Source organism: Citrobacter sp. Cpo090 (genome assembly GCF_030332665.1).
GTDB classification, from domain to species: domain Bacteria; phylum Pseudomonadota; class Gammaproteobacteria; order Enterobacterales; family Enterobacteriaceae; genus Citrobacter; species Citrobacter portucalensis.
This window is the reverse complement of record NZ_JAOWHK010000028.1, coordinates 115,344-173,014: the sequence shown is the minus strand read 5'-3', so window position 1 is coordinate 173,014 and position 57,671 is coordinate 115,344. Positions and strand designations below refer to the sequence as shown.

Annotated in this window: 55 protein-coding genes and 1 pseudogene (1 of these 56 only partly in view); 14 read left to right on the top strand and 42 right to left on the bottom strand. The window is 54.0% G+C overall.

Translation table 11 applies throughout. The features are described from left to right. The 6 genes from OGY83_RS12415 to OGY83_RS12390 form a co-directional block, all read right to left on the bottom strand. Positions 1-22, bottom strand: partial view of an anaerobic C4-dicarboxylate transporter family protein gene (locus OGY83_RS12415; protein ID WP_079939147.1) — the 5' portion only. It extends 1,295 nt beyond the left edge of the window; only the first 22 of its 1,317 coding nucleotides appear in the window; its start codon is at positions 20-22; its stop codon lies off the left edge, out of view. A gap of 62 nt (positions 23-84) precedes the next feature. Further along, positions 85-1,461, bottom strand: coding sequence for an argininosuccinate lyase (argH, locus tag OGY83_RS12410; RefSeq protein ID WP_286635977.1), 1,377 nt, complete (start codon positions 1,459-1,461; stop codon positions 85-87). 453 nt (positions 1,462-1,914) lie between these two features. Continuing rightward, complete coding sequence (yfeX, locus tag OGY83_RS12405) at positions 1,915-2,814, bottom strand: porphyrinogen peroxidase (protein ID WP_123267685.1); 900 nt, start codon at positions 2,812-2,814, stop codon at positions 1,915-1,917. 94 nt (positions 2,815-2,908) lie between these two features. Next, positions 2,909-3,484: an RpoE-regulated lipoprotein gene (locus OGY83_RS12400; RefSeq protein ID WP_191214158.1), complete on the bottom strand. Its 576-nt coding sequence runs from the start codon at positions 3,482-3,484 to the stop codon at positions 2,909-2,911. A 59-nt stretch (positions 3,485-3,543) separates the two neighbouring features. After that, positions 3,544-3,993, bottom strand: coding sequence for a DUF2919 domain-containing protein (locus OGY83_RS12395; RefSeq protein ID WP_003835027.1), 450 nt, complete (start codon positions 3,991-3,993; stop codon positions 3,544-3,546). After that, a complete protein-coding gene (locus OGY83_RS12390; protein ID WP_003038048.1) occupies positions 3,980-4,405 on the bottom strand; it encodes a GNAT family acetyltransferase in 426 nt (141 codons plus the stop codon). The genes OGY83_RS12395 and OGY83_RS12390 overlap by 14 nt, the downstream gene beginning before the upstream one ends. Before the next feature lie 212 nt (positions 4,406-4,617). Between OGY83_RS12390 and amiA the strand changes: the two genes are divergently transcribed. Then, positions 4,618-5,487 (top strand): N-acetylmuramoyl-L-alanine amidase AmiA, encoded by an 870-nt coding sequence (gene amiA / locus OGY83_RS12385; RefSeq protein WP_003038046.1) that lies wholly within the window; start codon positions 4,618-4,620, stop codon positions 5,485-5,487. Positions 5,488-5,489: 2 nt separating this feature from the next. After that, a complete protein-coding gene (gene hemF / locus OGY83_RS12380; protein ID WP_286635976.1) occupies positions 5,490-6,389 on the top strand; it encodes an oxygen-dependent coproporphyrinogen oxidase in 900 nt (299 codons plus the stop codon). Between the two features lie 96 nt (positions 6,390-6,485). On the opposite strand, the gene eutR is transcribed toward hemF, so the two are convergent. From eutR to maeB, 18 genes and pseudogenes are all read right to left on the bottom strand, one after another. After that, the gene (gene eutR, locus OGY83_RS12375) at positions 6,486-7,538 is read right to left on the bottom strand and encodes an HTH-type transcriptional regulator EutR (protein WP_079939152.1); all 1,053 of its coding nucleotides are present in this window, start codon (positions 7,536-7,538) and stop codon (positions 6,486-6,488) included. Between the two features lie 48 nt (positions 7,539-7,586). Further along, entirely contained in the window at positions 7,587-8,117 is a 531-nt protein-coding gene (eutK, locus tag OGY83_RS12370) for an ethanolamine utilization microcompartment protein EutK (RefSeq protein WP_123267688.1), read from the bottom strand. An 11-nt stretch (positions 8,118-8,128) separates the two neighbouring features. Beyond that, entirely contained in the window at positions 8,129-8,788 is a 660-nt protein-coding gene (eutL, locus tag OGY83_RS12365; RefSeq protein ID WP_003838537.1) for an ethanolamine utilization microcompartment protein EutL, read from the bottom strand. A 9-nt stretch (positions 8,789-8,797) separates the two neighbouring features. Further along, positions 8,798-9,694 carry an ethanolamine ammonia-lyase subunit EutC gene (gene eutC, locus OGY83_RS12360; RefSeq protein ID WP_149281436.1) on the bottom strand — a complete coding sequence of 299 codons (897 nt, stop codon included), beginning with the start codon at positions 9,692-9,694 and terminating at the stop codon, positions 8,798-8,800. A 20-nt stretch (positions 9,695-9,714) separates the two neighbouring features. Next, positions 9,715-11,076, bottom strand: a complete 1,362-nt coding sequence (gene eutB / locus OGY83_RS12355; RefSeq protein WP_003038029.1) for an ethanolamine ammonia-lyase subunit alpha — start codon at positions 11,074-11,076, stop codon at positions 9,715-9,717. Positions 11,077-11,087: 11 nt separating this feature from the next. Continuing rightward, entirely contained in the window at positions 11,088-12,491 is a 1,404-nt protein-coding gene (eutA, locus tag OGY83_RS12350) for an ethanolamine ammonia-lyase reactivating factor EutA (protein ID WP_286635975.1), read from the bottom strand. Continuing rightward, positions 12,488-13,720, bottom strand: a complete 1,233-nt coding sequence (gene eutH / locus OGY83_RS12345; RefSeq protein WP_003835043.1) for an ethanolamine utilization protein EutH — start codon at positions 13,718-13,720, stop codon at positions 12,488-12,490. Before eutH ends, eutA begins: the two co-directional genes overlap by 4 nt. A 119-nt stretch (positions 13,721-13,839) precedes the next feature. After that, positions 13,840-15,027, bottom strand: coding sequence for an ethanolamine utilization ethanol dehydrogenase EutG (eutG, locus tag OGY83_RS12340; RefSeq protein ID WP_286635974.1), 1,188 nt, complete (start codon positions 15,025-15,027; stop codon positions 13,840-13,842). Continuing rightward, entirely contained in the window at positions 15,017-15,856 is an 840-nt protein-coding gene (eutJ, locus tag OGY83_RS12335) for an ethanolamine utilization protein EutJ (protein WP_048234757.1), read from the bottom strand. The genes eutG and eutJ overlap by 11 nt, the downstream gene beginning before the upstream one ends. Before the next feature lie 12 nt (positions 15,857-15,868). Further along, positions 15,869-17,272 carry an aldehyde dehydrogenase family protein gene (locus OGY83_RS12330; protein WP_286635973.1) on the bottom strand — a complete coding sequence of 468 codons (1,404 nt, stop codon included), beginning with the start codon at positions 17,270-17,272 and terminating at the stop codon, positions 15,869-15,871. An 11-nt stretch (positions 17,273-17,283) separates the two neighbouring features. Beyond that, positions 17,284-17,571 (bottom strand): ethanolamine utilization microcompartment protein EutN, encoded by a 288-nt coding sequence (eutN, locus tag OGY83_RS12325; protein ID WP_003038011.1) that lies wholly within the window; start codon positions 17,569-17,571, stop codon positions 17,284-17,286. 114 nt (positions 17,572-17,685) lie between these two features. After that, the gene (gene eutM / locus OGY83_RS12320; RefSeq protein ID WP_003835054.1) at positions 17,686-17,979 is read right to left on the bottom strand and encodes an ethanolamine utilization microcompartment protein EutM; all 294 of its coding nucleotides are present in this window, start codon (positions 17,977-17,979) and stop codon (positions 17,686-17,688) included. A 167-nt stretch (positions 17,980-18,146) separates the two neighbouring features. Beyond that, positions 18,147-19,157 (bottom strand): annotated as a pseudogene (pta, locus tag OGY83_RS12315) (phosphate acetyltransferase); the annotation flags it as partial. After that, positions 19,154-19,957: an ethanolamine utilization cob(I)yrinic acid a,c-diamide adenosyltransferase EutT gene (eutT, locus tag OGY83_RS12310; protein ID WP_286635972.1), complete on the bottom strand. Its 804-nt coding sequence runs from the start codon at positions 19,955-19,957 to the stop codon at positions 19,154-19,156. The pseudogene pta and the gene eutT, both read right to left, overlap by 4 nt. Before the next feature lie 9 nt (positions 19,958-19,966). Next, positions 19,967-20,668, bottom strand: coding sequence for an ethanolamine utilization acetate kinase EutQ (gene eutQ / locus OGY83_RS12305; protein ID WP_286635971.1), 702 nt, complete (start codon positions 20,666-20,668; stop codon positions 19,967-19,969). After that, a complete protein-coding gene (gene eutP / locus OGY83_RS12300) occupies positions 20,646-21,125 on the bottom strand; it encodes an ethanolamine utilization acetate kinase EutP (protein ID WP_003037998.1) in 480 nt (159 codons plus the stop codon). The genes eutQ and eutP overlap by 23 nt, the downstream gene beginning before the upstream one ends. 12 nt (positions 21,126-21,137) lie before the next feature. After that, a complete protein-coding gene (gene eutS / locus OGY83_RS12295) occupies positions 21,138-21,473 on the bottom strand; it encodes an ethanolamine utilization microcompartment protein EutS (protein WP_003037995.1) in 336 nt (111 codons plus the stop codon). A 160-nt stretch (positions 21,474-21,633) separates the two neighbouring features. Further along, positions 21,634-23,913 carry an NADP-dependent oxaloacetate-decarboxylating malate dehydrogenase gene (gene maeB / locus OGY83_RS12290; RefSeq protein WP_003838520.1) on the bottom strand — a complete coding sequence of 760 codons (2,280 nt, stop codon included), beginning with the start codon at positions 23,911-23,913 and terminating at the stop codon, positions 21,634-21,636. A gap of 280 nt (positions 23,914-24,193) precedes the next feature. On the opposite strand from maeB, the gene tkt reads away from it, so the two are divergent. Further along, on the top strand, positions 24,194-26,188 hold the full coding sequence (tkt, locus tag OGY83_RS12285; RefSeq protein ID WP_286635970.1) for a transketolase: 1,995 nt from the start codon (positions 24,194-24,196) through the stop codon (positions 26,186-26,188). Here tkt and OGY83_RS12280 read toward each other — a convergent pair. The 3 genes from OGY83_RS12280 to aegA all read right to left on the bottom strand — a co-directional run bounded on the left by OGY83_RS12280 (position 26,178) and on the right by aegA (position 29,967). Continuing rightward, complete coding sequence (locus tag OGY83_RS12280; RefSeq protein WP_286635969.1) at positions 26,178-27,221, bottom strand: DUF1176 domain-containing protein; 1,044 nt, start codon at positions 27,219-27,221, stop codon at positions 26,178-26,180. The two genes, tkt and OGY83_RS12280, sit on opposite strands and share 11 nt — an antisense overlap. A 123-nt stretch (positions 27,222-27,344) precedes the next feature. Then, positions 27,345-27,920 (bottom strand): GDP-mannose pyrophosphatase NudK, encoded by a 576-nt coding sequence (nudK, locus tag OGY83_RS12275; protein WP_003838513.1) that lies wholly within the window; start codon positions 27,918-27,920, stop codon positions 27,345-27,347. A 67-nt stretch (positions 27,921-27,987) separates the two neighbouring features. Further along, entirely contained in the window at positions 27,988-29,967 is a 1,980-nt protein-coding gene (aegA, locus tag OGY83_RS12270; protein WP_286635968.1) for a formate-dependent uric acid utilization protein AegA, read from the bottom strand. 260 nt (positions 29,968-30,227) lie between these two features. Between aegA and narQ the strand changes: the two genes are divergently transcribed. Both narQ and acrD read left to right on the top strand, forming a co-directional pair. Next, a complete protein-coding gene (gene narQ / locus OGY83_RS12265) occupies positions 30,228-31,925 on the top strand; it encodes a nitrate/nitrite two-component system sensor histidine kinase NarQ (protein WP_286635967.1) in 1,698 nt (565 codons plus the stop codon). Between the two features lie 184 nt (positions 31,926-32,109). Next, on the top strand, positions 32,110-35,223 hold the full coding sequence (gene acrD, locus OGY83_RS12260; RefSeq protein WP_286635966.1) for a multidrug efflux RND transporter permease AcrD: 3,114 nt from the start codon (positions 32,110-32,112) through the stop codon (positions 35,221-35,223). 75 nt (positions 35,224-35,298) lie between these two features. Here acrD and ypfM read toward each other — a convergent pair whose 3' ends face one another. Beyond that, entirely contained in the window at positions 35,299-35,358 is a 60-nt protein-coding gene (ypfM, locus tag OGY83_RS12255) for a protein YpfM (protein WP_001386977.1), read from the bottom strand. 388 nt (positions 35,359-35,746) lie between these two features. Between ypfM and OGY83_RS12250 the strand changes: the two genes are divergently transcribed. From OGY83_RS12250 to OGY83_RS12240, 3 genes are read left to right on the top strand one after another with little or no spacing between them, the layout of a single operon-like run. Further along, positions 35,747-36,103 carry an ArsC family reductase gene (locus tag OGY83_RS12250; RefSeq protein ID WP_286635965.1) on the top strand — a complete coding sequence of 119 codons (357 nt, stop codon included), beginning with the start codon at positions 35,747-35,749 and terminating at the stop codon, positions 36,101-36,103. Between the two features lie 3 nt (positions 36,104-36,106). Beyond that, complete coding sequence (dapE, locus tag OGY83_RS12245) at positions 36,107-37,234, top strand: succinyl-diaminopimelate desuccinylase (RefSeq protein ID WP_003037976.1); 1,128 nt, start codon at positions 36,107-36,109, stop codon at positions 37,232-37,234. A 27-nt stretch (positions 37,235-37,261) separates the two neighbouring features. Next, positions 37,262-37,462, top strand: a complete 201-nt coding sequence (locus OGY83_RS12240; RefSeq protein WP_003835080.1) for a YpfN family protein — start codon at positions 37,262-37,264, stop codon at positions 37,460-37,462. A 103-nt stretch (positions 37,463-37,565) separates the two neighbouring features. Here the strand turns inward: OGY83_RS12240 and ypfH are convergent, their stop codons facing one another. The 6 genes from ypfH to dapA form a co-directional block, all read right to left on the bottom strand. Then, on the bottom strand, positions 37,566-38,264 hold the full coding sequence (gene ypfH / locus OGY83_RS12235) for an esterase (protein ID WP_286635964.1): 699 nt from the start codon (positions 38,262-38,264) through the stop codon (positions 37,566-37,568). Positions 38,265-38,337: 73 nt separating this feature from the next. Then, positions 38,338-40,353, bottom strand: coding sequence for a tRNA(Met) cytidine acetyltransferase TmcA (locus tag OGY83_RS12230; protein ID WP_286635963.1), 2,016 nt, complete (start codon positions 40,351-40,353; stop codon positions 38,338-38,340). A gap of 15 nt (positions 40,354-40,368) precedes the next feature. After that, complete coding sequence (ypfJ, locus tag OGY83_RS12225; RefSeq protein WP_003037967.1) at positions 40,369-41,235, bottom strand: KPN_02809 family neutral zinc metallopeptidase; 867 nt, start codon at positions 41,233-41,235, stop codon at positions 40,369-40,371. A gap of 128 nt (positions 41,236-41,363) precedes the next feature. After that, entirely contained in the window at positions 41,364-42,077 is a 714-nt protein-coding gene (gene purC / locus OGY83_RS12220) for a phosphoribosylaminoimidazolesuccinocarboxamide synthase (protein WP_003835086.1), read from the bottom strand. Between the two features lie 111 nt (positions 42,078-42,188). Then, positions 42,189-43,223: an outer membrane protein assembly factor BamC gene (gene bamC, locus OGY83_RS12215; protein WP_003835088.1), complete on the bottom strand. Its 1,035-nt coding sequence runs from the start codon at positions 43,221-43,223 to the stop codon at positions 42,189-42,191. Positions 43,224-43,239: 16 nt separating this feature from the next. Beyond that, complete coding sequence (dapA, locus tag OGY83_RS12210) at positions 43,240-44,118, bottom strand: 4-hydroxy-tetrahydrodipicolinate synthase (RefSeq protein ID WP_003037957.1); 879 nt, start codon at positions 44,116-44,118, stop codon at positions 43,240-43,242. A gap of 145 nt (positions 44,119-44,263) precedes the next feature. Between dapA and OGY83_RS12205 the strand changes: the two genes are divergently transcribed. Next, positions 44,264-44,836 (top strand): glycine cleavage system transcriptional repressor, encoded by a 573-nt coding sequence (locus OGY83_RS12205; protein ID WP_286635962.1) that lies wholly within the window; start codon positions 44,264-44,266, stop codon positions 44,834-44,836. Then, entirely contained in the window at positions 44,836-45,306 is a 471-nt protein-coding gene (gene bcp, locus OGY83_RS12200) for a thioredoxin-dependent thiol peroxidase (RefSeq protein ID WP_079939172.1), read from the top strand. Before OGY83_RS12205 ends, bcp begins: the two co-directional genes overlap by 1 nt. A 104-nt stretch (positions 45,307-45,410) precedes the next feature. Here bcp and iadA read toward each other — a convergent pair whose 3' ends face one another. The 4 genes from iadA to OGY83_RS12180 form a co-directional block, all read right to left on the bottom strand. Then, positions 45,411-46,574, bottom strand: coding sequence for a beta-aspartyl-peptidase (gene iadA, locus OGY83_RS12195; protein WP_286635961.1), 1,164 nt, complete (start codon positions 46,572-46,574; stop codon positions 45,411-45,413). A gap of 11 nt (positions 46,575-46,585) precedes the next feature. Next, positions 46,586-47,047, bottom strand: coding sequence for a YjiG family protein (locus tag OGY83_RS12190; RefSeq protein ID WP_003835099.1), 462 nt, complete (start codon positions 47,045-47,047; stop codon positions 46,586-46,588). Between the two features lies 1 nt (position 47,048). Beyond that, complete coding sequence (locus tag OGY83_RS12185) at positions 47,049-47,708, bottom strand: nucleoside recognition domain-containing protein (RefSeq protein WP_286635960.1); 660 nt, start codon at positions 47,706-47,708, stop codon at positions 47,049-47,051. Between the two features lie 166 nt (positions 47,709-47,874). Beyond that, positions 47,875-48,939, bottom strand: a complete 1,065-nt coding sequence (locus tag OGY83_RS12180; protein ID WP_003037941.1) for an AI-2E family transporter — start codon at positions 48,937-48,939, stop codon at positions 47,875-47,877. A gap of 226 nt (positions 48,940-49,165) precedes the next feature. On the opposite strand from OGY83_RS12180, the gene bepA reads away from it, so the two are divergent. Further along, complete coding sequence (bepA, locus tag OGY83_RS12175; protein WP_008785438.1) at positions 49,166-50,629, top strand: beta-barrel assembly-enhancing protease; 1,464 nt, start codon at positions 49,166-49,168, stop codon at positions 50,627-50,629. 123 nt (positions 50,630-50,752) lie between these two features. Then, entirely contained in the window at positions 50,753-51,112 is a 360-nt protein-coding gene (arsC, locus tag OGY83_RS12170; RefSeq protein WP_079939176.1) for an arsenate reductase (glutaredoxin), read from the top strand. A 34-nt stretch (positions 51,113-51,146) separates the two neighbouring features. On the opposite strand, the gene OGY83_RS12165 is transcribed toward arsC, so the two are convergent. The 4 genes from OGY83_RS12165 to OGY83_RS12150 form a co-directional block, all read right to left on the bottom strand. Beyond that, a complete protein-coding gene (locus OGY83_RS12165) occupies positions 51,147-51,848 on the bottom strand; it encodes a DnaA inactivator Hda (RefSeq protein ID WP_211924219.1) in 702 nt (233 codons plus the stop codon). Between the two features lie 95 nt (positions 51,849-51,943). Next, entirely contained in the window at positions 51,944-53,233 is a 1,290-nt protein-coding gene (uraA, locus tag OGY83_RS12160; protein ID WP_016157119.1) for a uracil permease, read from the bottom strand. Between the two features lie 96 nt (positions 53,234-53,329). Then, a complete protein-coding gene (gene upp, locus OGY83_RS12155; protein ID WP_003835110.1) occupies positions 53,330-53,956 on the bottom strand; it encodes a uracil phosphoribosyltransferase in 627 nt (208 codons plus the stop codon). A 183-nt stretch (positions 53,957-54,139) separates the two neighbouring features. Next, entirely contained in the window at positions 54,140-55,570 is a 1,431-nt protein-coding gene (locus OGY83_RS12150) for a 6-phospho-beta-glucosidase (protein ID WP_286635959.1), read from the bottom strand. A gap of 295 nt (positions 55,571-55,865) precedes the next feature. On the opposite strand from OGY83_RS12150, the gene purM reads away from it, so the two are divergent. Then, complete coding sequence (gene purM, locus OGY83_RS12145) at positions 55,866-56,903, top strand: phosphoribosylformylglycinamidine cyclo-ligase (RefSeq protein ID WP_286635958.1); 1,038 nt, start codon at positions 55,866-55,868, stop codon at positions 56,901-56,903. After that, on the top strand, positions 56,900-57,541 hold the full coding sequence (gene purN / locus OGY83_RS12140) for a phosphoribosylglycinamide formyltransferase (protein WP_003835118.1): 642 nt from the start codon (positions 56,900-56,902) through the stop codon (positions 57,539-57,541). The genes purM and purN overlap by 4 nt, the downstream gene beginning before the upstream one ends. The last annotated feature ends 130 nt before the right edge of the window (positions 57,542-57,671 follow it).

The following is a 57,671-nucleotide window of genomic DNA, read 5'->3' as shown; positions in this document are numbered from 1 at the left end:
GTATAAAAAATAAAGCATCCATTTTTCACCTCTAAGCATCTCCCGGATATTGCATCCGGGAGATATTAATTATTATGCTCAGGATTAGTTTAAATATGATTTAGCAACTTCGATCTGTTTTTTAACAGCGTCAGTGCCAGTTCCACCATAAGACATTCTTGATTTAATACAGGCTTCGAGAGATATACTCTCATAAATATCATTATCAATTTTATCATCAAATGAGTGGAATTCATCCAGAGTAAGTTCTTCCAACATTTTTCTATGTTTTATACAGTAATTAACGGCACTGCCAACAATATGGTGAGCTTCCCTGAAAGGGATTCCTTTACGAACCAGGTAGTCAGCCATATCGGTCGCATTTGAGAATCCTCTTGCCGCAGCGCTGCGAGTATTCTCTGAGAGAATAACCATTTTTTCGAGCATCGGTGCCATAATTTTCAGACTGGTCTGTAAGGTATCCATCGAGTCATAGACCTGCTCTTTATCCTCACTCATATCAGTATTATAGGCGAGAGGGATGCCTTTCATAATGGTCAGCATCGCCATTAGATTTCCGTACATACGACCACCTTTACCACGCATTTTTTCGGCTACGTCGGGGTTTTTCTTCTGTGGCATGATGCTGGAACCGGTGCAGAAATCATCTGAAAGCTCAATAAATTTAAAATCCTGACTTGAGAATAAAACCAGTTCTTCAGACAAACGGGTAAGATGCATAAAGCACATAGCAGCTGCAGCAGTGAATTCAACCATATGGTCACGATCGCTGACAGAATCAATACTATTTTCAGTCGGCTTATCAAAACCAAGCTCTTGAGCCGTGAAATCACGATCAATGGGGAAAGTAGTGCCAGCAAGGGCTGCTGAACCTAAAGGGCATTCCCCCATGCGTTGATAAAGGTCTTCAAAACGAGTCCAGTCACGGCGTAACATCCAATAATATGCCATTATCCAGTGCGACAGAAGAATGGGCTGCCCGGTCTGTAAATGTGTATAGCCGGGCATAATCGCATTAATGTTATTTTCAGCTTTGCTGACAATCACTTTTTGCAGATAAATAATATCCTGCTGAATTTCTCGAATAGTTGATCTCATATGCATTTTAGAATCAACAGTTGTCTGGTCATTACGGCTTCGACCTGTATGTAACTTCCCACCAACAGGACCGATTATTTCTGTCATACGTCTCTCAATCGCCATATGAATATCTTCATCAACGGTATCAAAAACGAACTGCCCTTCCTTAATTTCTTTATCTACTTGCCTTAAGCCACCAATAATCTTATTCGCTTCATCCTGCGTGATAATTCCCTGACGGCCCAACATAGTGGCATGGGCAATACTTCCCTGAATATCAAAAGGGCAGAGACGCTGCTCCAACATAATTGTTGCGTTATAGGATTCAACCAGTTTATTTGTAGGCATATCAAAGCGCCCACCCCATAATTTTGTAGACATAAAACCTCCAGGGAGTTTTGTTGCAAAATGGTTAAATAAAAATTCCGTTATTTTTCGGTCATTTTCAGATTACAAGACTGTTATTTTAATTGTCAACAAATGGAGCCATTAAATCAATTTATACAGGAATTAATTACACTTATTAATCGTTTTATTTTTTATGAATTGCACGAAAAAACCAGATCTTTATCACATTTAAATCATGGTTTAATTCAGATACATTCAGAATTTTTAAAGTAATAAAGTGGAATTAATAGCTTATTGATTCTAAATAATTGCAATTAATACTGTTGTTATACAAATAAACTGGCAGGTTAATAGCACTGAACTTGGGGAGAGATTTTCCAGGATGAGCGTCAATGCCGGTGCATTATCGGCATGGCAGGCGCTGTGTGGTTTGGGGGATAGCTATTTTGTGCCAGATGGCGGCGTCAGGCCATCTGGCACAAAAAATTACAGCGCCATTAAACGGTCCAGCGATGGGGCAAAGTAATAGCCGCCGGTTACCGGTTTGGTGAAGCGCAGCATCGCGTCGCGCTTACCGTCGGTGTCACCAAACATGCTCAGCAACTGTTGTTCAATGTTGTGCAAACGAGCGCAGTAGGCGCAGAAATAGAGACCATGCGTGCCGCTGGCAGTACCGTATGGCAGGCTCTGGCGAACAATTTTCAGCCCTTTACCGTCTTCTTTGAGGTCAACACGGCTCAGGTGAGAGGTGACCGGACGGTCATCACCGTCGATCTCTTCGTTGGCTTCCTTGGTGCGACCAATCATCATTTCCTGGTCATGGATGCTCATGCGATTAAGCTGCTTCAGGTTATGTTCCCAACGCTGCACAAACACATAGCTGCCACCGGCATCCACACCATCTTTGATAACGGCAACTTCACGGCGCGTTTCTTCGCCTGCCGGGTTTTCCGTACCGTCAACAAAGCCGCTGAGATCGCGCTCTTCGACCCAACGGAAACCGTGGATTTCTTCTTTGACTTCAATACAGTCGCCAAATGCTTCCATTGCCGCCTGCGCAACGGAGAAATTCACGTCATGACGCAAAGAGAGAATATGGATCAACACGTCATATTGGGTTGCTGGTGCCAGACCTTTACCGTAAGGGATAAAGTCTTTTAACTCTTCAGCACCAACGCCGCCGCTCAATGCACGCCAGGTGGTGTTGCCAAAAGCGACAACCGCGCCCAGATGCGCATCCGGGAACTTAGCTTCAAAGGTCGCCAGCTTATCGGCGAAGGTTTTGCTGGCCGCACGCAGGGCCTCAACGTCGCCTTTAACATTGGCTTCAATCCAAATCGCCGCACGGCAATGTTCTGGCAAAATGCCACTCTGAACCTGAGACATTGTTCCTCCTGAAAAAAAAGATGCCACGACATCGTGGCATTGATGGGCGCTATTCTACCTGTTTTTTTAACAAGCCGATTTGTTCAGACGCAAATTAACGCCGCCAGATAATTTTGCTTACTTTCCACGCTTTCAGCGTGTCGTCAGACGGCATTATGTCCTCAGGCCCGCTCCATTCGCCGGAAAAAATATAGCTAATATGTTGACTTCCCTCAGCTTTACACTCAACGCCCGCACTATCATCGCCGGTTGCTTTTTGGCAATTACCGAAAGCTTTAGTGTAAAGGTCGCTAAACGGTGTACCGATTTCGACACCCGCGGCTGACGAAATATCGTGGTCTAATACATCAATACGACTGATGGTTCCCTGGCTGCCATTGATGACTATCGCCAGCTTGTCGTCTTTCATCGCTTCATAGAAGCGCACCACATTACCGTTATCGGTCTTCATTCCGCTACGCAGGCGGTAATCACCGTCCAGCGCATCAGCAATGGCTTTTTCATCCAGCGGCGTAGCGCTCGTTAACGCTCCGACGCCCTGCTCTGTGACCTGCGTTGAAGAACCAAACCAGTTCCACGGATTGGCGGCAGACCAGTTCACCGAGGACAACGTTGAACACCCGGCCAGTAGCAGCGGCATCGCGCATAAAGTCAAACGCAGTGATTTCATTTCACTTCCTTCCTTATTTATCAACGTTGCTTGGAGTCCGGTTTCCCCAAAAAGTGCCGTTATTCTTTCTCAAGGGAAAAACAGGCGCGCAGACGTTGATTGGTTAACAGCCAGATCAGCGCGACGATATCCGCCACCAGCAGCGCCAGCCCGACGCCGTTGAGCGGATCGCCTGCCAGCCACATCACCGGCTGCCAGCACAGCAGCACCAGTTGAGCGAGAATCAATAATCCGCGCAGCCAGCGCCAGATTACCGGAAACGCAAAGCGTCGCCCGCTGAGTAAAAACGCCAACACGGCGGGAACGCCGGGGAGCAACCCCAGCCAGAATGCGTCATGATCGGGATAAAACAGATTCAGCAAGGTGTTGCCCTGCTCACGGGAAGAACCGGCAATCACAAACAAAACCCAGGTGCGTGCCTGCAATAGCAGTACGCACCAAAAGAGAAAAGGCAGGCGCAGACGCCCATGACCGTCATAGTCGGCCGGATGAAACTCAGTACTCTTCATCTTCGATCAAACGCTTGCCCAGATTGAGTACATCCGCATGTTCATAGCCCAGACGTTCATACATGCCCTGTACAACGTCATTATCGTCACGCACCATGATTTGAATCTTCGGGCAACCGCGGGCAATGAGCTTTTTCTCCAGCCGGTTGAGCAGCGCATTGGCAATACCGCGACCGCGAAACTCAGGATGCACGCCGAGGTAATAGGCGGAACCACGATGCCCGTCGTATCCGCCCATCACCGTACCGACCACCTCACCGTTCACTTCAGCGACGAGGAACAAGCTGACGTCATGATTGACTTTACGTTCGATGTCCATTTCAGGGTCGTTCCATGGACGCAGCAAATCACAACGCTCCCAGAGGGTAATCACCTCTTCGAAATCTTCCTGGCGAAAAACGCGTATTTCCATGGTATTGGGTACCTTTTCAGGACGTTAAAAAGCGATTATGGCTCGAACGGCTGATTTAGCCAATATCTGACGCGAAGCGGCGGAAAAAATGGCATAATACGGAATTGTCACGTATTGAAATGAAAAGTAAAACAATTCTTATCTCGATCCGTCGCAACGGACTACGCGATACGATATAACGTTTAGAACCTTTTTTTTACAACTCAGGCCGTATGAGCACTTTTAAACCACTAAAAACACTCACATCGCGCCGCCAGGTGCTGAAAGCCGGGCTGGCCGCCCTGACGCTGTCAGGCATGTCGCAAGCCATCGCTAAAGAAGAAGCGCTAAAGACCAGTAATGGACACAGCAAACCGAAAGCGAAAAAATCCGGCGCTAAGCGCGTTGTTGTCCTTGATCCGGGGCACGGAGGGATTGATACCGGCGCAATTGGTCGCAACGGGTCGAAAGAAAAGCACGTGGTGCTGGCGATTGCCAAAAACGTGCGCTCGATCCTTCGTAATCAGGGGATTGATGCACGCCTGACCCGCTCCGGCGATACGTTTATTCCGCTCTACGATCGCGTCGAGATCGCCCACAAACATGGTGCCGACCTGTTCATGTCGATCCACGCCGACGGTTTTACCAATCCGAGCGCTGCGGGTGCTTCGGTCTTTGCCTTATCCAATCGCGGCGCCAGTAGCGCCATGGCGAAATATCTGTCCGATCGTGAAAACCGGGCCGATGAAGTCGCCGGAAAAAAGGCCACCGACAAAGATCATTTGTTGCAGCAGGTACTGTTCGATCTGGTGCAAACTGACACCATAAAAAACAGCCTGACGTTAGGCTCGCATATTCTTAAGAAGATCAAGCCGGTACACCGTCTGCACAGTCGCAGCACGGAACAGGCCGCCTTCGTGGTGCTAAAATCGCCATCAATTCCGTCGGTACTGGTCGAAACCTCATTCATCACCAACCCGGAAGAAGAACGATTACTGGGTACGGCAGCGTTTCGTCAGAAAATCGCCACCGCGATTGCCAATGGCATCATCAGCTATTTCCACTGGTTTGATAACCAGAAAGCCCACTCGAAGAAACGTTAACCATGAAGCCCGATGCACAGCGCGTAAAACAGTTCCTGCTCAGCCTGCAGGATGAGATTTGTCAGCAGTTATCCACCGTAGACGGCAGCGAGTTTGTTGAGGATAACTGGCAGCGCGAAGCGGGCGGCGGCGGGCGCAGTCGGGTGTTGCGTAACGGCGGTATTTTCGAGCAAGCAGGCGTCAACTTCTCCCACGTCCACGGCGATGCAATGCCGGCCTCGGCTACCGCGCATCGCCCGGAGCTTGCCGGGCGCAGTTATGAAGCCATGGGCGTCTCGCTGGTGGTGCATCCACAGAATCCCTACATTCCAACCAGCCATGCCAACGTACGGTTTTTTATCGCGGAAAAACCGGGGGCCGATCCCGTGTGGTGGTTTGGCGGCGGCTTTGACTTAACGCCCTACTACGGCTTTGATGAGGATGCGGTTCACTGGCATCGCACGGCGCGTGATCTGTGCCAGCCGTTTGGCGACGACGTTTATCCACGTTACAAAAAGTGGTGCGATGACTACTTCTTCCTCAAGCACCGTAACGAGCAGCGCGGCATTGGCGGGCTGTTTTTCGATGATTTGAATACCCCTGATTTCGACCACTGCTTCGCCTTTATGCAGGCAGTAGGTCAAGGTTACACCGAGGCGTATCTGCCCATCGTCGAACGCCGCAAAATGATGAGCTGGGGCGAGCGCGAGCGTAATTTCCAGCTTTATCGTCGTGGGCGCTATGTGGAATTTAATCTGGTGTGGGATCGCGGCACGTTGTTCGGTTTGCAAACCGGCGGGCGCACGGAATCGATTCTGATGTCGATGCCGCCGCTGGTACGCTGGGAGTATGACTGGCAGCCGGAAACGAACAGCCCGGAAGCTGCCCTTAGCGAATTTATTCAGGTCCGCGACTGGGTGTAATTACCTGATGGCGCTACGCTTATCAGGCTTACAGCAACGGCAAAACCCGTAGGCCGGATATAACGCGTTAGCGTCGCATCCGGCACAATAATCTCATCATGCCCACTGGCGCATACGCTGATGCAGCGTCAACGACGGTTTCTCCGCAAACAGCTGCTGGTAGTCGGTGGCAAACTGCCCTAAATGCCAGAATCCCCACTGCATGGCGGCGTCTTTCACCGTCGCACTCTGCGACCACGGGCTTATCAACTCACGACGCACGGCGTTCAGGCGAATACGTTTCAGCCAGGCATTCGGACCTATACCGAGGATCGCGTGAAAGGCGTTTTGCAACGTCCGGCGGCTAACGTGCAGCTGATTGCATAAGTCGAGCACGGTCAGCGGCTCTGACATATTTTCCAGCACATATTCGCGCGCACGCGACAGCAAGCGACGATAGCTCTGATGGCTGATGCTCTCCGCAGTCATAATCGGCTGCGCTTCTTCCAGCATGGTGCCCATCGCCAGCAGCAGGTTATCGCCCAAGACCTTACGTACCGCAGGTTGATGGAGGTTTTCCGGGTTTTCGCTAAACGTCGCCAGCGCCTGCTGCACAAAGCCCCATAGCGCGGCTTTATGTTGTTCTTTAACTTCCAGCGCCGACTGATTGCGCAGCATATGCAACACCCTTTCCGGGTTATGCAGGAAATTGGCCTGACGAGCAATGGCCTCTTCCGAAATGACAACACCCAAAATGGTGTAGTCATCCGGTGTACTCAGTTCAAACTCCGTCCCGCCTGGGCGGGTGGCAATTTCAGCGCTACCCAAACACTGGGTACCAATAAATCCCTGCTCGCCGCGCGTGGCCGGAATGCCAAACCAAAATGAGTTTGGCCAGACAAGGCACGACTGACGCAGCGCCAGTCCGGTGTATTCACGGAACACCTGAATATCGTCGAGCAGGATTTCCGTGAACTCGCCATGAAATTTCCCCGGATGCAGCTGGTCGTAGATCTGCTGCCAGGCGGTTATCGTCAGAGCATGCTCATACACATCCGTTGTACGCCGCTGGTGAACGTTGTCCACCTCCACTTTCGGCGTCAGTTTAACGTCTTCGGGTAATGCTTCATGATAAAGATGGTGCAGGTTTGCAGTACGTTTCTTTTTCATGATCTTTTAAGCCGGAAGCTTCAACGAAGCCCCCGGCCCTCCGACAGGTTAATTTTTTAAGCGATAGCGACTACTGCGTTTACGCAACGCTCCGTCAGAAAAGAGCTGTTCCAGCGCCTTTCTGGCTTCATCAAGTGACCAGCCAAAGTGGGCGGCCACTTCCCCTGCCGTCATTCCTTGACGGACCGATGCTAACAGCGTCAGAAGTTGGGCAGAGGATTCAGACGTCACGGGGGCGTCTTGTGTCTTCTCTGGTTTCACTTCTGTTTTCGCTTCTGGCTTCTGTTCAGGTTTCTTCGGCTGGCGTTTAAAACCGCCGATCAGCCACTGGGTGTCATCGTCCGGCCGGCCTATTTCCTTACGGCTGATAACACGGCCCGTACGCGCTGCGGCTGCACTGCCAGCATCCAGCGCTGCGCGGCATGCCGCCAGATCGCCTTCCACCACCAGCGTCAGCCGACCAGGATCGAGCACTTCGTGGCTAAGCAGGCGCACGTTCGCGGCTTTCAGCATGGCATCCGCCGCGTCCACGGCAGCCACCATGCCATCCACTTCCAGTAATCCCAGTGCATTGATCATCACTACCTCTCTTACGCGCGCTGGATTGGATTACGGGCAATATCCAGAACGGCATCAGCAAAGGCGTTACATGCGGCTTTACAAGCAGCCTGGCTACCGGTCAAAAACGCTGCTGAATAGTTGGTTTCTGACGGCGGTGGTACATAGGTCACCAGTTGTACATCGGCAGATTTCAGCGCGGCATCAATACCAAATGTCGCTTCCAGCGGCGGCGCCACCAGATACGCCATCGGATCGCCTAGTCGGCATCCCGCGGTCGCGGAAAGATACGAACCGGTACGCGAAACCACATGCGCCAGGAAGGCGGTATCTTCTGCGTCATTCGCCCACTGGAATGCCGCCCCGCTTTCAATATTGGCCACCATCGCGTCCAGACCTGCGCGAACTTCGGCCGGGTTTGGTCCACCGAGCATAATCAGCACTTCGCCCGAGGTTGGAGAGGGACTGTGCGCCGCACCGGCATACAGCGAGCGGCCATAAACCACTTCGACCATTGCCTGTTTTGTCGCTTCGTCTGCGGCAATATACGCCACGTCATCAGAATCTGCTGTGATGAGTCCGAGGCTACGTATATGTGGCGGTAATTTAAGTTCGCGGGCAAAACCGTCATTTACCGAGGCAATCACACGCATCGCGGTGACTGAAGGTCTAATTAAATCTAATGCTGGCATGATGCCTCCTTAACGGGTCATATTGATGCCGGATGCTTTTTGCTCCAGCATGCGCTTGGCCAAATCCACAATCACCGCCGCCGCTTCAACCGGTGGCGTACCGCCCTGGTGAATGTTCGAGATACAGGTACGGTCAGCCTCAACGGTGGTCGCCACACGCGGCGAATAGACGGCGTAGCAAGAAAGACTTTCCGACTGGCCGAGGCCCGGACGTTCACCAACCAGCAGGATCACCGCTTTTGCACCCAGCAGTTCGCCGATCTGATCTTCGATTTTCACGCGCCCATAGCGAACAAAGAACGGCGTCCCGACCTTCAATCCAGCCTGTTTTAAGCCCGACAACAGCGGCGGCAGGATCTCTTCGTAGTTGGCGGTAATCGCATCGGTAGACAGGCCATCAGAAATAATCACCTGCACATCCGGATTCATTACACACTGTGATTTCAGTGCTTCAATGGCTTCCGCACTCAGACGACGCCCCATGTCTGGACGCGTCAGATACAGGTTTTTGTCGCTGATTTCCGAGCGCACTTCCAGCAGTCCCTGGGCTTTTACCCACTCTTCCGGCACTTCTTTCAATACCGTATCTTTCGAACGCGAGTGGTCAGCCAGGAAACGCAGCAGCGCCTGGGTACGCGGACGCGGACCGGCACGACCGGTACATACACGCGCAGCGGTGCTACGGCGCAGTTCGGTCAATACCTCTGCGCGGTGCGGATTCTCAACGCCAATCCACGCTTTGGCTTCGGCTGAGCCTAAGTCCATCGCACAGCTTTCACCGGTCGGCGCGGCGCACTGCGTGGTGCTGCATTTTGCTGGTGCTGACGATTCTTGAGCCTGCGGTTGAGACTCACCCATTGACGCCATTACGCTGCGTACAATTTCTTCAATCTGTTTTTGATCCATCGTGTGTCATCCCCGCGTCATCAGAAGAACAGTGACGGATCGCCCGCCCGTTTGGTCAGGCGACCGTTTGCCATAATGCCCATGGTTTCCAGCCAGCGTTCAAACTCCGGCGACGGACGCAGGTTCAGCAGCTGACGCACGGTCGCGGTGTCGTGGAAGGCGGTAGTCTGATAGTTGAGCATGATGTCGTCACCGAGCGGCATGCCCATGATGTAGTTGCAGCCAGCGGTGGCGAGCAGAATCATCAGGTTTTCGTTAAGGTTCTGGTCAGCATCAGCATGGTTGGTGTAGCAGCAGTCGCAGCCCATTGAGATGCCGCTCAGCTTGCCCATGAAGTGATCTTCCAGACCGGCACGAATAATCTGACGGTCGTTGTAGAGATACTCCGGCCCGATAAAGCCCACCACGGTGTTCACCAGGAACGGATCGTAGTGGCGCGCCAGCCCGTAGTTACGTGCTTCCATCGTCACCTGATCGGCACCGAAGTTCGCGCCCGCGGAAAGCGCAGACCCTTGCCCGGTTTCGAAGTACAGGCAGTTTTCCCCGGCGATACGGTTGAACTCCGCGCCCACTGCGCGCGCTTCATCCAGCATGGCCAGCTCAACGCCAAACTCTTTTAAGCCTTTCTCGCTGCCGCAGATACTCTGGAAAATCAGCCCGCCCGGCGCACCGCGACGAATCGCTTCGATCTGGGTAGTCACGTGTGCCAGTACGCAGCCCTGGGTCGGGATGTTGAATTTGTCGATGACGCCATACACGGTATCCAGTACGCGGCTTAAGTTTTCCACGTCATCCGTTACCGGGTTTACACCAATCACCGCATCGCCCGCCCCGAAGGACAACCCTTCGTAGATTTGTGCGGCAATACTCTGCACGTCATCACGGGTGTCGTTCGGCTGCAAACGGCAGCTAAAGGTGCCCGGCAGACCGATGGTGGTATTGGCCTTTTTGATCACCGGCATTTTCTTACCGCCGTAGATCAGGTCCGCGTTGGAGCAAATTTTTGCTACCGCGGCGACCACTTCCGACGTTAACCCTTTACGTGTAAACGCAATGTCATCCACGGAGGTTTCATCGCTCAACACGTACTCGCGCAGCTCGCTGATGCTCCAGTTTTTGATACGGTTATAGGCCGTTTCGTTGACGTCATCCTGAATCAGACGCGTTACACAGTCCTCTTCATAGGAAATCACCGGGTTATTGCGGATATCCGCCACCGTCATTTCCGACAGTACCTGCTTGGCCGCCACGCGTTCCTGCGAACTGGTTGCGGCCACTCCTGCCAGCACATCCCCCGAACGCAGTTCGTTGGCTTTTGCCAGCACCTCTTTAACATCCTTAAACTGATAAACATTGCCGAACAATGTGGTCTTTAGTTTCATAAGTCGTTCCCTCAGGAAGGAAATGCGAGTGATTTCACCGTCACCGGCACAACCGATCCGCCAAAAAGAGGCGTACCAATGTCGATATAGTCCCCCGCCCGGACAACCACCTCATCGATGACTGCCAGCGGGTGTTGCTGTAACTGTGGGCGTAACAGCATGCCCAGGGCCTTACCAAAATCCTGCTCGGCTACCACCAGCAGGGGATGCGGATTCGGATAGCGCGCGACGAAGGCCAGCAGCGCATCAATCACCGTTAACAGCGCGGCGTAGCGCACCGGCAGTGAACCGGGCAGCGCCAGCACGTAGGCGTCTGTTTGCGGGTCAAGATCGAGCTGCATTAGCGCCTGTTGCCAGGCGGCCACCAAATCAGCCTCATCAACCGGAATCGCCACCGGCAGATTGCGCAGCGGAAGCGCCACACCTTCCAGCCAGATGGTGCTGCCCGAAAGCGACAGCGTATGCGCACCGGCGCCAATCACCGTGGCGCGCACGGTTTGCGCCGGGAACTGCACGTTCATCTCACGCAGGCGCGGATGTTCATGCAGAGCCGTCGCTAACAGCGGGCCAATGTCGGAAAAACAGAACGGATCGGCTGGTTGGTTGCGGTAGCACTCGCCCACCCCGCCGGACAACGTAATCACTTCCGGTTTCACGCCCGCCGGTAACAGGCCGGTTTGCATCAGCGCCTGTGCCAGCGGTGATAACGTGCCGTCGATCACCTCCACAATCAGCGCCGCCATCCGTCGGGCTACCTGAACAAGCTGCGCCGCATTGAGAGTTCGGGCATCAGTGCCCGGACCAAATACGTCATCAACAATCATCTGCCCCGGCTGATGCGCATGCACTACTCGCCCCTGGCCGTCCGTTTCCAGCAGTCGTCCGCCGACGTTGAGGCAAGCCGAACCGCTGACCTTTCCGGCATCGAACAGAACGTAGTTCGACGTACCGCCACCGATGTCGATATTCAGTACGCGGCACAACTTCTGCTCGGACAGGGTTTGTGCCCCCGCGCCGTGACCGGCAATCACCGATTCCAGATGCGGACCGGCGCTGGCAACCACGAAGTCCCCCAGAGACTGAGAGAGCGCCATCACCGCCGGACGCGCATTACGAGTTTTGGCACTTTCTCCGGTGATGATGATCGCGCCGGAATCGACAGTCTCAGGCGCAATACCCGCCGCCTGATACTGGGCGAGGATTAGCGCCTTAAGTTCGGCCTCCTTCAACCCGCCCTGCTTATCAACGGGGGTCAAGAACACCGGGCTTTGCCAGCTAATTTCGCGTTTGATGAATTCGTAGCGCGGCACCTGCGACACTGCCGCACGGTTGACCAGCTCAAGGCGCGAGAAAATGACCTGAGTGGTGGTGGTGCCGATATCGATACCGACGCTCAGTAGCTGGCGAGTATTCACGATTGCGCCTCCGGGTTGGTTTCTACTTCAGCTGGCACATCTTCATCTTTCGGTACCAACAGCATAGCCACACCAATCGCCGTCACGCCGCCAATCAGCTTGCCGACAATCATCGGGAAGATCATCGCGTTCATGTTGGCAGCGGCGAAGCCTAAGTGGTCACCCAGTGCAAAGGCCGCGGAGACCGCAAAGGCGCAGTTGATCACTTTGCCGCGGGTATCCATATTCTTCATCATGCCGAACATTGGGATGTTGTTCGCCAGCGTCGCGACCATACCGGCAGCCGCAATATTATTGATTTTTAACAGGTTACCGACGCTCATCAGCGGTTTTTCAAACCAGCGAGTCAGCAGCAACACCATTGGGTACGCGCCGAGCAGTACGCAGGAAATAGAACCGATAACTTCGATGGCGCGCATCACTTCACCCGGCTTGTCGCCCGGAGCCATGAAGATAGGATCAAGACCTGGGATCAGCTCCCAGCCGAGCAGGAATTTAACCACCGCTGCTGCCAGGCCGATGGTGATCAGCGCCACCAGGAATTTCGCGAAGATCTGGAAGCCGTTGATCATTTTTTCCGGGATGAATTTCAGTCCCAGCGCCACCAGCACAGCCACGATCAACACCGGGATCATATTCATCAGGATCAGCGCGAAGGTGAATTCCACCGGCTGTCCGTTGATTTCGACGCCGGAGTACATCGCAATCAAACCGCCCGCAATACAACCAATCGGAATGGTGACGATACCCGCCAGCACGCCCAGCGCCAGATAACGGCGGTCAGACGGTTCAATAATCCCCAGTGCAACCGGAATGGAGAAGACCAGCGTCGGCCCCATCATCGCCCCGAGGATCAGGCCAGAGTACAGCCACGCCGCCACGTCGCCGCCCGCCAGTTCTTTCGCCAGGAAGAAGCCGCCCATATCGCACGCCAGCAGCGTTCCGGCAAACATCGACGGGTTCGCGCCCAACATTTCATACAGCGGAATAATCACTGGCCCGAGCACATGCGCCAGTACCGGTGCCAGCGCGGTCATACCAACCATCGCCAGACCCAGCGCGCCCATCGCCATAAAGCCTTCTTCAAACTGGCCGCCCGATCCCTCAATACTCTTACCGAACTTACCGAGGAAGCGTGCCGAACCGCCGAACTGCGACAGGATCCTGTCCACGGCGGCAATCAGCATAAAGAACATCATGATGTACATGATGATTTCGTTAATTCCCATAGCCCCTACTCCCTGTCATTTGTGATTTGTAGGCCGGATAAGACGTTTACGTCGCCTCCGGCATTAACGCCGTGTTATTGCCGGATGGCGGTGCGAGCACCTTATCCGGCCTACAGGCATTACCCGGCAGCCGCGTACAGGTCGATGATCTGTGCCTGCGTGGCGGTCCGTGGGTTACTGCGAATACAAATATCCTCCAGCGCGGCGTGAGCCCATGCGCTGTAATGCTCGGGCTTTGCCCCAACGTCAGAGAGTCGTTTGGTCTGGCCCACTTCGCTAATCAACTCACCGACCGCGTTGATGGCATCGCGATCGTCCGATTTCTTGTTGGTTAACGCCCGTCCGATATGGCTGAAGCGCTCACGACACACCATACGGTTGAAACCCATTACCGTAGGAAGCAGCATGGCGTTAGCCTGTCCGTGCGGGATGTGCAACGTCGCACCCGGCTGGTGCGCCATCGCATGGCACAGGCCCAGCCCTGCGCTGGAAAACGCCATCCCGGCCATACAGGAAGCCAGCAGCATGCTTTCGCGCGCCGCCAGATCCTGACCGTAGCCGACGGCCTTCGGCAGCGATTTACCGATCATCGCAATCGCGCCAATCGCCAGGCTGTCGGTAAACGGCGTCGCGTTCAGCGCGCTATACGCTTCAACGGCGTGCGTCAGTGCATCAATCCCGGTCATCGCCGTTACGTGTGCAGGCACACCTTCCGTCAATGCGGCATCAAGGATCGCCACATCCGGCATCAGGGTTGCGTGGGCCAGCACTTTTTTGAGTCCGGTCGCGGCGTCGATAATCACCGTGACGTTCGTGGTTTCTGAGCCCGTTCCGGCGGTAGTCGGTACGGCAATCAGCGGCAGACGCGGGCGTAACGCGCTTTGCTCGTCCATATCAGCCAGCGTCTGGGTGGGATTCGTCACCAGCAACGCCACTGCCTTGGCGGCATCCAGTACGGAGCCACCGCCGAAGGCCACAACGCCATCACACTTCGATTCACGCAGTTGCGCGACTGCCGCACAGACGTCCGTAATGCACGGCTCGCCTACCGGACATGGCCACAGCGTCATTGCCACACCTTTCATCGCCAGGCTGCGCTCCAGTGCGGCGGTCATCCCCGCCTGATGCAGAAAGCTGTCAACCATGACGAACATATGCGTCAGTCCGCGCGTTTGTGCTTCCTGTCCGCAGGTACTGAGCGCTCCCAGTCCACATAACGTAACCGGGGGAACGCTAAACGTTTTTACGCGTTGCAGATTCAGGGTATCGAATGCCTGAAAGAGCGCGGTCTGCAATTCAGCTTGCATAGATTCCTTCCGCTTTTTCTTTTCCGCTATTTGCAATCGCCAGCGGAGTCATAAACAGGCTGTGCTGGGGTAAATGCACCTGCAGTTCCGGGAAACGCTTACGGAACAGTTCATCAACGCCCGGCTGCATACAGGAACCACCGGCCAGCCACAAATCAGCGACATCCTGTCCGGCAATATGGTGCGCCACGATTTCCGCCATCTTTTCGTAGACAGGCTTCACCACCGGCCAGATTTCTTTGCCGTTGCTGCGTTTGTACTGCTCGGCTTCTTCCAGCTGGATACGACGGTTCCCGGCCAGCGTCAGAGAAATATGGTGCCCACCGGTTGCTTCATCGGCGGAGTAGGTCACCTTGCCCTGCTTAACAATCGCAATCCCGGTAGTGCCACCGCCAATATCCACCACGCCAGCGTTATCGAGCTGCAACAGATCCGCCACCGCGGTTGGTTCGTCGAGCACATGGCTCACTTCAAGCCCGGCAGACTCCAGCACGTTAATAGAAATGCGTGGGTCAGTTCCCGGCGGAAATGAGGTTGCCGCATGGGTAAAGCGGCAACCCAGCTGTTGTTCGAGCGTATCGAGATGGCGACGAACGATGGTCACCGCACCAAAGAAATCCCAGACGATGCCATCGCGCACGACATCGGCCCAGTCCAGGCAAACTGCGACCGGCTGTCCGTCACTGTCCACAACCATCGACACCACATCACACGTTCCCAAATCAATGCCCAACCACAGCGGTGAATCGCTCTTTGCGGGCGTCTGGTTACATAGCGTTGCCGCTTTTAGCAGTCTGGGTGTCAACCAACGTTGTTCGTCGTGCGCCATCTCATTTACTCCTTATACAATTCTGAAGGCGTCTACCAACACACAGCGACGCAGACGCACAAACGTACGCGCACTGGTCACCCCTTCCCCGGTTGGTGTGGTAATGGTCATCGTGGTCCAGCCTTCACCGCCCAACCCAAGACCGGCAATGCACGGTCCGTTCTTAACGAAGATGCTGGTATCAATGGCGTTTGCCATACGGTTCATGTTGTCGATATTGCGTGAGTGCATCGCCGCCGTATGGTGGCAGCCGCCTTCAAGCTTGACCGCCAGTTCAATGGCTTCATCGACGTTGGCAACCCGTACGACCGGCAGCACCGGCATCATCAGTTCGGTAACGGCAAACGGATGCGTCGCGGAGGTTTCGACGAACAACAGACGGGTTTGCTCCGGTACGTTCAGACCAATCGCCGCAGCGATTTTTCCGGCATCGCGTCCGACCCAGTCACGACTGACTGTGCCTTTACCGCGCTCATCGATATTTTTCAGCAGCACCGGCTGCAGCTGTTCGGCCTGAGCCGCGGTCAGTTTCACCGCATGCTGGCTTTCCATCAGACGCATCAGTTCATCAGCGACGCTATCGACCACGATCAACACTTTTTCGTCGGCGCAGATGATGTTGTTGTCAAACGATGCACCTTTGACTATCGACTGCGCCGCGCGTACCAGGTCAGCCGTTTCATCAACCACCACTGGTGGATTACCCGCACCAGCGGCGATCAGACGTTTGTTGGTGTGCTTACGCGCGGCGTCCACTACGGCTTCACCGCCGGTCACCACCAGCAGGCCGATACCTGGGTACTTGAACAGACGCTGGGCAGTCTCGATATCCGGGTTGGCAACCGTTACCAACAGGTTTGCCGGACCGCCTGCGGCAACTACCGCCTGGTTAAGCAGAGTGATAGCGCGCTGAGAAACTTTTTTCGCCGCCGGATGCGGTGCGAAGACCACGCTGTTACCAGCGGCAATCAGGCTAATGGCGTTGTTAATGACAGTCGCGGCCGGGTTGGTAGACGGGGTTACCGAGGCCACCACGCCCCACGGCGCGTTTTCAATCAGCGTCAGACCGTTATCGCCGGTCAGAACCTGTGGAGACAGGCATTCCACCCCCGGCGTGCCGCGCGCCTGCGCCACGTTTTTGGCAAATTTATCTTCGACGCGTCCCATGCCGGTTTCAGTGACGGCAAGTTCCGCTAATTCTCTGGCGTGCTTTTCGCCCGCCTCACGTAGAGCCGTGATAGCCAGTTGGCGCATGGCGACGCTTTTCAGCCCCTGCTGGGCCAGTTTTGCTGCCGCCACTGCGTCATCCAGGGAGGCAAAAACGCCCATTTCTTGAACGGCACTGACGGGTTGGCTGCTGTCTTTCATTTTCAGCAGTACCGCTTTCACGACCTGTTCAATATCCTGTTGATTCATGATTTTCTGCCTTATTTATGGAAGATCACCTGACCACCTGCCACCACTTCATCGACAATGCCAATCACGCACAGATCGACAGGCGATGATTCATTCCGGTGCGCCTGACGGGCGGAGCTTCCGCTGACCAGCAGCACCCACTCTCCGGTTCCCGCCCCGATGCTGTCGATAGCAACAGCACATTGCCCGTCGGGATTTCCCTGGGCGTCAATCATTTCCACCATCAGCAACTTGTCGTGCGCGAGCCCCTGATGGCGTACGGTACAAACAATTTGTCCTGTAACGATTGCCAGTTTCATACGCGCCTCCGTGGCATATTTCAGGTAAAACCTCCCCCTACCCTCCGCAGAAGGTAATGTGAAAAGGAGAGAGGGTGACGCCAGCAATGAAGTCTGTGGCGTCACATGGACGACTTACATGTCGTTGCTGTCGCCTTTAAAGCTGATCGGGAACACTTCTTCCAGATCGCCATGCGGACGTGGGATCACGTGTACGGAAACCAGCTCGCCAATACGCTGTGCAGCCGCAGCACCTGCGTCCGTTGCAGCTTTACACGCCGCTACGTCGCCACGGACCATGGCAGTAACCAGGCCGCCGCCGATCTGCTTCACGCCAACCAGTTTCACGCGTGCCGCTTTAACCATTGCGTCAGAAGCCTCAATCAGTGCAACCAGGCCCCGGGTTTCAATCATTCCTAATGCTTCCATTGTGTTTTCCTCTCATTAAGGGGTCCAGAACGGGACCTATACATACACTTCATCCTTCACACCGCCTCTTTGTTGGCTGCGTTTGCTCACCTCAGTCACTTACTTAAGTAAGCTCCTGAGGTTCCCGCACTTGCCGCCTCGACGCTGCGCGAATGATTTTGTGTATTAACCAGTGTGTGCGAGGCGTTTTCACGACTCACGTCAGTCTGGCGCGGCACTGCTGCCACCAACGCCAGTTCGATAATTTCCTGTACGCTACAGCCACGAGAGAGGTCATGAAGCGGTGCGGCAAGCCCTTGAATCAACGGACCTACTGCGCGATACCCTCCCAGACGCTGAGCGATTTTGTAGCCAATATTGCCTGCCTCCAGCGATGGGAAGACCATCACATTGGCATTGCCCTTTAACGGACTGGCGGGCGCTTTTTGCGCAGCGACATCCGGAACAAAGGCGGCATCAAATTGCAGTTCTCCGTCCACGGTAAGCTGCGGGGCACGCTCACGAACGATCTCGGTCGCCTGCTGCACGTTAGCGACGTTAGGATGGCGAGCACTGCCATTACTTGAAAACGACAGCATGGCCACGCGCGGCTCTTCACCAGTGATCGCCTGCCATGTCTGTGCGCTGGCAATCGCAATATCCGCCAACTGTGCGGCGGTGGGCTGCGGCACGACGCTGCAATCGGCAAACCCTAATGACGGCCCAAGGTACTGCGGCAGCATCAGGAAAATTGACGACAGCGTTTTACAGCCAGGCTGTAGCCCGATAATGCGTAATCCGGCACGCAGCACGTTCGCTGTTGATGAGAGATTGCCCGCAATGCAGACGTCAGCTTTACCCGCGCTGACCATTGCCGCGGCGAACATCAGCGGATCGTTGAGTTTTTCCAGCGCATCTGCAGGCGTTTTATCTCCCGCGCGGGCCAGCCAGCGCAGCGCAAACTCTTCGCGCATTGGCTGATTGCTTTGCGGATCGATAACCTGAATGCCATCCATTGCCACCCGGTGACTGAGGGCAAACTGGCGCAGCGCAAACGGACTGGCGACGAGAATGGGATGTGCCAGACCGTGCTGGTGCAGGTAATTCGCCGCCTTCAGCACCCGGACATCCAGCGCATCCGGGAACACCACCCGTGCCGGTGAGCGTTGGGCGAGTTGACGAGCACGTTCAATGATCATTGCTTCTCCCCCAGTCGCTGTTGAATTTGGTTAACCGTCAGCGGATGCTTCGCAACGCTCAGAATCATCATCACGTAGACCGTACTGGAAAGGCGGTTGAGCGCCTGCATAATGTCCGGTCGCATAACCTCAAAACTGCGAGTGATGAACACCTGGGCCGCCACCGTCTCCGTTTCACGGACTTTAGTACGCAGCAGATTAAGCAGCGCGCAATCACGTCCATGACTGGCTTCAGGCACCAGATGGTCGTGGTCCAGATAGCGCAGCGGTTGATGCGAAAGACGGTGTAAATCTTCGTCACTTAAACCCACGACAGCTTGTACTGCCAGCGGCTCATCCATGGCGTCAGCGCGCATAATATTGCCCAGACGCGAGCGGATATCCGCCAGCCACGGCTGCCACGGTTCTGCCATCTCAATCTGCAACCACACGGCCAGGGCGATGGTGCTGTCCAGCGCGGCGCGAAATCCCAGCCGAGGGTCACTTTTGGCGACCATCTTGTCCGCGGTCAGATGCGTCAGGGTGTCCGGTTTCTTCGCCACCGGTTGATGGCACAGTTCGCAGCTGGCCTGTGGATGCGTATCACTGCTGGTTAATCCATGCACCGGCTGCGGCTGCTGTTCTTCGTCATCAATAAACAGGCTGCCCTGCTCGTCGATAAACTTAATACGCAGATGTCGGCTTTCCAGTAATTCCCGGGCAGACGGCGTCAGGCGAGCGTCAGCGGGGAGATGAATTTCAGCCCCTTCGCTGAGCGTATGATTCGCTCTGAGCCATGCTTCGGTAATGAAATCCTTCATACATCCGCCTTAGCAGGACTGCCAGTTCGCAGGCCAGGCCACATACAGAAATTTCACCGTCGATGGCGTACCAAATTCGATGCTGGAACCTTTCGGGATAAACATTACATCCCCGGCTTTTGCAATCATGGTTTCGCCTTCGTGGCGAACGTGCAGCTCGCCTTCCAGAATCATGTCGATTTCGTCGTAGTTCAGCGTCCATGGGAAAAAGGCGTTATCCCACTGCATGAACCCGGCGGCCATGCTGCTACCGTCCTGGTCGGTCACCAGATCGGTTAAGCCCACACAGTGCGGCTGCGCGCCGTCAAAACGACCAAACTTCACGCTGCTGCCATCGATGACTTTGACGCCGCCTTTGCCGGTCACCGAGTTAAAGCTCGGCTGCATTCCGCCCTGCTCCAGCGACTGCTTCTCCTTCATAACTTTGTCCATCAGTTGGGCGACCAGGCTTTCGGTAAACTGCCCTTCGGGTAACTGCGCAATGATGGTTTCGCGAATACGCTGGCTTTCCGTTTTGCCATCATCCACCGCAGCCGGAGTAGCGGCGGCGGTTGGCGCGGATTCATCGCATTCACTGATGGTAACGCCCAGCAGCTCCGCAACTTCGCGCGCCTCCGGGGTGATGATGCTGGCGCGCAGAACAACCGACATTTCCTGTTCGCCGCGTGCGTGGGCCGCACGAATATCGTTAGCTGTGATGAGTTTTTTCACCTGCCCTTTCCTCCTTTTGGCTGAGCTCAGTCAGATAATCCACCAGGTGCTGCACGCTGCGCGGGTCATGGCTATTGAGCTCAAAAATCGGCTCCTGAAACCCCATCCCACGAAGTAGTTGTCGCGTTGCGGCGACGTCGGCATCCGGCATGTCCGTTTTACTGATAACGGCGATTTGTCGTTTACTGGCGCCGATATCCAACAGCCCGGCAGGTAAGCGACTTTCTTTATCATTTGCCGCGTGTATATAAATCAACGTATCGACATCCTGCAGCGTGGTAATTAAGGCGTGATACCAGCGCGGATGGCTAAAATATTCCCCTGGCGTATCGATATCGCCATTTTCATTAAACTCCACGGCCTGTGTTTTTCTGGCGAGGGAATAATTCCCCTGTAGCGCATTAAAGAGCGTTGTTTTCCCCGCCCCCACCGTACCGACAAACGCAATACGTTTCATCGCCGCCTCTGATTAACTTTTTGTCAGGTTACACAAAGTGAAATTTAATAATCGACCCAGACCGCTTACCGTCTGTAATAACGCTTCTTCTACTGCGCCTACCGAGCCGTAGATCACCAGTGCACCGCTGAATCTATCGAGAAAACCGATATGTACATCCGCCGCCTTCATGGCTAAGTCACCGGCAATCATCGCGGTTTCGCCTGGCGTCAGCGTCATGATGCCGATAGCGCCCGCTTCGGGAACGCCGATCTTTTTCGCTAATTCCTCGCCGGGGTGCGCAATGAGATGCGCCAGCGTGACCTGTTTCCCCGGCACAAATTCCTGAATAATGCGTTCTTTTTCCATTGCTCACCGCCTCCGCTAAAACTGCCCTCATCGTGGCAATTTTTTGTCAGAGTAAATAACAAAATTCGGCAACCAGGTTTAAAAGGTGAAGTAGATCACTAAGAAAGGGAAAATAAAAAGGCGCGGGAGAAACCCGCGCCGGAAATAAATTAAAGTGAAATTACAGCGGCTGTGTTTGAGCTTCTACAACCGCCAGCGCCACCATATTAACGATACGACGAACAGAGGCGATCGGCGTTAATACATGAACAGGTTTCGCAACCCCCATAAGCACCGGGCCCACCGTTACGCCTTCAGAACTGGAAACGCGTAGTAAGTTGTAACTAATACGGGCCGCTTCCATATTCGGCATCACCAGAATATTTGCAGAGCCTTTCAACGGACTGTCCGGCATGCGGTCATTACGGATGCTTTCCACCAGCGCAGCGTCGCCGTGCATTTCGCCGTCAATCATCAACTCTGGCGCACGCGCCTTAATCAGCTCCAGCGCTTCGCGCATTTTGCTGGCCGACGGGCAGTCAGAGGAACCAAAGTTGGAGTGCGAGAGCAACGCTACCTTCGGTTCAATACCAAAGCGACGCACGGTCTCTGCCGCCATCACGGCGATTTCAGCCAGTTGCTCAGGCGTAGGATCGTCGTTGACGTAAGTATCGGCGATAAAGGTGTTACCACTTGGCAGCAGCAAGGCGTTCATCGCTCCGGCAGTATGCACGCCATCACGATGACCAAACACCTCTTTCACCACGCTGAAGTGCTCATGGTAGTCGCCAATCGTACCGCAGATCATCGCATCCGCTTCGCCACGCTGTACCATGATTGCGCCGATCACCGTGGTGTTGGCGATCACCGCACGCTGCGCCTGCTCCTGGGTAATCCCACGACGCTTCATAATCTGGTAGTACTCGCTCCAGTACTCTTTAAAGCGCGGATCGGACTCATTGTTGACGATTTCAAAATCGACGCCCGCTTTGATCTGCAGCCCCAGTTTCTGGATACGCATTTCAATAACGCTTGGACGACCGATCAGGATCGGTTTTGCCAGCCCTAACGTGATCAGCTCCTGGGTAGCATGCAATACGCGCGCCTCTTCCCCTTCGGTCAGCACCACACGCTTCGGCGCTTTGCGTGCCAGGGAGAAAATCGGCTTCATGAACAGGTTGGTTTTGTAGACGAATTCGGTCAGCTTATCGATGTAAGCGTCAAAGTCGGCAATCGGACGCGTTGCCACGCCGGAGTCCATCGCCGCTTTCGCCACAGCAGGGGCGATTTTGACGATCAGACGCGGGTCGAACGGTTTCGGAATGATGTATTCCGGGCCGAAGCTCAGGTCCTGATCGCCATAAGCAGAGGCCACCACTTCACTCTGCTCGGCATGCGCCAGCTCAGCAATGGCGTGCACCGCCGCCAGTTTCATCTCTTCGTTGATGGCCGTCGCACCAACGTCCAGCGCACCGCGGAAGATGAACGGGAAGCACAGGACGTTGTTAACCTGGTTCGGGTAGTCTGAACGACCGGTACAGATGATGGCGTCGGAACGCACCTCTTTTGCCAGCGGCGGCAGGATTTCCGGCTCCGGGTTGGCGAGTGCCAGAATCATTGGCGCACGCGCCATCTTCTTAACCATTTCCTGCGTCAGCACTTTCGGGCCCGAGCAGCCGAGGAAAATATCTGCGCCGTCAATAACATCATCCAGCGTGCGCTTACCATCATCCACCACCGCGTAAGCCGCTTTGGTTTCCGCCATGTTCGGTTCGCGGTCTTTGTAAATCACGCCTTTGGAGTCACAGACCACAATATTGTGTTTCTGCATACCCAGCGCTACCAGCAGGTTCATACAGGCAATCGCCGCCGCGCCTGCGCCAGACACCACCATGCGCACATCAGAGATATTTTTCTCAACCACCCGCAGACCGTTCAGAATTGCGGCAGTACTGATGATTGCCGTACCGTGCTGGTCATCGTGGAAGACCGGAATATTCATGCGTTCGCGCAGTTTTTGCTCAATGTAGAAGCACTCCGGCGCTTTGATATCTTCGAGGTTGATACCGCCAAACGTGGGTTCCAGGGCCGCAACCACATTGATAAATTTATCCGGATCGAGTTCATCGACTTCAATGTCGAACACGTCGATCCCGGCGAATTTCTTAAACAGAACGCCTTTACCTTCCATCACCGGTTTGCCGGCCAACGCGCCAATGTTGCCGAGACCCAGCACCGCTGTACCGTTGGAAATAACCGCAACCAGGTTGCCGCGCGCGGTGTACTTGTAGGCTGCCAGCGGGTCCTTTTCAATTTCAAGACACGGTGCAGCCACGCCCGGCGAATAGGCCAGCGCCAGGTCGCGCTGCGTTGCCAGAGGCTTGGTCGGAGAAACCTGGATTTTACCGGGTACCGGAAATTCGTGGAAATCGAGGGCGCTTTGTTTTAACTGGTCATCCATCTTGTTGTTCCTTTCACGTATCTATCAAAAAAGTGGCGCGGGTAACCATTCTACTGAGCCGCACATTATCACCTCAGTCAACGGCACAAACTTTGAAGGTCCCCAAACTCTCACCATTCAAAGAAAGAATTTGTTATCAATTTATAACAGCCATGTTACCTGCTTAATCCAGCAATACCATGCTTGTCTGCTATGCTTTTTGCTGACAACGCCCACAATTTTCCCAAAAGTGTGAATCACAACACGCATCTAACACTTTACTTTTCAAGGAGTATTTCCTATGACCCGTAAAGAGCTTGCCAATGCCATTCGTGCGCTAAGTATGGATGCCGTCCAAAAAGCTAACTCCGGCCACCCTGGAGCACCAATGGGGATGGCCGATATCGCCGAAGTGCTGTGGAACGATTTTCTACGCCATAACCCGACCGATCCCACCTGGTACGATCGTGACCGGTTTATTCTGTCCAACGGCCACGCCTCAATGCTGCTTTACAGCCTGTTGCATCTTTCCGGTTACGACCTGCCGATCGAAGAATTAAAGAACTTCCGTCAACTCCATTCGAAAACGCCAGGTCACCCGGAAATTGGCTACACACCGGGCGTGGAAACCACCACCGGACCGCTGGGCCAGGGGTTAGCCAACGCCGTCGGCATGGCCATTGCCGAGCGAACGCTGGCAGCGCAGTTTAACCAGCCAGACCATGAGATTGTTGACCACTTTACCTGGGTCTTTATGGGCGACGGCTGTCTGATGGAGGGTATTTCACACGAGGCTTGTTCGCTGGCGGGCACGTTGGGGCTTGGCAAACTCATCGGCTTCTACGATCACAACGGCATCTCGATTGATGGCGAAACCGACGGCTGGTTTACCGACGATACTGCAAAACGCTTTGAGGCTTATCACTGGCATGTGGTGCACGAGATTGACGGTCATGACCCTGAGGCGGTGAAAAAAGCCATTCAGGAAGCGCAGGCTGTTACCGATAAACCGTCGCTGATTATCTGCCGTACGGTGATTGGTTTTGGATCACCAAATAAAGCCGGAAAAGAGGAAGCGCACGGCGCTGCGCTGGGCGAAGAAGAGGTGGCGCTGACCCGGCAGAAACTGGGGTGGCATCATCCTGCTTTTGAGATCCCCAAAGAGATTTACCGGGCGTGGGATGCACGCGAGAAAGGCGAAAAAGCGCAACAGGGCTGGAAGGAGAAGTTCGCAGCTTACCAACAAGCCTATCCGGAACTGGCGGCAGAGTTTTCTCGCCGGATGAGCGGTGGACTGCCGAAGGAGTGGGAGGCAACAACCCAGAAATATATTACCGAGCTGCAGGCTAATCCGGCCAAAATCGCCACCCGTAAGGCCTCGCAAAATACCCTTAACGCCTACGGGCCTGTACTGCCTGAGCTGCTTGGCGGATCGGCGGATCTGGCGCCCAGCAACCTGACCATCTGGAAAGGCTCCTCCTCTCTTAAAGAGGATCATGCAGGAAACTACATCCACTACGGCGTGCGTGAATTTGGCATGACCGCGATTGCCAACGGTATCGCGCACCACGGGGGCTTCGTACCGTACACCGCTACGTTCCTGATGTTTGTCGAATATGCCCGTAATGCTGCGCGCATGGCGGCGCTGATGAAAGCCCGACAAATCATGGTTTATACCCACGACTCGATTGGTCTTGGGGAAGATGGTCCCACGCACCAGGCCGTTGAACAGCTCGCCAGCCTGCGCCTGACGCCTAATTTCAGCACCTGGCGACCATGCGATCAGGTTGAGGCGGCGGTAGGCTGGAAGCTGGCAGTCGAACGTCACGACGGGCCAACGGCGCTGATCCTCTCGCGGCAGAATCTGGCGCAGGTTGAGCGCACGCCTGAGCAGGTGCAGCAAATTGCCCGCGGCGGCTATGTGCTGAAGGATGGCGGCGGTAAGCCAGATATTATTTTGATTGCTACCGGTTCAGAAATGGAAATTACGCTGCTGGCGGCGGAAAAACTGACCGGCGAAGGTCGTAACGTGCGGGTGGTGTCTCTGCCCTCAACCGATATCTTCGACGCCCAGGATGAGGCGTACCGGGAATCGGTCCTGCCAGCAAACGTCAGCGCGCGCGTGGCGGTAGAAGCAGGGGTTGCCGACTACTGGTACAAATACGTCGGACTGAAAGGGGCGATTGTTGGGATGACGGGTTATGGGGAGTCGGCTCCGGCGGACAAGCTGTTCCCGTTCTTTGGCTTTACGGTGGATAACATCGTCGACAAAGCGCACAAGGTGCTTAACGCGTGATCCACAGCGTGGGCCAGGCATCTGGCCCATGCCAGTTATCACAACTTGGCTCCTGGGCATAGCGCACCAGGCGAAAACGTTGCCCGTCGTAGCGCCAGCGGGTCTGGATACCGCAATCTGCCAACCCTCGTCCTTTAGCGAGGGTAACCAGCTCCCGCGACTTCTCGTCAAACGTAGCGTTGGTCAGCTCCATATCGCGACTTTCCGCCTCCGTTTTAAAAGGCAGGCTTAACCGTACCGCGCGTGAAGTCAACGGAGTAGTACGTGAAACCACCCACGCCAGATCGATAGTGTTATACGCCCCGGCCTCACAACTAATCATAAGCAGCGCTTTATCATCCGTTAGGGCCGTGACGCGCATCTCGCGACGCAGCGGATCGATAGAGCAGCGAATACCGTTGATTCGCCAGTTACCATAGTCCAGCAGTTCACTGCGCTCCTGCTGTGTGAGAGGCGTTGGCGTTGGATTAATGACTGCTACACCTTTCAGCGCGGGGGCCGGAGGTACACTGAGCGGTGGCTCGTCGCCTTTTTCGATCCATGCGGTTTCACTCCCCACGCGTTTTTGCTGGGCGTCGATAAACAACAATGCGGCTTTTAGCCCGACCAACGACAGGTTTTGCGCACCTTTTTGCAGGGTAATCGCCTTCGCGTCCTGTACTGTTTGTAAAAATGCGCTAATGGTGGCGGGATCATCGGTCGTCAGCTGCCTGGGGGTAACACGCCAGTGCTCGCCGCTCAGCGAGAGCGGCGCACCATCCAACAGCAGACGCGGCGCAATATCGTTCTCTTTGACGTTAGAAGACTCCAGCCCGCCCAGCTCAATACGCAATACGGCATCGGTATGTGCCCCGGCGCTGCGGCTCAAGGTCATGACCAGGCCGTGGTGCTCTCCGGTATTGCGCGCCACGCAAAAATTTTGGTTATTACACGTCACCTGCCAGTCAGAAAACGCCTGTTGCGCGGGCGCAGCCCACAGCAAACAGGCTGGTAGCAACCCGAGCAGGAAAAGGAGAATAACGCGATAGCGCATGGACGGTACAACCCCGAAGTCAAAACACACAGCCTAAGCGGTATCTTCCTTGCGCGACTGATGTGGCTCAATAAGAATTGTCGGATTGGCCGTAAATTTGTAAAGAAATATAAATTCCGTGTATTAGTCCATGAGATGCGATGACTGCAAATAGTTCAGCAATAGCACCGTTTTACCGTCACGGATCTCACCCGTTTTAATCATTTCCAGCGCCTGTGTGAACGGCAGTTCCAGAACTTCAATATCTTCATCTTCCACACCACCACCGGCATTTGCTCGCTGGCTGTCACTGTATTGTGCGATGAAGAAGTGGATTATTTCCGTCACGCCGCCCGGCGACATGTATAACTCAAACAGTTTTCGCACTTCGCCCACTTCAAAGCCGGTTTCTTCAATGGCCTCTTTGCGAATGCACGCTTCCGGTTCGTCGTTATCCAACAGCCCGGCGCAGGTTTCAATCAGTTGACCATCTTCATTACCGTTGACCCAGGTGGCGACTCGGAACTGGCGGATTAACACCACCGTTTTCTTCTCCGGGTTATACAGCAGGATTGTGGCGCCGTTACCGCGATCGTAAACCTCGCGTTTATGGCGAATCACCTCCCCAGTGCTACGGGTCAGGTCATAGGTGATATTGCGCAGGATGAAGTAGTTATCGGAGAGGACTTTATCTTTGATGAGGGTAATTTTTTGCGACATACCGGCTCCACAGCAAGAAGTGAGAAATAATACTACGCCGTGAAACCGGGTTTGTCTTGACCTTAGGCTAATGAGATTTGACTGATTTTACGCCCAGCCAGTCGACGATCCCCTGGGCAGCATGCCGCCCTTCCGCCATGGCCGTCACCACCAGGTCCGCACCGCGTACCGCGTCGCCACCGGCAAAGATTTTCGGGTTACTGGTTTGATAACGGTATGCGCTTTCAACATCGGCGGCAATGCGCCCCCAGTTATCGACCTTAACGCCATGCGACTCCAGCCACGGCATGCCGTGTGGGTGAAAGCCAAACGCCATAATCACCGCATCTGCGGGCATGACAAACTCACTCCCGGCGATGGGAACCGGGCGACGACGGCCCTGCGCATCAGGTTCACCAAGTTGGGTACGTAAGAAACGCACGCCGCTGACTCGCCCATCGGCATGCAACACCAGCTCAACCGGCTGAACGTTAAACTCGAAGTTTGCTCCTTCTTCCCGAGCGTTCTTCACCTCTTTTTTCGAGCCGGGCATGTTGGCCTCATCACGGCGATAAGCGCAGGTCACCAGGCTTGCGCCGTGGCGTAGCGCGGTACGCACGCAGTCCATTGCCGTATCGCCTCCGCCCAGCACAACCACGTTCAATCCTGCGGTATCGATAAACGGCTCTTCAGGCAGTTCCTCCAGCCCCATCACCTGCTTGGTGTTGGCAATCAGGAACGGCAGCGCATCATATACGCCAGGCGCGTCTTCATTTGGCAGGTCCGCCTTCATGGAACGATAGGTTCCTACGCCCACAAACACGGCATCGTAATCCTCCAGCAGCTTTTCAAGCGCGACATCCTTACCCACTTCGCAGTTAAGCTCAAAATGGATGCCCATGGCGCTGAAGATTTCACGGCGACGCGCCAGCAGCGATTTGTCCAGCTTAAAGGCCGGAATACCGAACGTCAGCAAACCGCCAATTTCAGGATGGCGATCGTAAACGGTGGCGCTGACGCCGCTGCGCGCAAGCACATCCGCACAGGCCAGACCCGCCGGACCCGCACCGATGATGGCAACACGCTTGTCCACTTTCTGCACATGGCTTAAGTCCGGTCGCCATCCTTTACTCAGCGCCCGATCGGAGATGTAACGCTCAATATTACCGATGGTGACTGCGCCATGCTCGCTACGCACCGTGCATGCCCCTTCGCAGAGTCGATCCTGCGGGCATACACGTCCAGTCACCTCCGGCAGGCAGTTGGTTTGGTGTGAAAGCTCAACCGCCGCGTCAATATTCCCGGCTTTGACCAGTTCAATCCACTGCGGAATATGGTTATGCAACGGACAGGTCCATTCGCAGATACTGTGGTCGCCGCATTTCAGGCAGCGAGAGGCTTCGCGCTCCACCTGCGCCGTACGAAACGGCAGATAGATCTCTTCAAAGCTGGTTTTCCGGGCCTCAATCGCCAGTTTATCCGGTTCACCACGCGCAGGCGTCGCCTGCATTTGCTCACGTTTGGTGATGACATGTGGAACAAAATCGGTAGTGCTGGTATGCCATGGCTGGCTTTCCAGACTTGCGGTACGCAGCCTGCGCGCTTTTGACAGACCGGTAAGCGAATTTTCCGTCACCAGTTGTAACGCCTGCGCCGGACAGTTCTCTACGCAGGCGGGTCCCTGTTCACGCCCCTGGCACAGATCGCATTTGTGCGCCGTGGCTTTCACCTTCCCTTTGGCGACGGGAGTGAGTACGATCTGCATCGTGCCGAAAGGACAGGCAACGACGCACGATTTACAGCCAATGCACTTTTGCGGGTTCACCTGAACGCTGTCGTTATCATGGCTAATTGCCCCGTTTGGGCAACTTCTGGCGCAGGGTGCATCTTCGCAGTGGTGACAGGTCACCGCGCTGCGCTGCTGCTGATGCTTAATGACGGTAATTCGGGGCTGAAAATGCCGTTGGTTCAGAACATGCTGTTCGCCATTGTGAGCCATGACGCAGGCGACCTCACAGGCATGGCATCCCAGGCACTGCTGGCTATTGACCATAATAAAACGATTCATGGCTTCCTTCTTTTTTGGTTGCAAAAACCTTATTCTTTATAAGAGTGTTATTAACCGACACGGAAGGAAGCGGCAATGTTCATTTGCCCAGGAAGCACAACTATTTATCCAGAACCTGTGGCAGATCAATTTATTTCATCGCATATGAAATTGTGTTTCAGTTACCATCCAGTTTCATGGCGTTTTATTAACATTTATCAAATACACCGCATTGTTCACGCTGTTTTCAGGCGCGACGTGTATTGTGTGAGGATGCACAAGTGACGGTAAAGCGTCCGGTCTCGGCCAGTCTGGCTAAAGCTTTTTTCTACATAGTGCTGTTGTCAATTCTCTCAACGGGTATTGCGCTGCTCACGCTGACCAGCAGCTTACGAGATGCCGAAGCCATCAACGTTGCTGGCTCATTGCGCATGCAAAGCTACCGTCTGGGTTACGATCTACAAAGCCAGAGCCCGCAGCTTAATGCCCACCGCCAGCTTTTCCAGCAGGCGCTAAACTCGCCAGCACTACAGAATCTGAACGCGTGGTATGTGCCACAAGCGGTAAAAAGCCGCTATGGACGTCTGCATGCTAACTGGTTGGAAATGAACGCACGCCTGGTCGACGGCGATTTAAAATGGTACCAGGCCAATATCAACAACTACGTCGATCAAATCGATCTCTTCGTGCTGGCGTTGCAGCATTATGCCGAGCGTAAAGTAATGCTGGTATTTGGCATCTCGCTGGCGGGCGGGATCGGCATATTCACCCTCGTCTTCTTTACCCTGCGGCGCATTCGCCAGCAGGTGGTGCGTCCACTGAATACACTGGTGATGGCCAGTCAGCAAATTGAACACGGTCAGTTTGATATCCCACCGCTGGATACAGGTTTGCCCAATGAACTGGGGTTGCTGGGCAAAACGTTTAGCCAGATGTCGAGTGAATTACACAAGCTGTATCGCTCACTGGAAGCGTCTGTTGCCGAGAAAACTCACGATCTCCACGAAGCCAATCGCCGTCTGGAGGTGTTGTATCAGTGCTCCCAGGCGTTAAATACCAGCCAGATTGACGTGCACTGCTTCCGCCATATTTTACAGATCGTCCGCGAACATGACGCCGCGTATTTCCTTGAGCTCACCGTCGGTGATAACTGGCGGATTAGCGAAGGGGCTAAAAGCCCCGAGCTGCCGATGCAGATCCTGCCGGTCACCATGCAGGAAACCGTCTACGGCGAACTGCACTGGCAAAGTCCCAACATCAATGCTTCTACTCCGCTGCTCAACAGCGTCTCCTCGATGTTGGGACGCGGGTTGTACTTCAACCAGGCACAAAAACATTTTCAGCAGCTGTTGTTAATGGAGGAGCGAGCGACGATTGCACGCGAACTGCACGACTCGCTGGCGCAGGTGCTCTCTTATTTACGCATTCAGCTCACGCTGCTGAAGCGTTCAATTCCGGAAGATAACGCCCCGGCGCAAAGCATTATGGCGGATTTCTCCCAGGCGCTGAACGATGCCTACCGTCAGCTACGCGAACTGCTCACTACCTTCCGTCTGACCTTACAGCAGGCAGACTTACCCTCCGCCCTGCATGAAATGCTGGAAACGCTGCAAAATCAAACCTCAGCTAAACTCACACTCGACTGTCGGTTACCCACCCTGGCGTTGGATGCGCAAATGCAGGTGCACCTGTTGCAGATCATCCGCGAAGCGGTGCTGAACGCCATTAAGCATGCCAGTGCGAGCGAAATTGCCGTCAGCTGCGTAACGGCTCCGGACGGCAACCACACGGTTTATATCCGCGATAACGGCATCGGCATTGGCGAGCCGCATGAGCCTACAGGGCACTATGGACTCAATATTATGCGTGAGCGGGCGGAAAGACTAAGCGGCACGTTGACCTTCTCTCAACCTTCCGAAGGGGGAACGTTAGTGAGCATCAGTTTTCGTTCGGCTGAATCAGACGGTGAGCTAACGTAAAGAACCGCAAAGCGCCGTCGGGTCTGGATCCAGGCCTGACGGCGTTGGCACGAAAGGTATGCTGTAAACGGGCATGATAATTTACATTATCTTCTTTTTTTCTCCACGTTTGACCCGTACCTTGCCGCTAAAGTGAAGCAAGCCATACCCATAACGATACGCAGAAACACGAGGTCCTCTTTTAATGGCGAATTTTTTCATCGATCGCCCCATTTTTGCCTGGGTGTTAGCTATCCTGTTGTGCCTGACAGGAGCCCTGGCTATTTTCTCACTGCCCGTTGAACAATATCCCGATCTGGCACCGCCAAACGTGCGGGTCACCGCCAACTATCCTGGCGCCTCGGCTCAGACTCTGGAAAACACCGTCACCCAGGTTATCGAGCAGAACATGACCGGTCTCGATAACCTGATGTACATGTCATCGCAGAGCAGCGGGACAGGTCAGGCTACGGTTACGTTGAGCTTCGTTGCCGGAACCGATCCTGACGAGGCCGTCCAGCAGGTGCAAAACCAGCTGCAATCGGCAATGCGTAAACTGCCGCAGGCGGTACAGGATCAGGGGGTCACGGTGCGTAAGACCGGGGACACCAATATTCTGACTATCGCCTTTGTCTCCACCGATGGCTCAATGGATAAGCAGGACATCGCCGACTATGTCGCCAGTAACATTCAGGATCCGCTCAGCCGTATTAACGGCGTGGGAGATATTGACGCTTACGGCTCACAGTACTCCATGCGTATCTGGCTTGACCCGGCCAAACTGAACAGTTTCCAGATGACCGCTAAAGATGTGACCGACGCTATCGAGTCACAGAATGCGCAGATTGCCGTCGGACAACTTGGCGGTACGCCTTCGGTGGACAAGCAGGCGCTGAACGCGACGATCAACGCCCAGTCGCTACTACAGACTCCGGATGAATTCCGCGCCATTACGCTACGCGTCAACCAGGATGGCTCAGAAGTTAAACTGGGCGATGTGGCGACGGTCGAAATGGGTGCTGAAAAGTATGATTACCTCAGCCGCTTTAATGGAAATCCTGCCTCCGGCCTGGGCGTGAAGCTGGCTTCAGGCGCCAATGAAATGGCGACGGCGGAGCTGGTTATCAACCGTCTGAACGAGCTGTCGCAATATTTTCCACACGGGCTGGAATATAAGGTGGCATATGAAACCACCTCCTTTGTCAAAGCCTCAATCATCGACGTGGTAAAAACCCTGCTGGAAGCGATCGCGCTGGTATTCCTCGTGATGTACCTGTTCCTGCAAAACTTCCGCGCCACGCTGATTCCCACCATCGCCGTTCCCGTCGTCCTGATGGGTACCTTCTCCGTGCTTTATGCCTTTGGCTATAGCGTTAACACCTTGACGATGTTTGCGATGGTGCTGGCGATCGGCCTGCTGGTCGATGACGCCATTGTAGTCGTGGAAAACGTCGAGCGTATTATGAGTGAGGAAGGGCTCACGCCGCGGGAAGCGACGCGGAAATCGATGGGGCAAATCCAGGGCGCACTGGTCGGTATTGCCATGGTGCTGTCGGCAGTGTTTATCCCGATGGCCTTCTTCGGCGGCACCACCGGGGCAATTTACCGCCAGTTCTCGATTACCATCGTCTCCGCAATGGTGCTGTCTGTTCTGGTGGCGATGATCCTGACCCCCGCTCTGTGCGCCACCCTGCTCAAACCGCTGCATAAGGGCGAGCATCACGGACAAACCGGTTTCTTCGGCTGGTTTAACCGGATGTTTAATCGCAACGCCGAGCGCTACGAAAAAGGCGTTGCCAGGATCCTGCACCGCAGCCTGCGCTGGATACTGATCTACGGCCTGCTGCTCGGTGGGATGGTTTTCCTGTTCCTGCGCCTGCCAACCTCCTTCCTGCCGCTGGAAGACCGCGGCATGTTTACCACCTCGGTCCAGCTGCCCAGCGGCTCCACACAGCAGCAAACATTGAAAGTGGTTGAGGAAGTGGAGAAGTATTACTTCACCCATGAGAAAGACAACATTATGTCAGTCTTTTCCACGGTCGGTTCTGGCCCTGGCGGGAACGGTCAAAACGTGGCACGTATGTTTGTCCGCTTAAAAGACTGGGATGAGCGCGACACCACTACCGGAACCTCTTTCGCCATCATCGAACGTGCGACCAAAGCCTTTAATAAGATTAAAGAAGCCCGCGTCTTCGCCAGCAGCCCTCCGGCTATCAGCGGCCTCGGAAGCTCTGCCGGTTTCGATATGGAGCTGCAGGATCACGCCGGTGCGGGCCATGATGCGTTAATGGCCGCGCGCGACAAACTCATTGAGCTGGCCGGGAAAGACTCGTCCCTGACCCGCGTTCGTCATAACGGTCTGGACGACAGCCCGCAGTTGCAAATTGATATCGATCAGCGCAAAGCCCAGGCGCTGGGCGTTTCCATCGACGACATCAACGACACATTGCAAACGGCCTGGGGTTCCAGCTACGTCAATGACTTTATGGACCGGGGCCGCGTGAAGAAGGTTTACGTGCAGGCGGCAGCAAAATATCGCATGCTCCCGGACGACATCAACCTGTGGTACGTCCGCAACAATAGCGGCGGCATGGTGCCTTTCTCGGCCTTTGCCACATCGCGCTGGGAAACCGGTTCACCGCGTCTGGAACGCTATAACGGGTACTCCGCGGTCGAGATTGTCGGCGAAGCTGCGCCCGGCGTCAGCACCGGTACGGCAATGGACATAATGGAATCGCTGGTGCACCAGTTGCCGACTGGGTTTGGCCTCGAATGGACTGCGATGTCTTATCAGGAACGGTTGTCGGGTTCTCAGGCTCCCGCCCTGTATGCCATTTCTCTGCTGGTGGTATTCCTGTGTCTGGCGGCCCTGTACGAAAGCTGGTCGGTTCCCTTCTCCGTTATGCTGGTGGTGCCGCTGGGGGTCATTGGCGCGCTGCTGGCCACCTGGATGCGCGGTCTGGAAAACGACGTGTATTTCCAGGTCGGGTTACTTACCGTTATCGGGCTATCGGCGAAGAACGCAATATTGATTGTTGAATTCGCCAATGAGATGAACGAGAAAGGGCACGATCTGCTCGACGCTACGCTCCACGCCTGCCGCCAACGTTTACGCCCGATTCTGATGACTTCACTGGCGTTTATCTTCGGGGTGCTGCCGATGACCATCAGCAGTGGCGCTGGTTCTGGCGGTCAACATGCGGTGGGGACAGGCGTAATGGGCGGGATGATTTCAGCTACTATCCTGGCGATTTACTTCGTTCCCCTGTTCTTTGTGCTGGTGCGAAGACGCTTCCCATTGAAGACACGCCCAGAATAATCGGACACAAAAAAGGCGACTTACGTTGAGTCGCCTTTTTTTATCCTTTACAGGATATGAATTTCTTCCAGAAAATTATTTACGAAGCATCACTTCGATAAAGTCTTTCCAGTTCCCCAGTTCACGTTCAATCATAACAACCTCTCTTATTATTATGGGCATTCTACGAAATCATCATCTTTAAAAGAAGGCAATTTAACCGATGGTTGTGATTGATTCCTCCAGTGTTTGGGGTTTATGTGATCACTATGCGCTATATCCATAAATTTTATGTGACTTACTGCAATATTTTGAAATATTCATACATCATCTACTACTTTTGCAATTCTGATGGAAAAACAGGCTGATGCAAACAGGCTGATTCTGATTTTTAGTTATACGGTATTTTTGGAACTTTCAGGAATCATTATTCACTATTGCTCAACAATGTTATATTTTTCTATAACGATTGAATGACAATATGTATTATTCATTGTCACAGAATAAAAGAATAAATATTCAAATTACGTCAATAAGGATTCAAATGATCACCCTTTACGGCATTAAGAATTGCGACACGATTAAAAAAGCCAGACGCTGGTTGGAGGCTCAAGGTATTGACTACCGCTTTCATGATTATCGCGTCGACGGTCTGGACAACACGCTATTACAGTCCTTTATCAACGAATTAGGTTGGGAGGCGCTGCTCAATACGCGTGGAACCACCTGGCGCAAACTCGATGAATCCACGCGCAGTCAAATCACCGATGCGGCTTCCGCCGCCGCATTGATGATTGAAATGCCAGCAATTATCAAACGCCCATTGCTCTGCGCGCCGGGTAAGCCTATGCTGCTTGGTTTCAGTGAATCCAGTTATACTCTGTTTTTTAATGAGGTGTAGTCTATGTCGTGCCCGGTTATTGAGCTGACACAGCAGCTTATTCGCCGTCCTTCCCTGAGCCCGGATGATGCCGGGTGCCAGGCGTTAATGATTGAACGCCTGCGCGCGGTAGGTTTTACCGTTGAGCGTATGGATTTTGGTGACACACAGAATTTTTGGGCATGGCGCGGTAAAGGTGAGACCCTGGCATTTGCCGGTCACACCGACGTAGTGCCTGCCGGCGATGTCGATCGTTGGATTAATCCACCGTTCGAGCCGACCATTCGCGATGGTATGTTGTTCGGGCGTGGCGCTGCCGATATGAAAGGTTCACTGGCGGCAATGGTCGTGGCTGCGGAGCGATTTGTCGCCCAGCATCCAAATCATCAGGGTCGTCTGGCATTTTTGATAACGTCTGACGAAGAAGCCAGCGCCAAAAACGGCACCGTGAAGGTGGTTGAAGCGCTGATGGCGCGTAATGAACGACTGGATTATTGTCTGGTGGGTGAGCCGTCCAGCACGGAAATCGTTGGCGACGTGGTGAAAAATGGACGTCGTGGTTCACTGACCTGCAACCTGACCATTCATGGCGTGCAGGGCCACGTGGCCTATCCGCATCTGGCCGATAACCCGGTACACCGCGCGGCCCCCATGCTCAATGAACTGGTGGCGATCGAGTGGGACCAGGGTAACGAGTTCTTCCCGGCAACCAGCATGCAGATTGCCAATATCCAGGCTGGAACCGGCAGCAACAACGTTATCCCTGGCGAACTGTTTATCCAGTTCAACTTCCGTTTCAGCACTGAGCTGACCGATGAGATGATTAAAGCACGGGTTCACGCGCTGCTGGAGAAACATCAGCTGCGTTATACCGTCGACTGGTGGCTTTCCGGTCAGCCGTTCCTGACCGAACGCGGTAAACTGGTGGATGCAGTGGTGAACGCCATTGAGCACTATAATGAGATTAAACCGCAGTTACTGACTACAGGCGGGACGTCCGACGGGCGTTTTATTGCCCGCATGGGGGCGCAGGTAGTAGAACTTGGGCCGGTCAACGCCACTATTCATAAAATTAATGAATGTGTTAATGCCGCCGACCTGCAGCTACTTGCCCGTATGTATCAACGTATCATGGAGCAACTCGTCGCCTGATGAGTGTTCCTGTAAGAGGAAATGTGCATGGACTGGCTGGCAAAGTACTGGTGGATTCTGGTGTTGGTGTTTCTGGTAGGCGTACTGCTGAACGTGATTAAAGATCTCAAGCGCGTCGATCACAAGAAATTTCTTGCCAATAAGCCGGAGCTTCCCCCGCATCGTGACTTTAACGATAAATGGGATGACGACGACGATTGGCCGAATAAAGATCAGCCGAAGAAATAATTTGTAGGCCGATAAGTCCCGTAGGCCCGGTAAGCGTTAGCGCCACCGGGCATTACGTGCCGGATGGCAACGCTTCGCGTTTTATCCGGCCTACGGTGATCAATCAGATCATGGCAATCACATCATCATCTTTGGGCGTACCGCCGCCCAACGCTTCATCAAAGTAGTGCTTCGGTACGGTAAAACGCAGATGGTCGAGCGCAAACTGCATGCTGCGTTCATCAATGGCGTGCCCCAGATTTTCGACGATATCCAGCGTCACATCCCCACCGGCGCGAATTAACGCTTCCTGCGCGGCAACGGCATGAGATAACTCAATGACCCGGTCTTCACCACCGTGAATCAAATGCACCGTCGTCGCGGTGGTTGCAGCCTCTGGCAAGGTGGCATAGCGGCCATTGAAGGCGATGACCCGCGACGCCAGCCCCGGCTCAGCTTTGATGCTCTCAAGCGACATAATCGAACCCTGAGAAAAACCAATCAGCGCGGTTGCCTGCGGTGAAACGCCGCTTTGTTTCTGCCAGTAGCGCACGGTTTCGATAAACACCGGCATAATGGCGTCAACACGTTCCTGACGATTCTCTTCAGTTACGCCCTGCACCGAAAACCACTGACGTCCGGACGTCGTACCGTAAGGCTCTGCCCCGCCAATGCTAACGATTAGCGCATCCGGAAACAGCGGCGCAAACCAGCTGCCAATTTCGCCCATGGCAACCGGATTATCGCCGACGCCATGAAACAGCAGCAGTAGCTGTTGAGCGGGTTTATCGGGACTTTGAACAACAAAATGGTCATGTTTCATGGCGTTCTCCTTAGCTGATGAGAATCATTCTACGCCGCTTAACCGCAATGACCATGCCAGGAAATTGAAGAAGTTAGTGAAAAAATTGCCATTGCATAATGCGATTATGTAGCCGCTGTTCACGCTCTGCATCCAGCTGATTTAATGCCTGCGCCGCTTCGGCGCGCTGAATGACCAGCAACGCTTTACGACCAGAAATCTTCAGCTGTTGGCATAGTTCGGCGTCACTACGTTTAGCCTGTATGCGCCCGCGCAACGCCGGAAGAGGTAACTCACTGTGCTCAAGCAGACGACTCAGACAGCCTAGCGACGTCAATAATGGCCGATGCGCGAAGGCAAACCCAGCCAGCTCTGCCCAGTCATCTTCATTAAGCGTAGTCTCTTTCAGCGGGACCAGCGGAATGCTCTCACCGTTCCACCGCGCAAGGATTTCCGCATCACGGCGCAAATGCTGGTGCTCCTGCTCGGCAAGGCGTTTCCCCGCTTCGCTGATGGGAAGTAACGCCATGGCGGTATAACAGCCGCTGCTGGCTTCCCTATGATTTCCCATTCGCACTAGCACAAAACCGCAGCGTTGCCAGAAACGCCATAGTTCAGCCGTATAACCAAAACTGACCGACAGATAGTCACACGATGTGGAATAGCGGTGGGCCAGCATAATCAGCTGTTGCCCAATACCTTCTCTTTGGCGCGCAGGATGAACCGCAATTCGACTGACCCGTCTCCCGACGAGCGTCGCTGCCAACGGGTCACCACCGTGCGCCGCCAGCGACTGTGCAACCAGATTGCCCCTTGGTCGGCGATATCCGGCCCAGACGGCCTGGCTGAGTTCTGCGGATAGTCCCCCCTCATCGACCAGCCAGACGGCTCCCGCCACTGAGTCAGCGGTTGATGCCTGAAGAAAATGCTGTCCAGGCGCGTCCATCATTCGCCGCAGGTCCAATGGCGAGGTGCGATAATGCGCTCCGGAAAGCAGCTGATATACCGCTAACGGCAGCGCCGGGTTAGCAAGCCAGGACTGTTGCTCAAATGCCGAAAAGTGAAGCTCCCCCAATGGGGCATGTGTGAACGTTTCATCATCAAACACCAGCGCATCGCTGACGATTTGCTCCAGCGGACACCCCTGCGCCCAGCGCACGGGTTGTTGCAACTCATAGCGTTGAAGATTGGGGAAGCGGGCACAGAATTTCAGCAAGAAGCCTCTCCCCGTTCCCTCGTAGCCTTGTACTGTAGTGGTTAACAGCGTACGAGGAAAACGCGCCACCAGTTGGTGCAGCAGCGGCGCGGGGATCGCGGCGGCTTCATCCACAATCAGCCAGTCTACGGTTGCAGAACTGCTTAACAGCGCATCCGGGGCCATAAAGCGGTAACGCTCCCCGGCAAATTGCGCCAGCACATCCGTTGCCGCTTTGGCAGGCGCTGTCACAATCGCAGTGCCGTTAATCCGCGCAATGAGTTGCCCTGCCAGAGCAGATTTGCCCCGACCCCGCGCGGCCGTCACCGCAACCACACCGGGAGTCATAGCCAGCAAATGATTTAATATCATCGCCTGTTCTGGTTGGGGTTCGCCGGTTGCTGCGTGCCAGGCTGCGCGAGCAGGAAAGTGCGGACAGGAAACCGGCTGATGCTGCTGCCAGTGCAGAGCCTGTCCATCGCGGGAAATCACCCATTTGATGTGTTCAACAAAGTGCGGTGTAGGGATGGGTTCAGCACAATCACTCCAGCGTAGTGAATCCGCGTCCGGATGCGTGTGCCAGGAATGCCAGGGTGGGGTCAGCAAAACCAGCCAACTGCCGGCAAGCAGTGTGCCACTTAAGGCGGCAAATGCCGCAGCGTCAAATCCCTGCCCGGCGTCAAAAACTGCATGATGGAATTCGCGCCCTAATAACGTTTGTAACGCCTGCGGCGTACAGTTCGGCTCAGCAGGGGCTTGCGCCCCTACCCACAGCCAGTCGCCGGGTAACGCGTTGCGTAGCGCTAATGCTTGTTCCTGACACCAGTTATCCTCGCCGCTGATAATCAGCAGACGACGGATCCCTTCGCGGGTCATCTGTTCAGTTAACGCACTCAGCGCCGTGTTATCAGACATCCCTGCCTCGGTATCTTAAATGCCTTTACCAAAAGTATTACATTGCCCCGGATCGCCGCTATCAAAACCGCGTTTGAACCAGGTAAAACGCTGTTCAGAGGTTCCGTGAGTAAAGCTGTCCGGTACGACGCGTCCTTGTCCCTGCTGTTGCAGACGATCGTCACCAATGGCCTGTGCGGCGTTCAGTGCCTCTTCCAGGTCACCAGACTCCAGCACGCCCTGCTGCTGCATACTGTGGCCCCAGACTCCGGCAAAGCAGTCTGCCTGCAGTTCCATTCGAACAGAAAGACGGTTCACTTCTGCCTGTGAGGCATTTTGCTGCATCTGGCGAACTTTCGGTTCAATACCCAGCAGTTTCTGCACGTGGTGACCCACTTCATGGGCGATTACATAGCCCTGAGCAAAATCACCATCAGCTCCCAGCTTGTTTTTCATGTCATCATAGAATGAAAGGTCGATATATACCGTACCATCTGCCGGGCAATAAAACGGCCCCATCACGGACTGACCCGCACCGCAGCCGGTACGCGTCGCGCCCCGGTACATCACCAGCTTCGGCTGTTGGTAGGTGCGGCCCATTTTTTCAAACTGCTGTCCCCAGGTATCTTCTGTTGTAGCCAGGATCACCGAGGTAAATTTTGCCGCTTCATCATCGTTTGGGCTGATGGAGCGTGATGATTGCTGTTGGGAGACCGGCTGGCCGGTCATTAATCCCGTGAGATCCACGCCATAATAACCCGCCACCAGCACCACAATCAGCAGGATGATGCCGCCTTTACCACTGGGCAGACGAAAACCAGGCCCACCCATAGAGGGGCCGCCGCCAGAGCTGTTTCGTCTGTCTTCCACGTTGTCACTTTCACGACGCCCTTGCCAGCGCATAATCACCTCAACTTTTTATTCATTATGATGATGATCGTAGGCGGTTCGGAACAGGATTACCATAAGAAATAGTAATCAAATCAGGTGGGGTTAATGAGCCGGAGAGCGATCGCCGGCTCAGGGGAAGATTAGTCTAACTTCACACCCAGGCGATGCGCGACGGCTTCATAGGCTTCGATCAGGCCGCCCAGACTCTGGCGGAAGCGATCTTTGTCCATTTTATCCAGCGTTTCTTTGTCCCACAGGCGGCTACCGTCCGGTGAGAATTCATCACCCAGAACCACTTCACCTTTATACAAACCAAACTCAAGTTTGAAGTCGACCAGAATCAGACCAGCATCATCAAACATCTTTTTCAGCACGTCGTTAGCTTTGTAGGTCAGCTCTTTCATACGTGCCAGATTCTCTTTGCTCACCCAACCAAAAGTTTCGCAATAGGAATCGTTAATCATTGGATCGTGCATAGCATCGTTTTTCAGGAACAGATCAAACAGCGGCGGATTCAGTTCAATACCTTCCTCAACACCTAAACGCTTAACCAGAGAGCCTGCCGCGCGGTTACGTACCACACATTCAACCGGTACCATCTCCAGTTTTTTCACCAGACATTCGGTATCAGAAAGCAGTCGCTCCATCTGGGTAGGAATACCCGCTTCTTGCAGTTTAGTCATAATGAAATGGTTGAATTTGTTGTTCACCATGCCTTTACGGTCAAACTGTTCAATGCGCGCGCCATCCCCTGCTGACGTATCATTGCGGAATTCGAGCACCAACAGGTCCGGGTTTTCCGTGCTGTATACGGTCTTCGCTTTACCACGATACAACTCAGCTTGCTTTTGCATCTTTATTACTCCTGGGTGTGAATTAACGATAAATATTGCGTTTTTCTGCCGACGCACACGTTTGCGTATCATATCAGAAAAAAAGGGCTGGAGTTATCCAGCCCTTTATTTTTACTTACTGAACGCTGCCTGGAAGACGGCGACCAGCGCGTCGTTCTGGCTTTGCGTCAGGGTATGCCCCTTCGGATCGATAAACTGCAAGCTACTGCGGTTGTCTAAATCACCGACCTGCAATTTATAGTCGCCGGATACCAGACCCGGGTCACTTGCGCCCAGCTCCTGCCAGTTGCTATCAGACAGAGGTTTGTAGGTCACGGCGATGCTGCCCTGAGAACGGGTGCTGTCGGTTACCTTCATCCCCACTTTCTCAAGCGCTGCTGGCAGACGCTGCCACACCACGTTGAACGGCCCGCGTACCACCAGCATTGGTAAACCGGTGTCATCGGCGGCGCTCTGAACATCCATGGTGGCTGCAGAGCGGTTCTGCGCGGCATTCGCGGCGTCGGTGGCGTTCTTATCCAGACCAGCAGAGATAACGTTCATCATCTCAGCGCTGTAGCGCTGCATTGATGCCGCATCGGCTACGGGTTTACCCGCCTGCTCGAGGTTAACCAGTTTCACCGTTACCGCTTGCTGATAGCCCTGCGGTTTAACCGAGATTTGATAACGTCCACGGTACTGCTCGTCTTCATCCAGGCGGTTCCAGTCGACCCAGTCGGTGGTCAGCGTCTGGCTGGCATCATCACGTTTGGTGATCGTGTAGTTTTTAGACTGAATGACGCTAACGACCTGTGGCCACAGTGTGTTGCCACGACCGTTTTCCACCAGTAATGTCGACGTATCACCCGCGATCTGTGTGCGAGCACCGGTGACTAATGCTAACGGCTGAGCCGGTGGACGAATATCCAGCGCTTTACCCACGGCACCACTGCCGTTGGTTACCGGGATATTATAATCGCCCGACATAACCGGCAAAATCATCCCAGCTGGAGCATGAAGCTCAGCAAGCGGTGCGGCCTCCAGATAGGATTCATCACCGCTCACCTGGCGCTTATAGCGCGAGTCAGAGCTACAGGCCGCGAGCAACATAACAAGCGAAACACCCGCAACCTTGGCCAGGCGCGACTTTTGTACTGAGTAAGCCATCAAATCTCCCTAAACTTTACAGCAAACCGGCATGCTTAAGCGCCGCTTTGACGATTTCACGAGCATTGTCCGTGATTGGCGTCATCGGCAGACGTAGCGTATCGGTCGCCACAAGTCCCAACTCCTTACACGCCCATTTCACGGGAATAGGATTGGGTTCGACAAATAGTTTGTTGTGTAACGGCATCAGACGCTGGTTAATCACCCGCGCCTCGGCAAATTGCCCGGCTGCCGCCAGTTTGCACATTTCAGCCATATCACGTGCCGCAACGTTAGACGTTACGGAAATCACGCCATGACCACCGAGCTGCATAAAATCCAGTCCGGTCGCGTCATCACCGCTGAGCAGAATAAAGTCGTCCGAAACCAGCTCTTTGATCTGGTGAACGCGACTTAAGTTCCCCGTGGCCTCTTTAATAGCGATAATATTTTTAACTTTCGCCAGACGACCAACGGTTTCCGGCAGCATATCGCAGCCAGTACGGGACGGCACATTATACAGAATTTGCGGCAGGTCAGTATGTTCAGCGATGGCTTTGAAATGCTGGAACAAACCTTCCTGGGTCGGGCGGTTGTAGTAAGGCGTCACCGTCAGGCAGCCGACAACACCGCTGTCGTTGAAACGCTGCGTCAGACTAATGGCTTCCGCGGTCGCATTGGCGCCGGTTCCGGCAATAACCGGAATACGCCCGTCAGCCAGTTCCAACGTCATCATCACCACATCGCCATGTTCATCATGACTCAGGGTGGCGGACTCACCGGTGGTGCCAACAGAAACGATCGCCGAGGTGCCGCTGGCGACATGATAATCAATCAGTTTTTTCAGGCTCGACCGGCAGACTTTACCTTTCTCATCCATCGGCGTAACAAGCGCGACAATACTTCCCGTGAACATGGGCCATCCTCTGTGCAAACAAGTGTCTCAATGGTACGTTTGGTACGACAATAAAAGCAAGCGACCAGAGCCGTTCTGATTGTTGTATGCATGTTTTTTTTATGCTTTCCTTATGATTACCTCACCGCTCAAAGGAAGAACAGGTTTGACATCGTCATCGCAACACTATCTGGTCATTACTGCGCTGGGTGCCGATCGCCCAGGAATTGTGAACACCATCACGCGTCATGTCAGCAGTTGCGGCTGTAATATCGAAGACAGCCGACTGGCCATGCTGGGTGATGAGTTCACGTTTATCATGTTGCTGTCGGGTACCTGGAATGCCATCACCCTGATTGAATCAACCCTGCCATTGAAAGGTGCAGAGCTGGACTTACTCATTGTGATGAAGCGCACGACCGCGCGCCCCCGCCCGGCGATGCCAGCTACGGTATGGGTGCAGGTCGATGTCCCTGATTCTCCCCATTTGATTGAACGCTTCACCGCTCTGTTTGACAGCCACCAAATGAATATCGCGGAACTGGTTTCACGCACGCAACCGGCTGAGAATGGAATGACGGCACAGTTGTTTATTCAAATTACCGCACATAGTCCTGCGTCACATGATTCGGCAAATATTGAAGATGCGTTTAAAGCACTCTGTACAGAACTCAATGCGCAAGGCAGTATTAACGTCGTCAATTACTCACAGCATGATGAACAGGATGGAGTTAAGTAATGAACCCACTGAAAGCCGGTGATATCGCACCGAAATTTAGCTTGCCGGATCAAGACGGAGAACAAGTAAATTTAACCGACTTCCAGGGACAGCGTGTTCTGGTTTATTTTTACCCGAAAGCCATGACACCCGGCTGTACCGTACAGGCCTGCGGCCTGCGCGATAACATGGATGAGTTAAAAAAAGCGGGTGTTGAAGTGCTGGGGATCAGCACCGACAAACCAGAGAAGCTTTCCCGATTCGCGGAGAAAGAAGTCCTGAATTTCACGCTCCTGTCCGATGAAGATCATCAGGTTTGCGAGCAGTTCGGCGTCTGGGGTGAGAAGTCATTTATGGGCAAAACCTACGATGGCATCCACCGCATTAGCTTCCTGATTGATGCCGAAGGGAAAATTGAGCATGTGTTTGATGACTTCAAAACCAGCAACCACCACGACATCGTGCTGAAATGGGTGCAGGAAAACGCCTGACCGTGAAATGCCGGATGGCGGCGTGAACGCCTTATCCGGCCTACAAATGCATGCACGTAGGCCGGATAAGACGCTTTAGCGTCGCCATCCGGCGTCAACGTCGTTTATTCAAACGTCCCTTTAACGCAGGCTTTTTTCTCTCTGACTACGGCTTTTCCCTTCGCCCACAGGTGATGAACTTCCAGCGCGTCGTTGAGCACCAGAATGTCCGCATCGCATCCCACTGCCAGACGTCCTTTATGCTCAAGTGCCAAAAATTCTGCGACCGTACGCGTCAGCGGACACAGCGCCTGTTCCAGCGGTATGGCATGAACCTTCACCAACTGGCGCACCGTTTCCGCCAGTGATTCAAACCCTGCGACACCGATGCCAGTAAGATTACCGTACTCATCAAATTCCGGCTGGCTGCCGTTGCCATCCGAGCTAAGGGTAATGCGCGACAGCGGCACGTTCTGGCGCAGCGCCGTAGCGATAGCCGTGGCCGGGGCGACAGGTTCATCAATGCTGCTGGTAATATCGATGTAACCACCTTTACGCGCGTACTCCAGCGCTGCCTGGAACAACGGTTCCGCACGGTTAACGTGTGTCGGCAACAGTTTAGTAATCGGCACATCACAGCAGTCGAGGATCTGGTACAACGGTTCCAGCATGCGCGGGCTGTCGCCCATATGGAAGACACTGATCCCCGGCTTACGCCCTAACAATCCGCCGACGCGCGACTGCGCCGCCATATTTGCCAGCGCCGGGGTATCCGGGGCTGAGGAACGATGGTCCGAAACCGCACATTTCACGCCAATAACTTTATCAATCAGCGCCACATCGCGATCGATACTGCCGGTGATCGTCGGGGAAGGCAGAGAATACGCCCCGGTCAGCATCCATGCGCTGATGCCTTCAAACTCCAGCGCGCGGGTTTTCGCCAGCAGCGATTCCGGGTGACGGGTGATGCCATCGGTACCCAGCAAACCCACCACCGAAGTTACACCAGCTTCAACAAGGCGTGACAAGCGCACTTCCGGCGTGCGGGTATGCGGCCCCGCTTCCCCGCCGCCGCCAATCAGATGGACGTGCTGATCGATAAATCCTGGGCACACAATCGCACCGTCAAGATTGATACACTCGCAACCGGGAAAGTCTTCAGGAGAAATTGACGGGGCGATGGCAACAATTTTGCTGCCGGAGACCAGTATATCCTGTCGCCCTAAATCTTCCGGCGCGTACACGTGTCCCTGCTGGAACAACGTCAAATCAAGAATTGAACAGTTCATAACCTTCCTTGTCAGGCAATAACCTGCATAACCCAAATAGAGAGCAGCGCATTAATGACGCATACCGCAATAATTAGCGGATAATAACGAGGATGAACCCCCGCGGTACCCAGACAACGGCCCACATTTTGTACCGGATTGCCCATCAGGTAGATAGCCGGTAACAACACCGTGGCATCATGTCCAGAAAGCGTACCGGCGACAACCAGGCTGGCACACACGCCGACTCCGCCTCCCATACTCATCACCGCTGCCAGCAGCACAGTGGCAGATTCCCCCGGCAGACCCCACAGCGCCATTACCGGCTCGCATACCCGCCCGACAACCTCGAGCAGCCCTGTCACCTTCAGCGCCTGAATAATCACAAATGCCATTACCACGTTAGGCAACAGACTGGTTGTTGCAATGGTAAACCCGCGTCGTGCGCCATCGATAAACATATCCATGACGTTTTTACGTACCTGCGTTGTCATCTCAGGCCTCCTGCTGCATACGGCGATTTTCCAGCTGCGCAATCCACAAACGCAGCAGATTCGCACCCACAAATTTGAAGACAAGGATCACCGCCAGCGGCGTAATCACCGGAACGGTAACCATCGTAAACAGCGCGGCGCCAGAGGAAAAATAGTTGGTAATGCACGCACTGCCGCTGGTTTGCCAGCAGGCAAAAATGGCACGTTCCTGTTCGGTGATAATGCCCTCTTCTGCCATTTCTTTAGTCATCCCTGCCGCGGCATCAGTATTTTGTAAATTCGCAATCAGCGCCAGCGAACAAATCCCCGGAATACCCAGTAACGGGCGCAGGACGGGCGTCATCAGCTGTTGTGCTGCACGCAAACCACCCAACCCTTCGGTGACGGAAATGATCCCGAGTGAAAGAATGACGGAAGGTGCCAGCTCAAGCGCAAATAAGAAGCCGTCTTTGGCCCCCATCCCCCCAGAGCCGCGAAAAGAGACCGCCGTGTCGCCCGCCGCATTTATCTGCCCAAACGCGCCATTGAGGACGGTGAAGTCAAAGACCCGCCACCATTCGGAACTTTTCGCAAACATGCCGGAAAAAAGGATAATCGTAATAAAAAAAGCGAGATAACCGCCCCATCCCACCCTTTGCTGCGTGTGTGTGTTGTGACCCATTTTGTTCTCCTGTTGGCCTTATTCCTTGCGTGACAGAAAGACATCACGCAGGTCAAGTTAAAGACAAATGCGGAGAAAAACGACAGCAGAAGAGATTATTCAGAAAGTGTGGATAGAGGTCAGACAAGTTCAGTTCCGGCGACATTGCATCGCCGGAACCTGTAGATTAGGGTTCGTCAACGACCTGACCATCCGGCCAGGCATGCATTACCGCTTTGATTAACGTCGCCAGAGGAATCGCAAAGAATACGCCCCAGAACCCCCACAGACCGCCGAAAATCACCACGGAAAGAATAATCACCAGTGGATGCAGATTGACCGCCTCGGAAAACAGCACGGGGACCAGCAGATTGCCGTCCAGCGCCTGGATTATCAGGTACACGGCAAAACAGCTCCAGAATTCGGTGCCAAGCCCGAACTGGAACAGCGCCACGCCAACCACCGGAATAGTGACCACGAAAGCACCGATATACGGGATCAGCACAGAGAACCCTACCAGCACCGCCAGCAGCAGCGAATAGTTGAGACCAAACAGCAGGAAGCCGAGCCAGGTCGCTACGCCGACCACCACCATTTCCAGCACCTTTCCGCGGATATAGTTGGTGATTTGCTGGTTCATCTCTTTCCACACCTGCCCCGCCAGCCCGCGGTTACGCGGCAGCACCCGGCGCACGGCGTTCAGCATCTGTCCTTTATCTTTGATCAGGAAGAACACCATCAATGGGACGAGAACCAGATAGACCGCCAGGGTCAACAATCCAACCAGTGAGGCTAACGAATATTTCACCACCGAATCGCCCATGGTGAGCATTCGCGAGCGCATATTTTCCGCCATCGCATCAATGATTCCCGCATCCATCAGCGCCGGATAACGTCGTGGCAAGGTGGCGGCAAAATCAGACAATTTATTGAGCATGCCGGGCATGTCGCGGATCAGGTAAATTCCCTGCTGCCACGCAACGGGCATCACTACAAAGGCCATCAGCAGCAAAATACCGACAAACACCACCAGCACAATCGATGTCGCCCAACGCCGTGAACAACCAATATGTTCCAGCCGCACTGTCGGCCATTCAAGCAGGTAAGCCAGCACAATGGCGACCAGCAGCGGCGCCAGAAGGCCACTAAAGAAAAACAGGATGCCAAAACCGGCAACAAGAATAATCAGCAGGGCGATGGCTTCGGGGTCGCTAAAGCGGCGACGATACCATTGCATCAACATTTCGAGCATAAAACCCTTCCATGAACCCAATAGCGGGATTGCGATCCCGAATTGTATCGAAATGTCACAAAAAAGACTTCGCTTTTTATGGCTGATTACGCAAAGTGAAAAGACATTTTTCCTGGGTGTTCATCGTCAGGTTTCGCAGTTACACTCCGTAAGCTTGCGGAGTGTGAACGATACTTCACAGCATCGGTCAAATGGCTATCTCAAAAAAGAATACAGGACAGAGGTTATGTTCAGGCAGTTGAAAAAAAACCTGGTTGCTACCCTCATTGCCGCACTGACTATCGGTCAGGTTGCGCCCGCATTTGCTGATACTGCGGACACCCTGCCTGATATGGGAACGTCGGCAGGCAGTACGCTTTCCATAGGACAGGAAATGCAGATGGGCGATTATTACGTACGCCAACTGCGCGGCAGTGCGCCATTAATTAACGATCCATTGCTCACCCAATACATTAATGCCCTGGGGATGCGTCTGGTCTCGCACGCCGACTCGGTAAAAACGCCCTTCACATTCTTTTTGATTAACAACGATGAAATCAACGCCTTTGCTTTCTTTGGCGGCAACGTTGTCCTGCACTCTGCACTATTTCGCTATTCCGACAACGAAAGCCAGCTGGCATCGGTTATGGCGCACGAAATTTCCCACGTCACGCAACGTCACCTGGCGCGTGCCATGGAAGATCAGAAACGCAGTGCACCGCTAACGTGGGTCGGTGCGTTAGGTTCAATTTTATTGGCGATGGCCAGCCCGCAAGCGGGTATGGCGGCGCTGACCGGTACGCTGGCGGGGACACGTCAGGGGATGATTAGCTTTACGCAGCAAAACGAACAGGAAGCAGACCGCATCGGTATTCAGGTGCTGCAGCGCTCGGGATTCGATCCCCAGGCCATGCCAACCTTCCTGGAAAAACTGCTCGACCAGGCTCGCTACTCTTCGCGTCCGCCGGAAATTTTGCTGACTCACCCCCTGCCGGAAAGCCGTCTGTCTGATGCCCGTAACCGCGCCAACCAGATGCGCCCGGTGGTCGTCCAGTCGTCAGAAGATTTTTATCTGGCTAAGGCGCGAACCTTAGGCATGTACAACTCTGGTCGTAACCAGTTGACCGATGACCTGCTGAGTAGCTGGTCGAAAGGCAACGTACGTGAGCAACGTGCGGCGCAGTATGGCCGGGCATTGCAGGCGATGGAAGCCAGTAAATACGACGAGGCGCGTAAAGCGCTGCAACCACTGCTGGCGGCAGATCCTAACAATGCCTGGTATCTCGACCTGGCAACGGATATCGATCTTGGTCAGAAGAAAACCAGTGATGCCATTAACCGCCTGAAAAACGCCCGCGACCTGCGCACTAACCCGGTGTTGCAGCTCAACCTGGCGAATGCCTATTTACAGGGCGGACAAGCCAAAGAAGCGGCAACTATCCTGAATCGCTATACGTTTAACCATAAAGATGACCCTAACGGCTGGGATCTGTTAGCGCAAACGGAAGCTAACCTGAGCAACCGCGATCAGGAGCTGGCGGCGCGCGCGGAGGGGTATGCCCTCGCCGGACGTCTGGATCAGGCGATTTCGATGCTCAGCAGCGCAAGCTCTCAGGTGAAACTGGGTAGCCAGCAGCAGGCCAGATACGATGCCCGTATCGACCAGCTACGCCAGCTGCAAGAACGCTTTAAACCGTACACGAAGATGTAATTATCGAACCCTTGCCGGATGGCGACGCTGTAGCGTCTTATCCGGCCTACGTCAGACGCGATATGTAGGCCGGATAGGGTCTTTTGGCCACCATCCGGCAGTATTGTTATGCAAGGAGAAGTCATGTCAGACGCGATTAAAATCTACCATAACCCACGCTGCTCCAAGAGCCGTGAAACGCTGGAATTGCTGAAGTCCAACGGCGTGAACCCGGAAGTGGTGTTGTATCTGGAAACGCCGGCTGATGCAGCAACCCTGCGTGAACTGCTGCAAATGCTCGGCATGTCCAGCGCGCGTGAACTGATGCGCCAGAAAGAGGATCTCTATAAATCGCTTAACCTGGCGGACAAAAATCTGAGTGAAGATGCGCTGATTCAGGCAATGGTAGAAAACCCGAAACTGATGGAGCGCCCGATCGTGGTTGCCAAAGGTCAGGCTCGAATTGGACGCCCGCCTGAGCAGGTATTGGAAATCGTCGGTTAACCTGTAAGCGCCGCAGTCTTCTCGGCTGCGGCGCTTACAGCTTCAGAATTTCTTTTACGAACGGAATGGTCAGCTTACGCTGGGCGGTGATCGAAGCATGATCAAGCTGATCCAACGTCATAAACAGCGTACGCATTTCTCGATCCAGACGCTTTAGCAGAAAACGTCCCACATCTTCCGGCAGTTCAAATCCACGAAGTCTGGCGCGTAATTGCAACGCCTGCAGCTTATCTTCATCGGAAAGTGGTTGCAGCTTGTAGATTTGCCCCCAGTCCAGACGCGAGGCGAGATCCGGCAACCCCAGATTCAGCTGTCTTGGTGGACGATCGCCGGTGATCAGCAGGCGCGTTTTCCCCGACTCCAGGATACGGTTGTAGAGATCAAAGATCGCCATTTCCCACAGCGAATCACCGGCCACACATTCGATGTTATCGATGCATACCAGCGATAAATGCTCCATCCCGTCGAGCACCTCGGGGACGAACCAGGTGCGTTTGTCGAGCGGCACGTAGCCTACCGCATCGCCGCGCGCGGACAGTTCCGCACAGGCTGCATGTAGCAAATGACTACGGCCAGCGCCTTCACGCGACCAGAGATAAATATACCCGCTATGTTCCTGACGCAGCACGTTTTGCAGTGCAGCCAGTAAAGAGGAGTTATCCCCCGGCCAGAAACTTGCGAAAGTTTCGTCGTCAGGAAGATAAAGTGGCAAAGAGAGCTGTGCCGGTGTGTTCAGAGATACCTCAACCCAGGATTTCATAAAATCGCGTTGAGTTTAACACAGAAATACGTCGCGATAGAACCGGGCAGCGCTGCCGCCCGGTCAGAGATTTACTGTTGCGGACTGTCTGCATCTTCCGCGTCGAGTACCACTTCTTCAGGACGCAGCAGGCTGATCACTTTGAAAATCAGGCTCAGGCAGACACCAACGATGGTCGCCAACGCCATGCCTTTCAGCTCTGCGGCACCGATGTGAACTTTCGCACCACTCACGCCGATGATCAAAATAACCGACGTCAGGATCAGGTTCTGCGCCTTGTTATAGTCAACCTTTGACTCGATCAGTACGCGAATACCAGAAGCGCCAATCACGCCGTACAGCAGCAGCGATACGCCACCCATAACCGGCAGTGGAATGATTTGGATCGCTGCCGCCAGTTTACCCACGCAGGAGAGCAGAATGGCGAAAATTGCCGCGCCGCCGATAACCCAGGTACTGTAAACGCGGGTAATCGCCATTACGCCGATGTTTTCGCCGTACGTGGTGTTCGGCGTAGAGCCGAAGAAACCAGAAATCACCGTAGACAGACCGTTGGCAAACATCGAACGATGCAGGCCAGGATCGCGAATCAAATCTTTTTTCACGATATTCGCCGTCACCACCAGGTGTCCAACGTGTTCGGCGATGACCACCAGCGCCGCTGGCAGGATGGTCAGAATGGCAACCCACTCAAAACGCGGCGTGTAGAACGTCGGCAGTGCAAACCAGTGGGCCTGCGCAATCGGCGTAGTGTCCACAACGCCCATCACGAAGGAGAGCGCATAACCGGCCAACACCCCGATCAAAATCGGGATAATCGCCATAAAACCGCGGAACAGTACGGAACCAAAGACCGTTACCGCCAGCGTCACCATCGAGATGATGATGGTTTTCGAATCCGGCAATTGCCCTTCAGCAGGCAGTAACCCCGCCATACCCGCAGCAACGCCAGCCAGCTCCAGACCGATGACGGCAACGATTGCGCCCATCGCCGCAGGCGGGAACATCACATCCAGCCAGCCGGTACCGGCTTTCTTAACAATGAAAGAAACCAGGCAGAACAGGACGCCACACATAATGAAACCGCCCAGCGCCACTTCATACCCTAACGGCAGCAGTAACAGCACCGGGGAAATAAAGGCAAAGCTGGAACCCAGATACGCAGGGATCTTACCTTTGCAAATAAAGAGGTACAGCAACGTACCTATGCCGTTAAACAGCAGAACGGTAGCCGGGTTGATGTGGAACAGGACTGGCACCAGTACCGTTGCGCCAAACATGGCGAACAGGTGCTGCAAACTAAGCGGGATTGTCTGTAAAAGCGGCGGTCTTTCACTCACCCCGATAGCACGGCGCGTCATAGTGTTTTCCTCTGAGTGTTGTTTGTTATTAGCCATTGGGTTGTTTTATTCAAAAAAAAGCCGACTCTTAAAGTCGGCTTCTTTTCACTTATTCGTTTACTTAGTACCAAAAATCTTATCGCCGGCATCGCCGAGCCCCGGAATAATGTATCCGTGCTCATTCAGTCCCTGATCGATGGAGGCGGTGTACAACTCCACATCCGGGTGCGCTTTTTCCAGTGCCGCGATACCTTCCGGTGCAGCAACCAGGACCAGCACTTTAATGCTGGTGCAGCCTGCATTTTTCAGCAGGTCGATGGTGGCGATAACAGAGCCGCCGGTTGCCAGCATTGGGTCAACGATCAGCGCCATACGCTCATCGATGTTAGAAACCAGCTTCTGGAAGTACGGAACCGGCTCCAGCGTCTCTTCGTTACGGTACATACCGACCACGCTGATACGCGCGCTAGGAACGTTTTCCAGAACGCCTTCCATCATGCCCAGGCCCGCACGCAGGATTGGCACAACGGTGATTTTTTTTCCTTTGATTTGGTCAACTTCAACTGGGCCGTTCCAGCCTTCAATGGTCACCTTTTCGGTTTCCAGACCAGCGGTTGCTTCATAAGTCAGCAGACTGCCAACTTCCGAGGCGAGTTCACGAAAGCGTTTAGTGCTGATGTCGTTTTCACGCATCAATCCCAGCTTGTGTTTGACGAGTGGGTGTTTGACTTCCACGATCTTCATACTCTTCTCCTTTCCTCAGACGAGTGGCAACCACAAAAAAAATCGCCGGATTATACCGCTTTTCGTCTCTGGCGCAACACTGCATACGCTTGATATGGATCAACCAAAGTCATTTACGTCTGGATAATGAGTATAAAACAAGCCCCGCACCGATGGCGGGGCTAGCAGTCAACACTCTGAATTTTAAAGATATTCAGCATTGGTCTGGATGACGTTCTGATACCATGAAAAAGATTTTTTAGGTGAGCGAGTTAATGTCCCGCTACCGTCATTATTTTTATCGACATAGATAAACCCATAGCGTTTTTTCATCTCCCCTGTCCCGGCAGAGACTAAATCAATGCAGCCCCACGGGGTATATCCCATCAGATCCACACCATCCTCCACCACCGCTTTTTTCATCTCACGTATGTGGGCGGCAAGGTAGTCGATACGGTACTGGTCGTTAACTGTACCATCGTCCTCGCGCACATCAATGGCGCCAAATCCATTCTCCACAATAAATAGTGGCAGCTGATAATGATCCCAGAACCAGTTCAGTGAATAACGCAGGCCAACCGGATCAATCTGCCAGCCCCAGTCCGATTTCTGCACGTACGGGTTGGAAACCAGGCTTTTCGACTCGTCGTAATCCAGTTGTGGGTTGTCCGCCGTTGCCTGGGTCGCGAAAGACATATAATAGCTAAAGCCGATGTAATCAACGCAGCCCTCGGTAAGCACCTGACGGTCTTCCTCGGTGATATCCAGTTCAAAGCCACGACGGGCAAAGTAGTTGAGAAGATGCTGCGGGTATTTGCCGCGCACATGGACGTCGGTAAACCAGTAACGTCGGTGCATGGCATTCATCGCCATCATCATATTGTCTGGCGCGCAGGTCAGCGGATAGATAGGACACATGGCAATCATGCACCCTATCTGTAATTCCGGGTTAATCTCACGCGCGACCTTTACCGCCAGCGCGCTTGCCACCAGCTCATAGTGCGCCGCCTGGTACATGACCGGCTCGCGGTCTTCGCCGGGCTGGTATTTCAGCCCCGAGTTAGTAAAGGGCGCGAAATCTTCGTGATAATTTGCCTGGTTGTTAATCTCATTAAACGTCATCCAGTACTTCACTTTGTGCTGGTAACGGGTGAATACCACCCTGGCAAAACGGACAAAGAAATCGATAAGCTTGCGGTTGCGCCAGCCGCCGTACTCCGTCACCAGATGGTAAGGCATCTCAAAATGCGACAGCGTAATCACCGGTTCAATGCCATATTTCAGGCATTCATCAAACAGGTCATCATAGAACTGTAGGCCAGCCTCATTGGGTTGTTCTTCATCACCTAAGGGGAAAATACGCGTCCAGGCAATAGATGTGCGAAAACATTTAAAACCCATTTCGGCAAACAGCTTTATGTCGTCTTTATAGCGATGATAAAAATCGATGGCCTCGTGGTTAGGGTAATTTTTACCGGCAATCACACCATCGGTAATTTCACGCGTCACACCATGCGCTCCCGCGGTCATGACATCGGCAACGCTAATGCCTTTTCCGCCCTCCTGCCAGCCACCTTCCAGTTGATGAGCTGCTACGGCACCACCCCACATGAAATCTGCTTTAAATCCTGACATACCCTTCCCCTATCGTGATGACTCTGCGCAAAACGCTGTTGATGAGGTTTGCAACAGAAAACAGAAACCGGTTTCAGGACGATACTGTGCATTCGGCTAACAGGATTCAAGCACAAGACTGTACCCGGTTTCATTTTCGTGGTGCAGCTCAAACAAATAGATAAATGATTGTAAAATGCTGAAAAAATCAGCAGATAAAACTTGATGCAGAGCAGGCTCGCAAACGTTTGCTTTCCCTGTTAGAATTGCGCCGAATTTAACTTTTACTGCAAGTAAACATGTGGGGAAGCAGGCAGTGACCGATAAAACCTCTCTTAGCTACAAAGATGCCGGTGTTGATATTGATGCAGGTAATGCTCTGGTTGATCGAATCAAAGGCGTAGTAAAGAAAACGCGTCGTCCGGAAGTTATGGGTGGTCTGGGTGGCTTCGGTGCGCTGTGCGCATTGCCGCAAAAATATCGCGAACCGGTACTGGTTTCCGGCACTGATGGCGTTGGTACAAAACTGCGTCTGGCGATGGATCTGAAACGCCACGACACTATCGGCATTGACCTCGTCGCAATGTGCGTCAACGACCTCGTGGTTCAGGGCGCTGAGCCGCTGTTCTTCCTCGACTACTATGCGACCGGCAAACTGGACGTGGACACCGCAGCCAGCGTCATTAACGGGATTGCCGAAGGCTGCCTGCAGTCTGGCTGCGCGCTGGTCGGTGGGGAAACAGCTGAAATGCCGGGGATGTACCACGGCGAAGATTACGACGTGGCAGGTTTCTGCGTTGGCGTCGTCGAAAAATCAGAGATTATCGACGGTTCAAAAGTGGCTGACGGCGACGTACTGATTGCGCTCGGCTCCAGCGGCCCGCACTCCAACGGCTACTCTCTGGTACGTAAAATTGTAGAAGTCAGCGGTTGTGACCCAGAAACCACCGAGCTTGAAGGCAAGCCGCTGGCCGATCACTTACTGGCCCCTACCCGCATTTACGTGAAATCCATTCTGGAACTGATCGAGAAGGTTGATGTGCACGCCATTGCTCACCTGACCGGCGGCGGCTTCTGGGAAAATATTCCACGCGTTCTGCCAGACAACACGCAGGCAGTGATCGACGAATCTTCATGGCAGTGGCCAGCCGTCTTCAACTGGCTGCAAACGGCGGGTAACGTCAGCCAGCATGAGATGTATCGCACCTTTAACTGCGGTGTAGGTATGGTTATCGCCCTGCCAGCTCCGGAAGTGGACAAAGCCCTTGCTTTGCTCAATGAGAAAGGTGAAAACGCATGGAAAATCGGTATCATCAAAACGTCTGATTCCGAACAGCGTGTGGTCATTGAATGAAAAACATTGTGGTGCTCATTTCCGGCAACGGAAGCAATTTGCAGGCGATAATCGACGCCTGCGAACAGAAAAAAATCAATGGCACCATACGTGCAGTATTCAGTAACAAGGCCGATGCGTTCGGCCTTGAACGCGCACGCGAAGCGAATATTCCGGCACACTCGCTGGAAGCCGCCCAGTTTGCCAGTCGCGAAGCATTCGACCGCCAACTGATTCAAGAGATTGACGCCTATGCACCCGATGTCGTGGTGCTGGCCGGTTATATGCGCATCCTCAGCCCGGCGTTTGTCGCTCACTATGCTGAACGATTGCTGAATATCCACCCGTCTTTGTTGCCGAAATATCCCGGCCTGCACACGCACCGTCAGGTTCTGGAAAACGGCGATGAAGAGCATGGCACTTCCGTCCACTTCGTCACCGATGAACTGGACGGCGGACCGGTTATTCTCCAGGCCAAGGTTCCGGTATTTGAAGGCGACAGCGAAGATGATGTCACCGCACGAGTCCAGGCTCAGGAGCATACCATTTACCCACTGGTGGTAAGCTGGTTTACCGATGGTCGCCTGAAGATGCGTGATAACGCTGCATGGCTGGACGGCGTTCGTCTGCCGCCACAAGGCTACGCCGCCGACGAATAATAAAATTCAACCTGTAAGCCGGATCTCACCATCCGGTCTACAGGCATAACTACCTTTTCCGGTTAATACCACCGGTATTCATCTACACTCCCCCTTTCTCTTTGCTATCAGACGGTTTATTGTCATATTT

Bases quoted from the DNA above. Each gene is read 5' to 3' on its own strand.
- argH (WP_286635977.1), bottom strand. From the start codon at position 1,461: ATGTCTACAAAATTATGGGGTGGGCGCTTTGATATGCCTACAAATAAA.
- yfeX (WP_123267685.1), bottom strand. From the start codon at position 2,814: ATGTCTCAGGTTCAGAGTGGCATTTTGCCAGAACATTGCCGTGCGGCG.
- OGY83_RS12400 (WP_191214158.1), bottom strand. From the start codon at position 3,484: ATGAAATCACTGCGTTTGACTTTATGCGCGATGCCGCTGCTACTGGCC.
- OGY83_RS12395 (WP_003835027.1), bottom strand. From the start codon at position 3,993: ATGAAGAGTACTGAGTTTCATCCGGCCGACTATGACGGTCATGGGCGT.
- OGY83_RS12390 (WP_003038048.1), bottom strand. From the start codon at position 4,405: ATGGAAATACGCGTTTTTCGCCAGGAAGATTTCGAAGAGGTGATTACC.
- amiA (WP_003038046.1), top strand. From the start codon at position 4,618: ATGAGCACTTTTAAACCACTAAAAACACTCACATCGCGCCGCCAGGTG.
- hemF (WP_286635976.1), top strand. From the start codon at position 5,490: ATGAAGCCCGATGCACAGCGCGTAAAACAGTTCCTGCTCAGCCTGCAG.
- eutR (WP_079939152.1), bottom strand. From the start codon at position 7,538: ATGAAAAAGAAACGTACTGCAAACCTGCACCATCTTTATCATGAAGCA.
- eutK (WP_123267688.1), bottom strand. From the start codon at position 8,117: ATGATCAATGCACTGGGATTACTGGAAGTGGATGGCATGGTGGCTGCC.
- eutL (WP_003838537.1), bottom strand. From the start codon at position 8,788: ATGCCAGCATTAGATTTAATTAGACCTTCAGTCACCGCGATGCGTGTG.
- eutC (WP_149281436.1), bottom strand. From the start codon at position 9,694: ATGGATCAAAAACAGATTGAAGAAATTGTACGCAGCGTAATGGCGTCA.
- eutB (WP_003038029.1), bottom strand. From the start codon at position 11,076: ATGAAACTAAAGACCACATTGTTCGGCAATGTTTATCAGTTTAAGGAT.
- eutH (WP_003835043.1), bottom strand. From the start codon at position 13,720: ATGGGAATTAACGAAATCATCATGTACATCATGATGTTCTTTATGCTG.
- eutG (WP_286635974.1), bottom strand. From the start codon at position 15,027: ATGCAAGCTGAATTGCAGACCGCGCTCTTTCAGGCATTCGATACCCTG.
- eutJ (WP_048234757.1), bottom strand. From the start codon at position 15,856: ATGGCGCACGACGAACAACGTTGGTTGACACCCAGACTGCTAAAAGCG.
- OGY83_RS12330 (WP_286635973.1), bottom strand. From the start codon at position 17,272: ATGAATCAACAGGATATTGAACAGGTCGTGAAAGCGGTACTGCTGAAA.
- eutN (WP_003038011.1), bottom strand. From the start codon at position 17,571: ATGAAACTGGCAATCGTTACAGGACAAATTGTTTGTACCGTACGCCAT.
- eutM (WP_003835054.1), bottom strand. From the start codon at position 17,979: ATGGAAGCATTAGGAATGATTGAAACCCGGGGCCTGGTTGCACTGATT.
- eutT (WP_286635972.1), bottom strand. From the start codon at position 19,957: ATGAAGGATTTCATTACCGAAGCATGGCTCAGAGCGAATCATACGCTC.
- eutP (WP_003037998.1), bottom strand. From the start codon at position 21,125: ATGAAACGTATTGCGTTTGTCGGTACGGTGGGGGCGGGGAAAACAACG.
- eutS (WP_003037995.1), bottom strand. From the start codon at position 21,473: ATGGAAAAAGAACGCATTATTCAGGAATTTGTGCCGGGGAAACAGGTC.
- maeB (WP_003838520.1), bottom strand. From the start codon at position 23,913: ATGGATGACCAGTTAAAACAAAGCGCCCTCGATTTCCACGAATTTCCG.
- tkt (WP_286635970.1), top strand. From the start codon at position 24,194: ATGACCCGTAAAGAGCTTGCCAATGCCATTCGTGCGCTAAGTATGGAT.
- OGY83_RS12280 (WP_286635969.1), bottom strand. From the start codon at position 27,221: ATGCGCTATCGCGTTATTCTCCTTTTCCTGCTCGGGTTGCTACCAGCC.
- nudK (WP_003838513.1), bottom strand. From the start codon at position 27,920: ATGTCGCAAAAAATTACCCTCATCAAAGATAAAGTCCTCTCCGATAAC.
- aegA (WP_286635968.1), bottom strand. From the start codon at position 29,967: ATGAATCGTTTTATTATGGTCAATAGCCAGCAGTGCCTGGGATGCCAT.
- acrD (WP_286635966.1), top strand. From the start codon at position 32,110: ATGGCGAATTTTTTCATCGATCGCCCCATTTTTGCCTGGGTGTTAGCT.
- OGY83_RS12250 (WP_286635965.1), top strand. From the start codon at position 35,747: ATGATCACCCTTTACGGCATTAAGAATTGCGACACGATTAAAAAAGCC.
- dapE (WP_003037976.1), top strand. From the start codon at position 36,107: ATGTCGTGCCCGGTTATTGAGCTGACACAGCAGCTTATTCGCCGTCCT.
- OGY83_RS12240 (WP_003835080.1), top strand. From the start codon at position 37,262: ATGGACTGGCTGGCAAAGTACTGGTGGATTCTGGTGTTGGTGTTTCTG.
- ypfH (WP_286635964.1), bottom strand. From the start codon at position 38,264: ATGAAACATGACCATTTTGTTGTTCAAAGTCCCGATAAACCCGCTCAA.
- OGY83_RS12230 (WP_286635963.1), bottom strand. From the start codon at position 40,353: ATGTCTGATAACACGGCGCTGAGTGCGTTAACTGAACAGATGACCCGC.
- ypfJ (WP_003037967.1), bottom strand. From the start codon at position 41,235: ATGCGCTGGCAAGGGCGTCGTGAAAGTGACAACGTGGAAGACAGACGA.
- purC (WP_003835086.1), bottom strand. From the start codon at position 42,077: ATGCAAAAGCAAGCTGAGTTGTATCGTGGTAAAGCGAAGACCGTATAC.
- bamC (WP_003835088.1), bottom strand. From the start codon at position 43,223: ATGGCTTACTCAGTACAAAAGTCGCGCCTGGCCAAGGTTGCGGGTGTT.
- dapA (WP_003037957.1), bottom strand. From the start codon at position 44,118: ATGTTCACGGGAAGTATTGTCGCGCTTGTTACGCCGATGGATGAGAAA.
- bcp (WP_079939172.1), top strand. From the start codon at position 44,836: ATGAACCCACTGAAAGCCGGTGATATCGCACCGAAATTTAGCTTGCCG.
- iadA (WP_286635961.1), bottom strand. From the start codon at position 46,574: ATGAACTGTTCAATTCTTGATTTGACGTTGTTCCAGCAGGGACACGTG.
- OGY83_RS12190 (WP_003835099.1), bottom strand. From the start codon at position 47,047: ATGACAACGCAGGTACGTAAAAACGTCATGGATATGTTTATCGATGGC.
- OGY83_RS12185 (WP_286635960.1), bottom strand. From the start codon at position 47,708: ATGGGTCACAACACACACACGCAGCAAAGGGTGGGATGGGGCGGTTAT.
- OGY83_RS12180 (WP_003037941.1), bottom strand. From the start codon at position 48,939: ATGCTCGAAATGTTGATGCAATGGTATCGTCGCCGCTTTAGCGACCCC.
- bepA (WP_008785438.1), top strand. From the start codon at position 49,166: ATGTTCAGGCAGTTGAAAAAAAACCTGGTTGCTACCCTCATTGCCGCA.
- arsC (WP_079939176.1), top strand. From the start codon at position 50,753: ATGTCAGACGCGATTAAAATCTACCATAACCCACGCTGCTCCAAGAGC.
- uraA (WP_016157119.1), bottom strand. From the start codon at position 53,233: ATGACGCGCCGTGCTATCGGGGTGAGTGAAAGACCGCCGCTTTTACAG.
- upp (WP_003835110.1), bottom strand. From the start codon at position 53,956: ATGAAGATCGTGGAAGTCAAACACCCACTCGTCAAACACAAGCTGGGA.
- OGY83_RS12150 (WP_286635959.1), bottom strand. From the start codon at position 55,570: ATGTCAGGATTTAAAGCAGATTTCATGTGGGGTGGTGCCGTAGCAGCT.
- purN (WP_003835118.1), top strand. From the start codon at position 56,900: ATGAAAAACATTGTGGTGCTCATTTCCGGCAACGGAAGCAATTTGCAG.